The sequence below is a fragment of the Staphylococcus sp. IVB6214 genome (genome assembly GCF_025558585.1).
Classification (GTDB): domain Bacteria; phylum Bacillota; class Bacilli; order Staphylococcales; family Staphylococcaceae; genus Staphylococcus.
This window is the reverse complement of the sequence record NZ_CP094723.1, coordinates 1,153,432-1,211,102: the sequence shown is the minus strand read 5'-3', so window position 1 is coordinate 1,211,102 and position 57,671 is coordinate 1,153,432. Positions and strand designations below refer to the sequence as shown.

Below are 57,671 nucleotides of genomic sequence, written 5' to 3'. Positions count from 1 at the left end.
GGATTTAATGTACGTGTTGACTCATTGCTATATAGTGGCTATACTGTTTCATCATATTATGATTCTCTTGTTGCTAAAGTGATAGTAAAAGGTGAAAACCGTGACCATGCGATCAACAAATTAAAGGTTACTTTAGATGAAATGATTATTGATGGCTTTACGACGACGGCAGACTTTTTATACGCAGTGCTCTCTTATCCGCCATATTGTGAAGGGGATGCGAGCGAAGTGGATATTAAGTTTTTAGAGCGGCATGATATTATCAAGGGGGTTCAACATGGTTAACGTTGATTTAAATTGTGACTTAGGTGAAAGTTTCGGTAATTATAAGGTAGGTAACGACGAAGCTGTTTTACCACTCATTACTTCTGCAAATGTAGCGTGTGGATTTCACGCAGGTGACGAAAATGTCATGGCACAAACAGTTAAATATGCGAAACAACACAATGTCAGTGTCGGGGCTCATCCAGGATTCCCTGACTTACAGGGATTTGGACGTCGCAACTTAGATATGTCCCCTGAAGAAGTGTATCATATGATGGTCTATCAAATCGGAGCATTAAAAGCATTTTGTGACATTGAAGGCGTTACACTCAATCATGTCAAACCACATGGTGCTCTTTATCAGATGGGAGCAAAAGATCGAGATATTGCTCGTGCCATAGCAGAAGCAGTTTATGCGGTTGATCCTAAACTGTATCTCGTTGGACTTTCTAATTCAATACAGTTAGAAGAAGCGCAAAAGATTGGATTGCCAACAGCATCTGAAGTATTTGCTGATCGTCGTTATGAAAAAGACGGGCAATTGGTGAGTAGAAGAAAACAGGGCGCGCTCATCGAAGATACGTCAGAAGCGATTCAACAAGTCGTTCGTATGGTGACAGAAGGTAAAACAACAGCAATAACGGGAGAAGAGATAGACATCAAAGCGGATACCATTTGCGTGCATGGTGATGGCGCACATGCTTTAGAATTTGTAAAACAAATTAGAGAACAACTTGCAAAAGTTGGAGTCAAGATAGTTAAAATAGGGGGCTAATGAATGAAATCTAATTCGAATAAAATTGAAAATCCAGGTGAATTCCAATTCACAAAAGCACACAGGCGACTGTTACTAGGGTCGGTCTTTTTGATGGCTACATCAGCAATCGGACCAGCGTTTTTAACACAAACAGCAGTATTTACAGAACAATTTTTAGCGAGTTTTGCGTTTGCAATTTTATTATCTATTATTATTGATATTGGTGCACAAATTAATATTTGGCGTGTTCTCGTCGTTACGGGGTATCGAGGACAAGAAATTGCAAATGAAGTTGTGAAAGGACTTGGAACGTTTATCTCCATTCTAATAGCAATCGGTGGTTTAGCATTTAATATCGGTAACATTGCAGGAGCAGGCCTCGGTTTAAATGCTATTTTCGGTATTGACGTTCGTATAGGCGCAGCCATTACAGCTGTCATCTCAATTCTCGTCTTTATTTCGAAAAACGGACAAAAAATGATGGACTTTGTCACAATGTTGTTAGGTATTTTAATGATTGCGGTTGTTGCGTATGTGATGGTTCAATCCAATCCACCATATGCTGATGCAGCTAAACATATGATTTTACCTGAAAATCCAGCTGCACTTGTATTACCAATTATTACACTGGTAGGTGGAACGGTAGGCGGTTACATCACATTTGCCGGTGCACACAGAATCCTTGATGCTGATATTAAAGGGAAAGATTACTTGCCATTCGTCAATCGTTCTGCGATCACTGGTATTTTGACAACGGGTGTTATGCGTGGTCTTTTATTCTTAGCGGTATTAGGTGTTGTTGTCACGGGTGTTACATTAAATCCAGAAAACCCACCAGCATCTGTATTCGAACATGCAATTGGACCAATTGGTAAAAACATTTTCGGTGTCGTATTGTTCGCAGCTGCGATGTCATCAGTTATCGGTTCAGCATATACAAGTACGACATTTATCAAGACATTGCACAAGAAGTTAAATAAATTTGATAACTATGTAGTTATTGCGTTTATTTTAATTTCAACGTTGATATTTTTATCAATCGGTAAGCCTGTCAAATTATTAATTATTGCTGGTGCATTGAACGGATTAATTTTGCCGATTACACTTGGAACAGTTTTAATCGCATCGAAAAACAAGCGTATAGTTGGTGACTATCAACACCCAACATGGATGCTTATTTTCGGTATTGTAGCAGTTATCGTAACGCTTTTCACAGGGTTTTTCTCATTCCAAGGACTTGCACAACTTTGGACACAATAATAAATTTAAGAGATGTATGGGGTCGAGATAACTTATGTTGTCTCGGCTTTTTTGTATTGAACAATAAGTAAGGATAAATGCATTTGGACAAAATCAAGTGAGACGTCATGTGAAAATGTGGTAAAATAGCACCGACTCAATAAACAGAACTTAACAGTAGGAGGATATTACATGATAGGTATTATCGGTGCGATGGAAGAAGAAGTTGAAATATTAAAACAGCAATTAACAGAACTTGAAGAAACTCAAATTGCGCACACATATTTTTATAGAGGAGTATTGGAAGGCAAAGAAGTGGTATTGTTACAAAGTGGGATTGGTAAGGTAAATGTAGCCATTTCGACAGCACTATTGATTGATCGTTTTAACCCTGAATATATCATCAATACAGGTTCAGCTGGCGGACTACAACCCGGTCTTACTTTAGGTGATGTTGTGATCAGTACTAAGGTTGGTTATCATGATGCTGATGCCCGTACTTTCGGATACGTTATGGGACAAATTCCAGGTATGCCCGCCGTATATACTGCAGATGACTATTTGACAAGCAAAGTGAAACAAGTTTTACAAACAATGGATCAGCCAGCGATGGAAGGACTTATCGTATCAGGTGACAGCTTTATTGGAACAGAAACACAACGTGAAACAATCCTCAATCACTTTCCACAAGCAATTGCATCAGAAATGGAAGCTGCGGCGATCGCACAAACGTGTTATCAATTTGGTAAACCTTTCATCGTTACACGTGCGATTTCAGACTTGGCTGATGGTGAAGCAAGTATGACGTTTGATGAATTTTTAAAAGTTGCTTCAAAGTCTTCAAGTAAAATGGTACAGGCTCTCGTTAAAGAACTATAAGATGTTGTGTAAGAGAGTACATGAGATATGTTATAATAATAGGAATGAAGTTATTTAATTATGGAGGCACATCATGGGGATTTTAAAGAGATTATTTTTGCCCAATCAATATGTGAAAGACATTCATGAAATTGATTTCCAGCAGTTAGAAAAGCTTAATATTCGTGGGATTATCACGGATCTTGATAATACGCTTGTTGGATGGGATGAAGCAAATCCGACACCAAAAGTTGAAGAATGGTTTAAAACGATTGATGAACGCGGCTTTAAAGTGACGGTTGTTTCAAATAATAATGAAAAAAGAGTAAAAGCATTTTGTAAAGATTTGAATGTAGATTATATTTTCAAAGCACAGAAACCACGCGGCAAGTCATTGCGCAAAGCCACTCGTAAAATGGGATTAAAAAAGGAACAAGTTGTTGTCATCGGTGATCAAATGATGACAGATGTATTTGGTGGCAATCGTAGCGGCCTTTATACGATTATGGTTGTTCCAGTTAAAAATTCAGATGGCTTAGCAACGAAGATAAATCGCTTGATTGAACGCCGTATTCTCAGTCATTTCAAACGTAAAGGTTACATTACATGGGAGGAGTCATGATATGTCAGCAGCATTAAAATGTATCGGATGCGGGGCAATATTACAGTCTGAAAACCCAAATGAAGCGGGATACGTTCCAAAAGCAAGTTTGGACAAAGAAGATGTTATTTGTCGACGCTGTTTTCGTTTGAAAAATTACAATGAAGTGCAAGATGTAGGTATGGAAAGTGAAGACTTTTTAACGTTACTGAATAGTTTAGCGGATAAAAAAGGAATTGTTGTGAATCTTGTTGATGTCTTTGACTTTGAAGGGTCATTTATCCATGCGTTAAAACGCATCGTGGGTAATAAAAAAATCATTCTTGCTGCAAATAAGATTGACTTATTGCCAAAACAAATTAATAAACGACGTGTAACGGAGTGGTTACGTCGTAGTGCGAAAGCATACGGCTTGAATCCAGATGATGTCGTGCTATTGTCAGCAATGAAAGGTTATGGCGTAGAAGACTTAATGACAGCGATTGAAAAACATCGCAATCATCAAGATGTTTTTATCGTTGGGACAACAAACGTCGGTAAATCAACATTAGTCAACAAGTTGATTGAAGAAAGTGTCGGTGAGAAGAATGTCATCACGACTTCTAAAGTACCGGGTACGACACTCGATATGATCGACATTCCTTTAGATGATCATAGTTTTATGTATGATACACCTGGTGTCGTTCAAGCGCATCAAATGACACACTATGTAACGACGAAGGAACTCAACTTAATCATGCCGAAAAAGGAAATCAAACAACGTGTATTTCAGTTGAATGAAGCGCAATCTTTATTCTTCGGTGGTCTTGCTAGAATTGATTATATCAGCGGAGGCAAACGACCATTGATTTGCTATTTTTCAAATGAATTGCACATACATCGTACAAAACTTGAAAAAGCAGATAAATTATGGCATGAACAACTAGGCGACTTATTATCTCCGCCATCACAACGTGAAAACTTTAATTTTGACCATTTAAAGCAAGTACCGTTGCACACTGAAGATGGAAAAAAAGATGTTATGATTGCTGGTCTTGGATTTATTACAATTGATGAGGGTGCTGACGTTGTAGTCACTGTCCCTGAGAATGTTGAAGTATATTTACGTCCATCGATTATGTAGGAGGGAATCAGATGAAGTTTGCTGTAATTGGTCATCCTATTGAACATTCATTGTCACCCATTATGCATCATGCAAATTTTGAAGCACTGAATTTGGATCATGGATATCAAGCATTGAATATTCCGCCCGCACATTTCAAACATATACGTGATATTGTTGCAGAATACGAATTGGATGGTTTCAATGTAACAATTCCACACAAAGAACGTATCATTCCTTATTTAGACGAACTTACCGACGAAGCGAAAGCGATAGGGGCGGTCAATACCGTCCGCATTGATGGTGAGCATTGGGTCGGCCATAACACTGATGGAGTCGGTTATGTGAAAGGATTGGTCGACTATTACGGTGAGCTATCCGATGCAAAAATTCTTATTATCGGTGCTGGTGGTGCGAGTAAAGGGATTGCATATTCGTTATCTCAAAGAACAAAGCATCCGATTGCGGTTGCGAATCGTACATTGTCTCGATTTGAAGATTGGCAATTTGAAGTTACAGCTTATCCATTATCTGAAGTAGATCATATCGCTTACCAATACGATATTATTATTAATACAACACCTGTTGGCATGCATACATCAACAGAACAGGTAGTAACCTTACAACAATTAAAGGATGACGTCTTAGTTTGTGATATTATTTATACACCTGCAGAGACAGCCTTTCTAAAAACGGCTAAAATGCAAGGTTACAATATATATAACGGTCTTGATATGTTCATATATCAAGGTGCAGAAAGTTTTAAATTTTGGACAGGAATGCAAGCTGATGTGCATGTAATGCGCAATCGCGTAAAAGAAAAATTATATTCGGATTAAAAACACTTAGGAGGTCATTATGACATTAACTGGAAAACAAAAGCGCTTTTTAAGAAGTCAAGCGCATCATATCGATCCTATTTTCCAAATTGGTAAAGCAGGAATCAATGAAAATATGATTACACAAATTGATGAAACTTTAGAAAAAAGAGAACTTATTAAAGTGCATATTTTACAAAATAATTTAGATGATAAAAATGAATTGGCAGAAACATTAGCACATGCGACAAATAGCTACCTCGTTCAATTAATTGGGTCTATCATTGTGTTATATCGTGAATCTAAAGAAAACAAACAAATCGAGCTTCCATAATGAAACGCATCGTTATTTATGGAGGGCAATTCAATCCGATTCATAGTGCGCATGAAATGATCGCAAGCGAAGTCAATGCAGCACTGAAACCTGATGAATTTTATTTCATGCCAAGTTATATGTCACCGCTTAAAGTTCATGAGCAACCGATTCCCATTGAAGATCGGCTTGCTATGATTCAACTTGTGATAGATAATTTAGGTTTTGGTGTCATGCGCACCGATGAAATCGAACGCAAAGGTAAAAGTTATACGTATGAAACGATTAAAGCAATTTACGATGAAGATCCGAATGTTTCAATTTACTTTGTGATTGGCACCGATCAGTTTGATCAATTAGACAAATGGTATCGTATCGATGACCTAAAACAAATTGTGACGTTTATAGTTGTAAATCGTGGGCGCAAAATAAAAAGTGATGACGCATCGATTAAGCCCCTCGAAATACCAGAAATGGCCATTAGTTCTACAATCATACGAGAAAAGTGCAAAAATCATGAAACGATTCATATGTGGGTCCCATTAAATGTAGAATCGTATATCTTAAGGAGGGGTTTGTATGGATAAACAATTTGCAATTGAACTTGTAGAACAAAAATTACCGAAAAAACGTTTTAAACACTCATTAAGAGTTGCTGAAACAGCGGTGAAGTTAGCAGAGATTTATGAAGGGGACAAAAAAAAAGCAGAACTAGCAGGTATTTTGCATGACTTCTGCAAATATGATGAATTAAGCTATATGTATCAACAAGTGACAAAGTATAAATTGGATTCTAACTTATTAAGTTACGGTTCTGAAATTTTACATGGTCCAGTGTGTGCTGTTATTATGGAACATCAATACGGCGTGACTGACGATGAAGTATTGCAAGCTATATACAATCATACAACCGGGCGAAGCAAAATGACTAAAACAGAAAAGTTAGTCTTTATCGCTGATTATATCGAACCAAAACGTGAAATTCCGGGTGTAGAAGAAATTCGTGAACACGTATATAGTGGGGGCGGTTTAGACCGTGCCATTTATGAAATATCGAAAAGAACAGTCTTACATTTAGTCAAAAAAGATGTCAGTGTGTATCAACCGACTATCGATTGTCTAAATTATTATAATTTGAATGAAAAAAGTTAAAGGATGATTAAATGAACGCAAATGAATTATTAATGTTAAGTGTACAGGCAGTAGATGAAAAAAAAGCTGAAGATATTATTTCAATTAATATGCAAGGTATTTCAGATATTGCCGACTATTTTTTAGTATGTCATGGTAACAACGAACGCCAAGTACAGGCAATTGCGAAAACGGTAAAAGACAAAGCAGAAGAACAAGGCATTCATGTAAAACGCATGGAAGGTTATGATGAGGCACGTTGGATTTTAATTGATCTTGCAGATGTTGTTGTGCATGTTTTCCATAAAGATGAGCGTGATTACTACAATCTTGAAAAGTTATATCAAGATGCTGAAATTTTAGGCTATCAAGAGGTTATTAAGTCGTAATGGCATACCAAACACTTAGTGCTTTTTATGATCAACTGACAGATGATCAACCGTATGAGCGTTGGCAAGAGATTGTCCAACACTTTTTACCGAAATCTCACGTGTCATCCATATTAGATTTAGGATGTGGTACCGGGACTTTAACGACGACATTTTTGAATTTTTCTGATGAAGTTATCGGGATGGATTTAAGTGAAGAAATGGTTGCATTTGCTCAACAAAAGCATGACAAAATCATCTGGAAAGTTGGAGATATGTCTGAATTCCAACTGTCAGAACGCTTCGATGTTATAACGATATTATGTGACTCATTAAATTACTTGGCAGATGAAGAAGATGTTCTAGCTACGTTTAACCATGTACATCAACATTTAAAAAACGAGGGTGTGTTAATTTTTGACGTTCATACAACACATAAAATGGACACACAGTTTAACGGTGCAACTTATTTAGACGATCGAGAAGATTTAACACTCGTTTGGCAAACTGAGCCGGGGGAATTACCACATAGTGTATGGCATGATTTAGTATTCTTCGTCCGAGAAGACAATGGTCAGTATGTACGTCATGATGAAACACAATTTCAGAGAACGTTAGATAAAACAATCTATCAAAGTATGTTAGAATCAGTCGGATTTAAAAATATTAAAATGTTTTACGACTTTGATCCTACATGTAACGATCCAAAGAGTGACAGATTATTTTTTGTTGCTTATAAATAATAAAAGTAAAATCCCTCCTTTGCGCATGTATATCATCAAAGGAGGGTTTCTTATGTCGTTTTTATCACAATTACAAGCTTGGTGTCTTAAAAACCGATTGCTTGTAGTAATCAGTGGCATTGTTTTAGTAGGTTTATTAGTCGTTTTTGTTCAATTTGCACCAACTGAACCAGAACCAGTTGCCAATCCCTTACCTTTGCAACAGAATGCATCATTTGAAACGGGGAAATCAACGCATGATCATAATAAAATGCAGAATAATCAGCAACAACCTATTCCAATTGTCGTCGATATTAAAGGTGCCGTTAAGCGACCGAATACTTATCAGATGATGTCTGATGATCGCATAAAACAATTACTCGATAAAGCGGGTATCTTGCCAAACTCAGATCTATCTCAAATCAATCTTGCAGAAAAACTGACTGATCAAAAAATGTTGTACATTCCTAAGAAGGGAGAACAACCTAAAGCTGTTGTCGCATCTAATGATAGGCCTTCATCAACTGACAATCAGCCCGTGAATTTAAATACTGCACAACTAAGTGATTTAACGAATGTACCGGGAATTGGTCCGGCAAAAGCGCAAGCCATTTTGTCATATCGTGAAGAAAAAGGTCAATTTCAATCAGTAGAACAATTGAAAGAAGTGAAAGGGATTGGCGACAAAACCTATGAGAACTTGAGTACCTATTTTACAGTATGATTGGAGCATGTGTAACTTTGATGTTAAAATCAATTTAACTAAAAAAATGATTGAGAGGAGATATTAGATGGAAAGAATCAAATGGCATGATTATTTTATGGCACAAGCCCATTTACTTGCATTACGATCAACATGTAAACGTTTATCTGTTGGTGCGACTATTATTAAAGACAATCGAATTATAGCAGGTGGTTATAACGGCTCTGTCGCAGGTGAGGTACACTGTATCGATGAAGACTGCCTACTTGAAGATGGCCATTGCATTCGTACAATACATGCAGAGATGAATGCAATACTCCAATGTGCTAAGCAAGGTGTATCAACAGAAGGTGCAACAATTTACGTCACTCACTTCCCATGTTTAAATTGCACAAAGTCAATTATTCAAGCAGGTATTAAAACGATTTATTATGCAAAGGATTATCATAACCATGCGTATGCGTTACAATTACTTGATCAATCGGGTGTGAAATATGAACACATTCCATTTGAACCAGAACGCATTGCAAATTATATTTTAGATAGTCAATGATTTATATTTTATTGTCATATATTATCGGTCAGTTAGCTTATCATCATACTTTTTCAGCTTGTTTTATCGCGTTTACATTATACATAAGTATGTTGATAAAACAGCAATCATCCTTTAAGTTAATAATTGCCAGTTTTATAGGTGTGTTTGGTTACTATATCGAATCATGCACACCTTCACTGCCCTTACAACAAGCTGAATTATCTGATATACCTCAACAAGTGATAATTCATATTGAAACATTACCTGTTTTTAATGGAGATTTTTATCATGCAACAGCAACAATACATGATATTGCGTACCATTTAACTTTTAAAAATTATAAGGATAACCAAAAGCAACCCCACACTGAATTTATAGGGTATTATGATTGTATAGTTGATGCCAAAATAAGGACGCCCGATCCCGACCAAGCCAGTTCGCTTCCCTCTTTATTTGTATCTGAACTTGATCAATCAAAATGTAACTATCCACATCAAGTTACCTTCAAAGATCGTATTATAATCGTCCGAAATTATGCGATTGAACGCCTTGTTCAATCCAATCTACCGGGCTATCCATATATCATTGCACTAGTCACCGGTTCAACAGATTATATTCCATATTTGCAACAGCAACTGTTAAAAGATCTTGGCATTTCTCATTTATTTGCAGTGAGTGGGACGCATGTTGCCATAATGACAGGATTACTTTATATGATCGGTAAACGTTGTCCGATGCCTCTTTATTTCACTCAAGTATGTATTCTACTCATACTCCCTCTATTTTTAGTTTTTTCCGGAAATAGTCCTAGTGCACAAAGGGCTGTCACAATGGCCTTTCTTGCAATATTGCTGGCACGTTATATTCAGCAACATACTTTACTTATCTTATTGCTCTCATATATTATCTTATCTACTTACCAGCCAACTATCCATGCACATTTAGGGTTTCAGTTTTCTTATGTTATTTGTTTTTTACTGATTATGCTTCGTGACACATATATACAACAACCATTTCTACGCGCTACTTTCATAACAAGCTTTATAGCTGTTCTCGGTACAGCATCTATCAGTTATTCATACTTTAATGAATTTCAATGGATAGGACTAATATCGAATCTCTTTTTTATCCCACTTTATGGACTTACAATAATTCCATTATCTTTTCTAGTTACTGTATTCGCTTTACTTATTCCTTCACTTTTATCAATATTGAAATTCCCATTTTACTTATTGTTTAACATTCATCAGTTTTTGTCTTTTTGTTTAAAACCACTCATTCTTTGGAAATTAATCATTCCTTCATTTGGAGAATTAGGCTATGCATTATGCATTTTCTTTATTTTCATCGCTTCTTATTTGTTAGCAAAAAAGAAATTGAAAATTTTATGTTTCTGGATTGCAACTTTTATCTGTGTCACGCAACTTTGTCATCCTCATCTTGAAAATCGGATGACAGTTATAGATGTTGGTCAAGGGGATGCCATTTTATTTGAAGCCAAAACAGGGGAAACTTTACTCATTGATACCGGGGGTGCACTTGAAACTAAACGGCAGATGAATAAAGCATCCATTACTGACCGAAAACTTTTCCCTTATCTCAAAGAACGGGGCATTGGTACGATAGATTATTTGATTATTACACATGCGCATGCAGATCATATGGGTGAAATCAATCATCTTGCGCAACGTGTTGCAATTTCCAATATCGTTATCAATCCCAATCATTTTGATTCTTTGAATTTGAAATTAGTACGTCATGTTGTACAAGATGAACAGGCTACATTATGGGACTCTCATCAGCTTCAACATTTAAATCTGGGCGCATTTTCGTTCCAGTTTTTAAATAGTGATATTGGACAAAGTGAAGACCCGAATGAACATTCTATTGTGACATTCGTGAACATTAATCAGAACAAATTATTGTTAATGGGAGATGCGACAGTTAATAATGAAGAACAGTTAATGAATGCATTTGCATTACCGAAGATAGATATTTTAAAAGTAGGGCATCACGGTAGTAAAACAAGTAGTTCAACGGCATTTCTCAACGTAATAAAACCTACTCATGCAATTGTTTCTGTTGCAAAACACAACATGTATCATTTACCGAGTCCAGTGATTATCGACCGATATCATTCACTTCATATCCCTATTTATAGCACTGCAGAGTTGCATCATATTGTTGTGACATTTGATGAAAGTTTTGCACATGGTTACACAATTTCACACATGACAACTGGTATGAATTAGAAAGAACAACGAACCAAATCATGCTATAATACAAATACATTGATTTTGAAAGGGAGAAGTACATGTCGTATTTGCATGCTGTATATGGCGAAGTACCAGAACTTGTCGATAAAGAGAGTGATCGACTCATTGAAACATACCTAGAAAAGGAACCAAAAGATGACTTTAACTTTGTGAAATATAATTTATATGAAACAGAGTTGAATACAATTATGGAAGAAGCAATGACAATGCCTTTCTTTTCAGATAAAAAAGTTGTCTTGGTACAAAACAGTTATATCTTTACTGGGGAGAAAGTAGCTAAAGAAAAGCAACCGAACTTAGAAGGGTTTATCCGATTTCTTGAAAACTATGATGGACAAACACTTATCGTATTTCAAGTGAATGCTGTTAAGTTGGATGAACGAAAGAAGGTTGTAAAACAGCTTAAAAAGTATGCATCACTGAAAAAAGTTGAGCAGTTTACAGAACAAGAGATGAAAACATGGATTCAAAAAGAATTACATGAGCAATTTAAAGATATTAAACAAGATGCATTAGATACGTTAATTGGACTGACAGGTATACATTATCGTATCGTTCAACAAGAACTGGAAAAAATTGTTTTATTTATTGGTGACCAGCCGACAATTACTAAAAAAGATGTACAAACTATTGTGAATAGAAGTCTTGAGCAAAATGTCTTTTTGTTAACGGAATACATACAAAAAGGCCAAAAAGATCGTGCCATACAACTCATGAAAGATTTAATCCAGTTAAAAGAAGAACCGATAAAGTTACTAGCTTTGATAACGAGCAATTATCGCTTGTATTATCAATCTCTGATTTTGAGTCAAAAAGGGTATTCGCAGCAGCAGATTGCAAAAACTGTTGGCGTGCATCCATATCGAGTAAAGCTTGCATTACAACAATGCAGAAAATATCAGTTACATCAATTGTTAGAGATTATTGATGCTTGTGCTGAAACGGATTATAAACTAAAGTCGTCATATATGGATAAAGTTCTTATTTTAGAATTATTTATTTTAAGTTTATAGATGCAAAAGGGTGAGTGTGCGATGTTTTCGTATCTCATCCTTTTATTAAAATGAAAAAACCGTATTTCATATTGAAACATTCAACACGAAATACGGTGAGACATAGTGAAGACACTATGAAATTATTTTGCTGACATTAATTTAGATTTCATTCTATCAGCTTTGTTAGAATGAATTAAATTCTTTTGCGCAGCTTTATCAATACGTTTGATTGCTTTGCTTACTAATTCTTGTTTATTGTCAGCATTAGTTTCAATTGCTTTTTTTGCGTTTTTCACTGCAGAACGCATATCATTTTTTTGTGAAATGTTTTGGCTCTCAGCTACTTGCGTTGTTTTTACACGTTTAATAGCAGATTTAATGTTTGGCATGAAAGACACCTCCTAGAATCAACTTGGTATCAAAATAACTTTGATTACAACAGAATTTATTCTATCAAATGTGTACACAATGTGCAATCATTAATTATACAGTTAATCTTATTTTTTAATTTTATAATGACAAGGTTATTTCAAAATGCTACTTCATCTAGTTGCAATTGTAGCCTAAAAACGTTATCATAGCAAAGATGTAAGAGTTTATAAATCGGGAATATGATGAAAGCGAGCAGGATGTTATGAACAATAATGAGCGTTTAACAAGACGTAAAAATATTAGAAACTTTTCGATCATTGCCCACATTGACCATGGTAAGTCAACATTAGCAGATCGAATTTTAGAAAACACAAAATCTGTTGAATCACGTGAAATGCAGGCGCAACTGTTAGATTCTATGGATCTGGAACGTGAACGTGGTATTACAATCAAATTGAATGCGGTTCGTCTAAAATATGAAGCAAAAGACGGCGAAACTTATACATTTCATCTGATCGATACACCAGGACATGTCGACTTTACATACGAAGTGTCACGCTCACTCGCTGCATGTGAAGGGGCAATTCTTGTCGTTGACGCTGCACAAGGTATTGAAGCACAAACATTAGCAAACGTATATCTTGCGTTGGATAACGATCTTGAGTTGATCCCTGTTATTAACAAGATCGACTTACCAGCTGCTGAACCAGAGCGCGTAAAACAAGAAGTAGAAGATGTTATCGGTCTCGACAAAGATGATGCTGTGTTAGCCAGTGCCAAGTCTAATATAGGTATCGATGAAATTTTGGAGAAGATCGTTGAAATTGTTCCAGCACCAGACGGCGATCCATCTGCACCACTCAAAGCGTTAATTTTTGACTCTGAATATGATCCGTATCGTGGTGTCGTATCATCTATTCGTGTAGTAGATGGTGTTGTTAAGGCGGGAGACCGCATTAAAATGATGGCAACAGGCAAAAGCTTTGAAGTTACAGAAGTGGGGATTAATACACCTAAGCAATTACCTGTTGATGAACTAACGGTCGGAGATGTTGGATACATTATCGCAAGTATTAAAAATGTAGATGACTCTCGTGTTGGGGATACGATTACGCACGAAGACAATCCAGCAAGTGAGCCATTACAAGGTTATAAGAAGATGAATCCAATGGTATATTGTGGTCTTTTCCCAATTGACAATAAAGATTACAATGACTTGCGTGAAGCATTAGAAAAATTACAATTAAATGATGCCTCACTTGAATTTGAACCAGAATCTTCAAAAGCACTTGGATTTGGATACCGTACAGGATTTTTAGGGATGCTGCACATGGAAATTATTCAAGAACGAATTGAACGTGAGTTCGGTATTGAATTAATTGCTACTGCACCATCAGTTATTTACACAGTTGTGTTAAGAAATGGCGAGTCCATAAAAGTTGATAACCCAGCACAAATGCCTGATCGTGACCAAATTGAAAAAGTATTCGAACCATATGTTCGCGCGACAATGATGGTACCAAATGATTACGTAGGGGCTGTCATGGAGTTATGCCAACGTAAACGTGGTCAATTCATTACGATGGACTATTTAGATGATATTCGTGTAAGTATCGTTTACGAATTGCCATTATCAGAAGTCGTATTTGATTTCTTTGATCAATTGAAATCAAACACGAAAGGTTATGCGTCATTCGACTATGAATTTATCGAGAATAAAGAAAGTAATCTCGTTAAGATGGATATTTTATTAAATGGTGATAAAGTTGATGCATTAAGTTTTATTGTGCATCGTGACTTTGCATATGAGCGTGGTCGTGTGCTTGTCGAAAAGTTAAAAACACTTATTCCAAGACAACAGTTCGAAGTACCCGTTCAAGCTGCAATCGGACAAAAAATTGTTGCCCGTACGAATATCAAATCAATGGGTAAAAACGTCCTTTCAAAATGCTACGGTGGCGATATTAGCCGTAAACGTAAATTACTTGAAAAACAAAAAGCCGGTAAAGCAAAGATGAAGGCTGTTGGTAGTGTTGAAATTCCACAAGATGCCTTTTTAGCAGTTCTTAAAATGGATGACGAATAAATATTATATAGCTCTCAGTCACTTGAATGACATTGTGACTTGGGAGTTTATTTCGTAGGAGGAGAACATATGCAAGACGTTAAAAGTGCTTATATCCATATTCCTTTCTGTGTGAAAATATGTACCTATTGTGATTTTAATAAATATTTTATACAACATCAGCCGGTCGATGACTATTTGACGTGTTTAATAACAGAAATGTCATGGGTTGGTAAGCGACCTTTGTCAACAATGTTTGTTGGTGGGGGAACACCGACTGCTTTATCTGAAGAGCAATTGGAGCGCTTATTGATTGCTATTCAAGAACAATTTGATATCAGCGGTGAATATACATTCGAGGCCAACCCAGACGAACTGACTGAGGAAAAAGTAGCACTTTTGAAAAAATATGGTGTCAATCGATTATCATTAGGTGTTCAAACTTTTGATGAAGCATTATTAAAAATATTAGGTCGTAGTCATCGGCGTGAAGACATTTATACGGCCGTTCATAATGCTAGAAAACACGGTATTCCATCTATTAGTATTGACCTGATGTATCAGCTTCCAGGTCAAACGATGGCACAATTTGAAGAAAGTTTAGATGAGGCAATTGCTCTCAATGTTGACCATATATCAAGCTACGGACTGATTTTAGAGAAGCAGACACAGTTTTACAATCTATATCAACGTGGGGAATTAAATGAACCAGATGAAGATCTGGGTGCTGAAATGTATCATTATATGATTAAAAAGTTAGCAGAAAATGGATTACATCAATATGAAATTTCTAATTTTGCAAAAGTCAACCATGCCTCGACACACAATAAAGTGTATTGGAAAAATGAACCTTATTTTGGTTTCGGTGCGGGTGCAAGCGGTTATGTAGATGGTGTGAGATATTCAAATATCAATCCTGTACAACACTACATTGAACAAATTCGTCAAAATAAAAAGCCGATACGAACAAAAGATGTTTTGACGATGCAAGAGAAAATGGAAGAAGAGATGTTTTTAGGATTGCGTATGAATGAAGGCGTAAATAAGGAAGTATTCTTTGAAAAATATGGTATCCAACTCACTGATTATTATCATGATGAGTTACAGCAATTAGGTCGTAAACAGTTAATCCGTCAAACAGAGACGCATGTAGCTTTAACAGATGAAGGTAGAGTGATTGGAAATTACGTCTTTGAGACATTTATCAAGTGACAAATAGAAATTTGAGATTTAAGAGCTTTAACATTGACTTACTTTGACCTTTCTGATAAATTATAATTAGCACTTGAGATAAAGGAGTGCTAATGAGGTGGAAACATGATTACACAAAGGCAAATTAGTATTTTAAATGCAATTGTTGAAGATTATGTTGAATTAGGCCAACCTATTGGTTCTACCACATTAATTAAGCGACATAACGTCAAAGTTAGTCCAGCAACAATTAGAAATGAGATGAAAATGCTAGAAGAAAACCACCTGATTGAAAAGACACATTCATCATCCGGTCGAATACCTTCTGAAGCAGGCTTTCGTCTTTATGTAGATCAGCTGCTGGAACATGAAGATGTGGAAGAGCATCCAAACAAATTAAATCTTAATACTTTGTTTAGTGAGAATCATTATGATATTTCAACTACATTGAATCGTTTGGCACAGTTGTTTTCTGATCAAACGCATTACACGACGATAGTAGTTGGTCCAGATCATACTAAGGCTTCAATTCTTAATGTCCACTTGATGAAAATCAATGACAAACATTTAATTGTCGTACTGATCTATCAAACGGGTCATGTAAAGCATTTGCATTTATCATCAACGATAACAGTTGATGATACGACCGTTATTAAATTATCTAATTTTATTTCGAGTAATCTTAGTAGTTTTTTGAATAACGGAAAGTATCAAATAGATGCATACCGATTGATGGGTTTTAGTGATCATGAAGTGGCGATATTGTTACAGGTGTACTTTCTAATAAAGAAACACCTCGATTCTGAAACATCACGTATTTATTTGGGCGGTAAACATCAATTAATCGAACGATTGAATGAAAGTACAGTGACTTCAATTCAACCTATATTGAAGTATGTGGAGTCTGGAAAAATCACTCAATTGATTGACCAAATGTCAGATGCGCCGATTCATATTAGTATTGGTTCTGAGATAGATCAGAACTTAGAAGGAATTGCGATTGTGACCCGACCTTATGCTTTAGCGAATCAAATAGAAGGTCATATTGCGATAGTTGGCCCAACAGCAATGCGCTATCAAAATGTGATACAATTGCTTAGTCAAACAAGATAAAACAATTCAAGAGATAGAGACAAAAGTGCTTAGGATTCGAGCGCAATCAAATGATGCATACAAAGTCATTATGTCTCAGCTCTGATGGAGGTTTAGAAATGTCAGAAGATAAAGCGTCAAGAGAAGAAGAAACACAAAAAGAGACAACTGAAGAAACAGTTGACTTTAACGCAACTGAATCGGAAGAAAATGTCGAACAAGAAGCTGTTAATGAAGAGAACGTTGAAGATTCAACTGAACCAACATTAGAACAGCAACTTGAATCATTGCAAGCAGAAGTCGATGCTTCTCAAGAAAAATATTTAAGATTATACGCAGAATTTGAAAATTATAAACGTCGTATTCAAAACGAAGCAGATATTCAAAAAACGTACCGTGCGCAATCAGTATTAACAGATGTTTTACCAACGCTTGATAATATTGAAAGAGCACTACAAATAGAAGGTGATGATGAATCATTTGTTGCACTAAAAAAAGGTGTTCAAATGGTTTATGACAGCCTTATCAAAGCACTTGAAGACAATGGATTGGAACGCATTCAAGCGGAAGGCGAACAATTCGATCCAAATTATCATCAAGCTGTCATCCAAGATGATAACCCTGAATTTGAATCAGGTGCAGTTACTGAAGAATTACAATCAGGCTACAAGTTAAAAGATCGCGTATTACGCGCATCAATGGTTAAAGTAAATCAATAATTTTTGACGAAAATCAATCATTTATGTAAAATAACATTGTTTGTAAATTAGGAGGAATTTGATTATGAGTAAAGTAATTGGTATTGACTTAGGAACAACAAACTCTTGTGTATCAGTATTAGAAGGTGACGAACCTAAAGTAATTCAAAATCCTGAAGGTGCGAGAACAACGCCATCTGTTGTTTCGTTCAAAAATGGAGAAACACAAGTAGGTGAAGTGGCAAAACGTCAAGCTATCACAAACCCAAATACAATTCAATCTATTAAACGTCATATGGGAACTGACTACAAAGAAAACATTGAAGGTAAAGATTATACACCACAAGAGATTTCAGCGATGATTTTACAAAACCTAAAAAATACTGCTGAAAGCTATCTAGGTGAAAAAGTTGAAAAAGCAGTTATCACAGTTCCAGCTTACTTCAATGACAGTGAACGTCAAGCTACTAAAGATGCTGGTAAAATTGCTGGATTAGAAGTAGAGCGTATTATTAACGAACCAACAGCTGCTGCATTAGCATATGGTTTAGATAAAACCGACAAAGAAGAAAAAGTATTAGTATTCGACCTTGGTGGTGGTACTTTCGACGTCTCAATTCTTGAATTAGGTGACGGTGTATTCGAAGTATTAGCAACTGCAGGTGACAACAAATTAGGTGGAGATGACTTTGACCAAGTTATCATCGATTACCTAGTAAATGAATTCAAATCTGAAAACGGTGTAGATTTATCACAAGATAAAATGGCATTACAACGTTTAAAAGATGCAGCTGAAAAAGCGAAAAAAGATTTATCAGGTGTTTCTTCAACACAAATTTCATTACCATTCATCTCAGCGGGTGCTGCAGGACCTTTACACTTAGAAACAACACTAACACGCGCTAAATTTGAAGAATTAGCAGACAAACTTGTACAAAAAACAATGACTCCAACACGTCAAGCGATGAAAGATGCTGGTTTATCAAATTCTGATATCGACGAAGTAATCTTAGTTGGTGGATCAACACGTATTCCAGCCGTACAAGAAGCAATCAAAAAAGAAATTGGCAAAGAACCAAATAAAGGTGTAAACCCAGATGAAGTAGTCGCAATGGGTGCTGCAATTCAAGGTGGCGTTATCACTGGTGACGTTAAAGATGTTGTACTTCTAGACGTTACACCATTATCATTAGGTATCGAAATTATGGGTGGACGTATGAATACGTTAATCGAACGTAATACAACAATCCCAACATCTAAGTCACAAGTATATTCAACTGCAGCTGATAACCAACCAGCCGTTGATATCCATGTTCTTCAAGGTGAACGTCCAATGGCATCAGATAACAAAACATTAGGCCGTTTCCAATTAACTGATATTCCACCAGCACCACGTGGGGTACCACAAATCGAAGTAACATTCGATATCGATAAAAACGGTATTGTAAACGTAACTGCAAAAGATTTAGGTACAAACAAAGAACAAAACATTACAATCGAATCTTCATCTGCACTATCTGACGAAGAAATCGATCGCATGGTGAAAGATGCTGAGCAAAATGCTGAAGCTGATAAAAAACGTCGTGAAGAAGTAGACTTACGTAACGAAGCTGATCAACTTGTCTTCCAAGTTGACAAAACATTAACTGACTTAGGTGAAAATGTTACTGAAGACGATAAAAAAGAAGCAGAAGACAAAAAAGAAGCATTGAAGTCAGCACTTGAAGGTGACGATATTGATGCGATTAAAGAGAAAAAAGAAGCACTAGAACAAGTGATTCAACAATTATCTATGAAGATTTACGAACAAGCACAGCAAGCACAACAAGCTCAAGGCGGTGCTACACAACAAGACGATACAGTACAAGATGCTGAATTTAAAGAAGTAAATGACGACGATCAAAAATAATAGATCACAATAAATAGATTGACTGGTATCAGTCGCTCAAAGGGGCTAGGACAATCATCGTCCCAGCCCCTTTTACTTTCATGATATTTATTAACGAAAAGGAGAGATTGCATTGGCAAAAAGAGACTATTATGAAGTCCTTGGCATTTCGAAGAGTGCTTCGAAAGATGAAATAAAGCGTGCTTATCGTAAGCTGTCAAAAAAGTATCATCCAGATATTAATAAAGAAGAAGGCGCGGATGAAAAATTTAAAGAAATCAGCGAAGCTTATGAAGTACTGAGTGATGAAAATAAGCGTGCAAACTATGATCAGTTTGGACATGCCGGTCCACAAGGTGGCTTTGGTCAAGGTGGGTTTGGCGGCCAAGACTTCTCAGGATTTGGTGGCGGCGGTTTTGAAGATATTTTCAGTTCATTCTTCGGCGGTGCACAGCGTCAACGTGATCCGAACGCACCGAGAAAAGGTGACGATCTTCAATACACAATGACAGTAACTTTTGAAGAAGCGATCTTTGGTACAAAAAAAGAAATTTCAGTCAGAAAAGAAGTCGTATGTCATACATGTGACGGAGAAGGTGCAAAGCCAGGCACGAAAAAGCACACATGTAGTTACTGTAACGGGACTGGACATGTGTCAGTAGAACAAAATACTATTTTAGGTCGTGTGCGTACGCAACAAGTTTGTCCTGAATGTAACGGAACTGGACAAGAGTTTGAAGAACCTTGTCCAACATGTCACGGTAAAGGAACAGAAGTTAAAACAGTAAAACTTGAAGTTACTGTGCCTGAAGGTGTAGACAATGATCAACAAATTCGCCTTTCTGGACAAGGATCTCCTGGTGAAAATGGCGGCCCTGCCGGTGACTTATATGTTGTTTTCCGTGTGCAACCATCTGATAAATTTACACGTGATGGTGACGATGTGTATTATCAACATTCTATCAGTTTTGCACAGGCGGCACTTGGTGATGAGATTAAAATTCCTACTCTAAACGGACAAGGAATTTTAACGATTCCAGCGGGTACACAATCAGGCAAACAATTCCGTTTAAAAGGGAAAGGTGTTAAAAACGTTCATGGTTATGGTTACGGTGACTTATTCATCAATATCAAAGTTCACACACCAACCAAATTAACTGAGCGTCAAAAAGAATTATTGAAAGCATTCGCTGAAGAAAGTGGCGATGAAATAAACGAACAACCAAGTAATTTCAAAGATAAAGCACGTCGTTTCTTTAAGGGAGATTAATGTGATGAATTGGATAGAATTATCTGTAACTGTAAATGAAGACGCTGAATCCATCGTTTCTAATTTGTTGCAAGATATCGGTTCGAATGGTGTTGCCATTGAAGACTCGAATGAAATCGGAAAAGTTAGAGAAGACAAATATGGTGAAATATTTGTCTTAGATCCAGCCGATTATCCAGAAACGCACATGGTGATTAAAGGTTACTATACAGAAATGCAAGTCGATCAGGCTTTTGTTGAACGCTTAAAAGAAAAGCTATTGTCAATTGATGAAGTTGATTCGCATATTTTACAAATATCCACAAAGGTGATTGAAGAATCAGATTGGGAAAATGAATGGAAAAACTATTTCCATCCATTTCGAGCATCTGACAGGTTCTTTATTGTACCTAGCTGGGAGACTATCGATCAGGCTGACGACTTCTTATATATCGAATTAGATCCAGGAATGGCTTTTGGTACAGGTGATCACCCGACAACAAGTCTTTGCTTAAAGGCGATTGAACGTGTCGTTCAACCTCAACACAATGTTATCGATGTTGGGACTGGTTCAGGCATTCTAAGTATTGCATCACATCTGATGGGTGCACAATCAGTAAAAGCAATTGACTTAGATGAAATGGCGGTAAAAGTTGCGCGTGATAATTTTGAGAAAAATGGTTGTGCTGATGCGATTGAAACAGCAACTGGAAACCTGTTGACGAATGAAACGGCACAATATGATGTTGTGATTGCGAATATTTTGCCACACATTATCGAGTTGATGATTGAAGATAGTTACAAACGATTAAACCCATCTGGTTACTTTATTACATCTGGAATTATTGAAGAGAAAAGTGAGTCAATCCAATCTCAAATGAAGGCGGTTGGTTATAACATTGTTGATGTACAACATGATAATGGTTGGGTTTGTATCACAGGACAGAAGGTGGAATAATTATGCAACGTTATTTCCTAAATGAAAACGCTGAGTGCCATCAGCGTTTTTTTATCACAAATAAAGATGATATTCATCATATGTTAAAAGTAATGCGCTATACAGAAGGCGACACAATCATTATCAACTTTGACAATCAACAAACTTTTAAAGCAACAATTATTCATGCCGAGCAGAAAGCAATAGAAGTTGAAACAATAGAGCGACTTGAAATTCATAGTGAAATGCCTGTTTCATTGACGATTGCAAGTGGGTTGATCAAGTCAGATAAATATGAATGGCTGTTACAAAAGGCGACAGAACTTGGCGTAAATGATTTTATCGCTGTTCAAATGGATCGTTCAGTTGTAAAGTTGAATGATCAAAAAGCGAATAAAAAGCTGGAACGTTGGTCAAAAATTATCAAAGAAGCTGCTGAACAAAGTTATCGACAACGCATTCCAAACATAAAATATTGCTCGAATTTAAAATATGTATATGATATGATTAGTGAATATGATTATATTCTAATGGCATACGAAGAACAGGCAAAAAAAGGTGAGTCATCTCAGTTTAAAAAGACACTCACACAACTAAAACCAAACGATAAAGTACTTCTTTTGTTTGGGCCTGAAGGTGGCTTTAGCGAAGGAGAAGTTGCATTGTTTGAACCACACGCACACATCGTTGGGCTTGGACCAAGAATTCTTCGCGCTGAAACAGCAGCACTTTATGCGTTAAGTGCCATTAGTTACGAAATAGAATTAATGAGGTGAAGTCATGTCAACAGTTGCCTTTCATACTTTAGGGTGTAAAGTAAACCATTATGAGACAGAAGCAATTTGGCAATTATTTAAAGAAGCTGACTACGAACGTGTTGATTTTGAACAAAACGCAGATGTATTTGTGATCAACACGTGTACAGTTACAAATACAGGTGATAAAAAAAGTCGTCAGGTGATTCGTAGAGCCATACGACAAAATCCTGAAGCAGTGGTTTGTGTTACAGGTTGTTACGCACAGACATCTTCTGCTGAAATCATGGAAATTCCAGGCGTTGATATTGTTGTAGGTACACAAGACCGCCATAAATTGTTAGGTTATATCGATGAATATCAAAAAGAGAGACAACCAATTAACGGTGTAAGCAATATTATGAAAAACCGAACGTATGAAGAATTGGATGTCCCATATTTCACAGACAGAACACGTGCATCACTTAAAATACAAGAAGGATGCAATAACTTCTGTACGTTCTGTATCATTCCGTGGGCACGTGGTCTGATGCGTTCACGTGATCCTCAAAAAGTTGTTGAACAAGCGACACAACTTGTGCAATCTGGATATAAAGAGATTGTGTTAACAGGTATTCATACTGGTGGCTACGGACAAGACTTGAAAGACTATAACTTAGCGCAACTTTTACGTGATTTAGAAACAGTTGATGGTCTAGAGCGTATCCGTATTTCGTCTATTGAAGCCAGTCAATTAACAGACGAAGTCATTGATGTATTACAACATTCAACGAAGGTTGTTCGTCATTTGCATATCCCGTTACAATCAGGTTCTGATAGTGTGTTAAAACGTATGCGACGTAAATATTCAATGGCACATTTCTCTGAACGTATTAAAAAGCTACATGCAGCATTGCCAGGCCTTGCAGTAACAAGTGATGTGATTGTAGGTTTTCCTGGTGAGACAGAAGCAGAATTCCAAGAAACATATGATTTCATTGTGGAACATCAGTTTTCTGAGTTACACGTATTCCCGTATTCACCAAGAATTGGTACACCTGCTGCACGAATGGATGATCAAATTGATGAAGAAGTAAAAAATGAACGTGTTCATCAGCTGATTGAGTTAAGCAATCAACTTGCAAAAACATATGCTTCTCAATTTGAAAATGACGTTTTAGAAGTGATTCCAGAAGAAAAAAGTGCAAAAGATGGGGTACTTGTAGGATACGCCGATAATTATATGAAAGTAGAATTTGAAGGCGATGTGTCACTGATAGGTGAAATTTGTAAGGTGAAAATTGATAAAGTGGGATACCCAATCAACTACGGTACATTTTTAAGAACAGTTGAACATGCAAATAATCAATCTGAATTTGAAATGCTAGCATAAAATTATAAAGTAATTATTTAAAAAAATGGTTGTTATCCATAAAAATGTAAATTTGTTGATTGACCGTGAATAAGATTTATTTTATACTAATTTATACATGGTGAGTTACTATGTAAATATGAAAAAAGTTTTTTTGATATTTGGAGGGAGGGAAATACAGATGTCTAAAACAGTAGTCCGTAAAAACGAATCACTAGAAGATGCATTACGTCGTTTTAAGCGCTCAGTGTCAAAAAGCGGTACAATTCAAGAAGTTCGTAAGCGCGAATTCTATGAAAAACCAAGCGTAAAACGTAAGAAAAAATCTGAAGCTGCTCGTAAGCGTAAATTCAGATAATCATTAATGTGTTGAACTCCCTCAACATTCAAAATTAATGATATATTGAATCTCAAATTTTGGTTAAGTTCCAAAGTTTGAGATTCTTTTTTTCTATATGATTCAAGACGCCTTATTTTCCTCAATGTTTTGCCACAGCTTATAAAATATACCAATTTGATTTCATTATGGCTATGACTATAAGTACTCAGAAAATTCATGTATACTTAGTAGAGAGAGCGAGGTGAATTAAGAAAAAGATGGGGTTACATACAATAATCTTAAATGGAGCGATTTCATTTCAAGGAGGATTACAACAATTCGGTGCTTGGCTCACGTCACCTCTGATATCATTAATTCTCACATGCTTGATCTTTCTCGGCTTTGTTTACCAACTGTATTCTAAACGTATCAATTTTGCAGGTATCTTGTCGTTAATATCACTGTTACTCATTTTACTTGGGTTTATCGTACAAGGGGATGTATCTGCAGTTACGTTATTGTTATTGATTATCGGGATTATTCTCGTAATTATTGAGCTTTTTATAGTTGGTGCAATACTTGGTATCATCGGCATGGGTCTGATCATCTTTAGTTTGATCACGATAGGTGATAACTTATCAATGATGCTATTGAATGTTTTCGTTGCATTAATTTTAACTATTATTGAGTGGGTGATATTAGTGAATATTTTCAAAAAGACGATTTCTTTATTTGAGAATGTCGTTTTAAAAGACGCAACAAATAAAGAATCAGGCTACACGTCGCACAATGATCGCTCTCATCTCGTAGGTGAGGTTGCGATGACACTCACAGATTTACGCCCTTCCGGAATTATTTTATTAAATAATGAGCGGATTGACGCCGTATCAGAAGGTCCCTTTATTTTAAAAGACTCACAAGTAGACATAGTAGAAGTTGAAGGGACAAGAGTAGTCGTTAGATTAACAAATTCATAAAAGGAGATGGAACAATATGTTTTCAGCAGGTATGATTTCTCTAGTAATTATTGCAGTGCTCGTTGTCGTTGCACTCATGATTTTATTTTCTTTCGTACCAATTGGACTTTGGATTTCAGCATTAGCTGCAGGTGTCAAAGTCAGTATTGCAACACTCGTCGGTATGCGTTTACGTCGTGTATCACCGAGAAAAGTGATCGGGCCATTGATCAAGGCACATAAAGCCGGATTACAAATCACAACAAACCAATTAGAGTCACACTATTTGGCAGGGGGTAACGTTGACCGTGTTGTTGATGCGAATATTGCAGCGCAACGTGCGGACATCAACTTACCATTTGAACGTGGTGCAGCGATTGACCTTGCTGGTCGTGACGTGTTAGAAGCAGTTCAAATGTCTGTAAACCCGAAAGTTATTGAAACACCATTTATTGCCGGTGTTGCAATGAACGGGATTGAAGTGAAGGCAAAAGCACGTATTACGGTTCGAGCAAATATTTCTCGCTTAGTCGGTGGTGCCGGTGAAGATACGATTATTGCTCGTGTCGGTGAAGGGATTGTCTCTACAATCGGTTCAAGTGAGCACCACACAGAAGTACTTGAAAACCCGGACAATATTTCTAAAACAGTTTTAAGTAAAGGTTTAGACTCTGGTACTGCATTTGAAATTTTATCAATTGATATCGCTGATGTTGATATTAGCAAAAACATTGGTGCAGACTTGCAAACAGAACAAGCAATTGCGGATAAAAATATTGCACAAGCCAAAGCAGAAGAACGTCGTGCGATGGCTGTTGCACAAGAGCAAGAAATGAAAGCACGTGTCCAAGAAATGCATGCCAAGGTTGTGGAAGCTGAAGCTGAAGTACCACTTGCAATGGCAGAAGCATTACGTTCAGGCAATATCAGTGTGAAAGAGTATTATAATCTAAAAAATATTGAAGCAGATACTGGTATGAGAGAAGCAATTAACAAGCACTCTCAAGAACAAAACAATACACCATCTGATCAATAATTGAGGTGATCTTATGAGTATGGGTTTCATTATTTTCCTCATAACAATCGCTTTTTCATTATTTAGCGCCATGGGGGATAAGCAGCATGAAAAACGTCAAAAACAGCAACCACCTCGTCCAAAAAAACACGTAGAATCTCCAGATAAAGGCTTTTTTGATAAAGTTCAAGAAACACTGGCCGAGATTGAAGATACTTTTTCAGCGGAAGAAATATCAAAGCGGGAAGCATCTGAAGAGAAACATACATCTAACAAGCACACTACGAAACCTGTAAGTAGACCGGAAGTCGTGCGCACAGAATCTAAGACATCAACGACATCAAGTAGACGCAATGATATCGAACAAGAACGTCAACATTTGAATGATATGGTTGCCGATCGCATGAATCAACTTGATGATGAATTACATCGTGAACGTCAAAAGCAACTCGCTCGAATTGAACGCCGTGCGAAAATGATCATTGAAGATCAATATCTATCTAATCGAACGAAACAGATCAAGTTGAAGGCATTGATGGACACAACGAATGTTAAAAATACGTCTGCGCAAGGTATGACATTTTCCGATAATGAAGTAATAAATGGTATCATCTGGTCGGAGATTTTGAACAAACCGAAACAACTTTAATATGATTATGAGCTACAATGATTTCAATTGATTATTGTAGCTCATTTTTTATGAATACAGATCTTTCTACACATCGTATTTATATCCGAACGAAACTGTAAAATCATGATATAATATAGGAAAATATGAATGAGTATATTTGTACCTTATCTCATTTATTTGTTAGATTATAGTCAACAATTATGTAAAGGAGAGACTGTATGCCTGAAATTATTCAGATAGATGATATTCACCAAGCACAAGCATTACTCGGTACGAACGATGAACATATTACGCTTGTTGAAAATGCATTTGGTGTGATCATTCATGCACGAGGACAAGAAGTTGCAGTAAAAGGACAAAAAGTGGACGATGTGACCGCAGCAGAGTCAGTTTTACGCAACTTACTAAAAGTCATTGAGAAAGGTGAATCAATTGCTGTTAAAGATGTTCAAGCAGCAATAAAGATGGCTAAAAATGGAACAATTAACCATTTGATTGATTTATACGATGAGGCCATTACGAGAGATGCATACGGTAAAACAATACGCCCAAAAACAATGGGGCAACGTATGTATATTCATGCAATGAAACAACATGACCTTGTGTTCGGAATTGGACCAGCCGGGACTGGAAAAACATTCTTAGCTGTTGTTTACGCTGCAAAGGCACTCCGTGCAGGGGAAGTAAAACGCATTGTACTCACTAGACCAGCCGTTGAAGCTGGGGAATCTCTTGGTTTTTTACCGGGAGATTTAAAAGAAAAGGTTGATCCTTATTTAAGACCTTTATATGATGGACTGCATACAGTTTTAGGAGTTGAACAAACGACACGTTTCATCGAACGGGGTGTCATTGAAATCGCACCTCTTGCATATATGCGCGGACGAACACTAGATGATGCATTCGTGATACTAGATGAAGCACAAAATACAACGCAAGCACAGATGAAGATGTTTTTAACACGTCTTGGTTTTGGTTCTAAGATGGTTGTCACAGGAGATAGAACTCAAATTGACTTACCAAAAGGGGTCAAAAGCGGTCTTGTAGAGGCTGAGCAACGTCTAAAAGGGATTAAAGGATTAAGTATCCAACATCTTGACCAAGCAGATGTCGTACGTCATCCACTTGTTGGACGTATCATTACGAGATATGAGGAGGAAGCATAACATGTTTACGATTGACTTCAACGACCTTACAGGTTTAGTGGAACAAACTTGGATTGATCAAATTGATAGCTTATTAACCTTTGCGAAGCAGCAAGAAGGAATAGACGAATCTGCAGAATTATCAGTGAGCTTTGTCGATCAAGAAGAGATTCAAGCAATCAATCGAGATTATCGAGATAAAGATAAGGTGACGGATGTCATTTCATTTGCATTTGAAGAAGATGAAGATGTGTTCGAAGGTTTTGAAGGTGCTGAAATCCCTCGTGTCTTAGGTGATATTATCATTTGTACAGATGTTGCAAAAACGCAAGCAGCTCAGTATAACCATTCATTTGAACGTGAGTTAGGATTTCTTGCTCTCCACGGATTTTTACATTTACTTGGCTATGATCATATGACAGAAGCCGATGAAAAAGAAATGTTCGGACGTCAAGATGCCATACTCAACGCTTATGGATTAACGAGAGACGCATGATAGCACGTTTTAAACATGCATTTGAAGGTGGTTGGACACTTTTAACAAAAGATCGTAACTTCTTCTTACATGTGGTAGCAGGTGGAATGGCAATTGTGCTTGGTATCATGTGTCACATTAGCAAACTTGAATGGTTATTTGTCATCATAGCAATCGCACTTGTATGGCTAACAGAAGCTTTAAATACAGCAATAGAATACACTGTCGATCTCGTGACAAAAGACTATCATATTGATGCAAAAAGAGCGAAAGATATCGGCGCATTTAGCGTTTTACTTGCTTGTATACTTGCAGTGATTATCGGTCTGATAATATTTGTACCAAAATTACTATAAGGAGAGAATGCATATGACCTATACAGACAAACACTTTGAAGAAGTAAGAAAAGCACAACAGAACGCCTATGCACCATACAGTGAATTCAAGGTAGGTGCGTATCTTGTTACGAAGGATGGGCATCATTTTTATGGTGCAAATATTGAAAATGCTGCGTATCCAGCGACTATTTGTGCTGAACGTTCTGCACTTGTTGCTGCCATGTCACAAGGCTATCGACCAGGGGACTTCGAATCGATAACAGTTACCGTTGACAGTGATGAAGTCTCGTCACCATGTGGATCATGCCGACAAGTTTTAAAAGAATTGTGTGATGATGAAATGCCTGTTTACATGACAAACCATAAAGGTGAGATGAGATCATTAACGGTTGCAGAATTATTACCACTCGGATTTTCAGGAAAGGATTTAAATAAATAATGAATGAATATAAATCAGGATTTGTGACGATTATCGGCCGACCTAATGTAGGAAAGTCAACATTTGTAAATAGGGTAATCGGACACAAGATTGCAATCATGTCTGATAAAGCTCAGACAACACGTAACAAAATTCAAGGTGTCATGACACAAGATGATGCACAAATCATTTTCTTAGATACACCCGGTATCCATAAACCGAAACATAAACTTGGGGATTACATGATGAAAGTTGCCAAAAACACACTTTCAGAAATTGATGCAGTCATGTTCATGGTGAATGCAAATGAAGAGATTGGTCGTGGTGATCAATATATTATGGAAATGCTAAAATCTGTAAAAACACCTGTCTTTTTAGTGTTAAATAAGATTGATTTAGTACATCCAGATGAACTCATGCCTAAAATCGAAAAATATCAATCTTATATGTCATTTGCGGAAATTATTCCGATCTCTGCGTTAGAAGGTCATAATGTAGATCATTTCTTAAATGTATTGAAAAGTTACCTACCAGAAGGCCCACAATATTATCCAGATGGCCAAATTTCAGATCACCCTGAACAATTCGTTGTCAGTGAACTTATTCGTGAAAAAATACTTCAAACAACTTCTGAAGAAATACCGCATTCCATTGGCGTTAACGTAGAACGTATGATTCAAGAAACAGAAGATCGTGTACATGTTGAAGCGGTCATCTATGTAGAACGTGATTCACAAAAAGGAATTGTAATCGGTAAAGGCGGTAAAAAGTTAAAAGAAATCGGTAAGCGTGCACGACTTGATATTGAACATCTACTTGGTTCAAAAGTCTATCTTGATTTATGGGTAAAAGTCCAAAAAGATTGGCGTAACAAATCACAATTCATCAAACAAATGGGCTACGTGGAAGACGAATAGTTACAAGGTGGGGCGATAAATGCTCATCAAACAAAAAGGAATTATTATTAAAACAGTTGATTATGGAGAATCAGATAAGATTATTACTGTATTAAATGAATTTGGTGCAAAAGTGCCATTAATGGTGCGCCGTGCAAAAAAGGTAAAATCTGGTTTGCAAGCAACCACACAATTATTTGTAAAAGGGCTATTTATATACAATAAATGGCGTGGTATGGGAACTTTATCATCAGTCGATGTCATCAATAGTTATTATGGGTTACGTGTGGATATCTTTACAAATAGTTATGCGAGCTTATGTTTAGAAGCGATTGACGGTGCAATGGATACCGAGCATGTAGATGCACAAATGTACGCACTGTTAGAGTTTGCATTGACTCAAATCGATGAAGGACTATCCGCACAATTAATAGCGAATATTGTACTGCTAAAATGTATGACTTACTATGGATTTGATATTAATCTGACACACTGTGCTGTAAAAAATTCAGATCGTCCAGGTGAATTTGTAGGGTACAGCTTCAAATATGATGGGGTTTTATCAAAGTCAGCAGCACATTTCGATCCACATTATATGCCATTGACAAATAAAGCCATTTATTTGATGGCGATACTCAAACAGTTACCGTTATCAAAAATTAACTCTATCTCCATTCATGATGAGATCGTAGAAGAAATGTCACAATTCATCTTGATGATCTACAAAGAATATTCGGGTGTGTACTTTAAGAGTCAACGGTTAATTAATCAACTAAGACGATTTAATTCAACAATTGAATAACATAAAAACATTGTATAGAGCCATAAACAGGTCTTTATACAATGTTTTTTTGCTTAAAAATGGCCAGGCAATCTCATAAGACACCTGGCCAAACTTTATTATCAATTGATATTAGAATTTAACTTTTTCAGCTAAAAATGCGTTTAATTCACTAATTGGCATACGTTCTTGTTCCATTGTATCACGATGACGTACTGTCACTTGTTGATCTTCAAGTGAATCAAAATCGAATGTAATACAATAAGGTGTACCAATCTCGTCTTGACGACGGTAGCGTTTACCGATTGATTGTGATTCATCAAAATCAACCACAAAATCTTCACTTAATTGCTCATAAACTTTAATTGCGTCAGCAGATAATTTTTTGCTCAATGGTAAAATCGCTGCTTTGTATGGCGCAATGGCAGGGTGGAAGTGTAATACTGTACGAGCATCTTTACTTCCTTCAACACCTTCTTCGTCGTATGCATCACATAAGAATGCTAATGTTACACGATCTGCACCCAATGATGGTTCAATACAGTATGGAATGTATTTTTCATTCGTTTCTGGATCGTGATATTTGAAGTCATCACCAGAGTGTTCACTATGTTGTTTTAAGTCATAATCTGTACGACTTGCGATACCCCATAATTCACCCCAGCCAAATGGGAAGCGGAATTCGATATCAGTTGTCGCATTCGAATAGTGTGATAATTCATCTTCATCATGATCACGAAGACGAAGATTTTCATCTTGTAATCCTAAGTCTTTCAACCATTTTTCTGCAAATTCTTTCCAATAGCTTTGCCACTCGATTTCTGTACCTGGTTTACAGAAGAATTCTAATTCCATTTGTTCGAATTCTCTCGTACGGAAAATGAAGTTACCTGGTGTGATTTCATTACGGAATGATTTACCGATTTGACCGATACCAAATGGTAATTTCTTTCTCATTGAACGTTGTACATTTTTGTAGTTAACAAAAATACCTTGTGCTGTTTCCGGACGCATGAAGATTTCGTTTGTAGAGTCTTCAGTTACACCTTGGAATGTTTTGAACATCAAGTTGAATTGACGAATGTCCGTCCAATTTGCTGTACCACTTACAGGACAAGTGATTCCCTCTTCTTCAATGATACGTTTCATTTCATCAAAGCTAAGGCCATCAGCGATAAAGTTTTCATCACCTTTAACATTTGCCATGTAGTCTTCGATAAGTTTGTCAGCGCGGTAACGAATCTTACTATCTTTGTTATCAATCATAGGGTCATTAAAGTTACCGATATGACCAGAAGCTTCCCAAGTTTTTGGGTTCATTAAAATTGCCGCATCTAAACCAACATTATAAGGTGATTGTGTAATGAATTTTTTCCACCATGCTTTTTTAATGTTGTTTTTTAATTCGACACCTAATGGACCGTAATCCCATGTGTTTGCTAAACCACCGTAGATTTCACTACCTGGGAAAACGAAACCTCTGTGCTTCGCTAATTGAACAATTGTATCCATATTTTTTTTCATAAATGTTCACTCCTTCAAAATAAAAAGCCCCAAGGAAAAGAAAAACTTCTTAACCTTGGGACGAATTAACATAATAATCCGCGGTTCCACCCAAATTAGTGTTGCCACTCACTTTAATTAATTTTAATTGTTTGCCAAATTGTGTTGTTAAGCTTTCACCATCCTTAACTCGCTTTAATCATCATTTTATGTCATCATCGTAAGAAAGGCAAGTGAAAACATAATTGTGTCAGAATAAATAACAAGCTATAATAGTATTTATAATAAAATTTACTAATAAAAATTGTTTAAGGCGCTGTCTTTAAATCTTTAATTGATTATCGTACAAATAAATATGATGCTGATATTGAGAAAAGGAGGGAATTCTGCTATTTAACGAGCATGAGGTAGAAAAGATATAGTAAAGTCAAATTGAAATGAATACACTATCTACTTCTTAAATAGACAGAAATGATCATAGAACTCAATCAACGACAAGAAAAAATTGTAGAGATCGTTAAATCATCTGGACCAATTACTGGAGAAAAGATTGCTGAAAAATTGAATTTAACACGAGCGACATTGCGCCCTGATTTAGCGATTTTAACGATGTCAGGATTCCTAGAAGCACGACCACGTGTTGGTTATTTTTATACTGGGAAGTCACGCGCACAACTGTTGACAGAGCCGTTAAAGAATAAAATTGTAAAAGACTATCAATCACACCCAGTCATTTTAAAAAGTGATGTTACTGTTTATGATGCCATCTGCGCGATCTTTATTGAGGATGTGGGTACGTTATTTATAGTAAATGAAGAAAATGACCTTGTAGGTGTCGTATCACGTAAAGATTTGCTACGATCTTCTATGGCAGGACAGGACATACACAGTATGCCAGTCAATATTATTATGACTCGAATGCCAAATATTGTTCTACTCAATGAGAATGACTATGTGCTATATGCTGCAAAACAAATGATTACGAAAGAAATAGACTCCATTCCAATTGTAAGAGAGAAAGAAAATGGCAATTACGAAGTGACAGGACGTATTTCAAAAACAACGATAACAAAACTATTTGTATCATTATTTGATCAATAGGAGGCAACCAACGATGACTCAAACAAAAATTATTATCGCATCAGATTCAGTTGGTGAAACTGCTGAACTAGTTGCAAAAGCATGTATGTCACAGTTTTCTAATTGTGATCTAAAGACAGACATATTACGCTATCCTTATATCGAAACAAAACAAAACGTAGAAGATGTAATAGACATGGCGAAAGATTGCAATAGCATTCTTATCTATACACTTGTGAAACCTGATATACGTGAATATATGGAGACATTAATTGAGACACATAAAATTAGATCGATCGATATAATGGGGCCAATTATGCAAACGATGCAACACGTTTTTGAACAAACCCCACTTAATGAACCAGGCATTGTTCATAAACTGGATGAAGATTATTTCAAAAAAATTGAAGCGATGGAATTTGCTGTCAAATATGATGATGGTAAAGATCCTAAAGGTCTTCCGAAAGCAGATATCGTATTGATCGGTGTTTCCAGAACTTCAAAAACACCTATTTCACAATATTTAGCGCATAAGCGATATAAAGTGATGAACGTACCAATTGTACCTGAAGTAAATCCACCAGAGATGCTGTTTAAAATTGATCCGAAAAAATGTGTCGCATTAAAAATCAGTCCGGAAAAGTTAAACGCCATACGTAAAGAACGCTTGAAACAACTGGGTCTTTCAGATTCTGCACGTTATGCAGATGACAAGCGAATTGAAGAAGAGTTGGACTACTTTAATCGCATTGTCGAAAAAATTGGTTGCCCTGTGTTAGATGTTTCCGAAAAAGCAATTGAAGAAACAGCAAACAACATTATTCAAATTATTGAGCATAAAGATTCCTTTTTACATTAAAAAACAGTATAATAGAGACGTTACACTAAATTGCAACAATTGTTAGAGATAGTGATATGGAATACAAATTAATGGGTGATGTGTGTGAGAATACCACAAGCAACAATTGATGAGATTAAACAAAACACAGATATTTTAGATGTCGTAAGTGAATATGTAAAGCTAGAGAAAAGAGGACGCAATTATATCGGTTTGTGTCCTTTTCATGATGAAAAAACGCCTTCATTTACAGTTTCTGAAGACAAACAAATCTGTCATTGTTTTGGCTGTAAAAAAGGTGGTAACGTTTTTCAATTTATTCAGGAAATCGAAAAAGTATCATTTGCCGAAGCGGTGAAGCATCTCGGTGAGAGAGCGAACATTAAGGTTCAAACTGAAATGATGAACCCAACGAATGATATCGCTTCTGATGATTTAAAAATGATACAAATTCATGAAGAACTGCTTGACTATTATCATTATTTACTGAAAAAAACAGTAGAAGGTGAAGCAGCATTAAGTTACTTGTACAGCAGGGGTTTTACAGACGAATTGATTGCTAAGCGAAAGATTGGTTATGCACCAGATGCATCAAGCTTTGCAACTGATTATATGGAAAAAAAAGGCTACGATCTTTCACTTGGCTATGAAGCAGGTATTTTATCAAGAAATGAAACTAACTTCAGTTATTATGATCGTTTTAGAGACCGGATTATTTTCCCGTTGCCGAATGCACAAGGTCGAATTATTGGATTTTCAGGTCGAGCATATCAAGAAGACCAAACACCGAAATATTTAAATAGTCCAGAATCACCAATATTTCAAAAACGTAAGTTGCTCTACAACCTTGATAAAGCACGTAAAAGTATACGTCAGCAAGATGAGATCATCTTATTAGAAGGTTTTATGGATGTTATTAAGACGAGTGAAGCAGGATTGGAAAATGTCGTAGCAAGCATGGGTACACAAATCTCCAAAGAACATATGACAGTACTTAAAAAGTTATGCAAAAATGTAACAATGATGTTTGATGGGGACTTTGCAGGAACACAGGCAACGATTAAAACAGGACAAGCACTGTTGGAGAGACAGTTTGATGTGTTTGTTATTCAACTGCCCACAGATATGGATCCTGATGAGTATATTGAAAAATACGGCAAAGAGCGATTTCTTGAATTTGTGCGCAATGAGAAAAAATCATTTGTAACATTTAAGTTAAATCAACAAAAACAAGAAATTCAGAACAATGACCTCGCTTATGAGAAACACTATAAGACGTTTGTAGAAGATGCGGCATTGATACAATCTCAAATTTTACGACAAAAAGTGGTCCAAGAAGCGGCAGAATTGTTTAAAGTTGACGTGAATCGTCTATTAGTAGAAGTAGAAAGACGTCAACCACAAACGAATGTGCAACACACACAGCCAATTCAACAAGCTGGGCATCCAGTGAGACTTACTAAAAACGAAAAAGCAGAATGTGCATTATTAAAACACTTTTTCAATGATAAGTCGTTATTTTTACGCTTTTATCAAGATATTGAAGAAAGCGACTTTACAAATGAACATTTTAAACGTATATTTAATGTCTTAAAGGACTATTATGCAGAATTTGATACTTTTACAATCAGTGATATATTGAGTTATGTCACTCATGATGATGTAAAAGAAACATTGATTCAACTTGTTGACTATCCGTTGAACCATGATCCATATGAAAATGAAATAATGGATTATATTTCAGTTATGTCATCAAATCGTACTGAAGAATCAATGGATTCATTACAAACAAAACTTAATGAAGCAGTCCGTATTGGAGATAGCGAAGCACAAAGATATTATCTCTCACAGATTGTAAATAAGAAAAGAGAACAAATCAGAAGTAAAGATTAATTTCGGGAGGCCTTTTTATGTCTGACAACCAAGTTAAAGTTATTAAAAAAGAAACGATTGATCCGACACTGACTATTGAAGATGTGAAGAAACAACTAATCGAAAAAGGGAAAAAAGAGGGTCATTTGAGCCATGAAGAGGTAGCAGATAAACTTCAAAATTTTGAGATGGATTCTGACCAAATGGACGAATTTTTCGATATGATCAACGACAATGATATTCAGCTCATCAATGAAAAAGATAGTACAGATACAGATGAAAAGCTTAACCCGAATGACTTAAGTGCACCTCCAGGCGTTAAAATTAATGACCCTGTACGCATGTACTTAAAAGAAATAGGGCGCGTTAACTTACTAAGTGCGCAAGAAGAGATTGAACTTGCGAAGCGTATTGAACAAGGTGATGAAGTAGCAAAAGCACGTTTAGCAGAAGCTAACTTACGTCTTGTAGTTAGTATTGCGAAACGCTATGTTGGTCGTGGGATGCTGTTCCTAGACTTAATTCAAGAAGGTAATATGGGCTTGATCAAAGCAGTTGAGAAGTTTGACTTCAGTAAAGGTTTCAAATTCTCAACTTATGCCACATGGTGGATTCGACAAGCGATTACACGTGCCATTGCCGACCAAGCACGTACAATTCGTATTCCTGTACACATGGTTGAAACAATTAATAAACTGATTCGTGTTCAACGTCAATTACTACAAGATTTAGGCCGTGATCCATTACCAGAAGAAATCGGTGAAGAAATGGATTTACCACCAGAAAAAGTCCGTGAAATTCTAAAAATCGCTCAAGAACCAGTCTCTTTAGAAACACCAATCGGGGAAGAAGACGACAGCCACTTAGGTGATTTTATTGAAGATCAAGAGGCGCAAAGTCCTTCAGATCACGCAGCTTACGAACTGTTAAAAGAACAATTAGAAGACGTATTGGATACATTAACAGATCGAGAAGAAAATGTCTTGCGCTTACGATTCGGTTTAGATGATGGTCGTACACGCACGCTTGAAGAAGTCGGAAAAGTTTTCGGTGTAACAAGAGAACGTATTAGACAAATTGAAGCAAAAGCATTGCGTAAGTTAAGACATCCAAGTCGCAGCAAACGACTTAAAGACTTTATGGATTAATTTAAACGACATGATATAAAATATGATTTATGTTTTAGCGAGAATATCAACCATTTTGTAAAATATGGCGATGATTCTCGCTTTTTTAACATCTAAGTTTTCATGCATATAGTCACTAAAATTAAAAATCTGTATAATATATAGTATTACTTTAGATGCACATCAAAAGGAGTCTCAATCATGATACCAATCAATAGACGTTTAAAAAAAGTAAGTGAATATGTCACAGGAGAAAAGCTCGCGGACATTGGCTCAGATCATGCTTTTTTACCGATGTATTGTTTAGAACAAGGATTCATCTCATCAGCTATTGCTGGGGAAGTTATCCCTGGTCCGTACTCAGCAGCGGTTAAAAGTGTTGAGCGCCATGGCTATAAAAGTCAAATTGATATCCGTCTCGGCAATGGTTTGACGATTTTAAATCCTGAAGAAGATGCAATTGATACAGTTACAATTTGTGGTATGGGGGGACCGTTGATTGCAAAAATTTTGAATGAAGGTTTCAAGCATATTCCTCAACGCCCAAGACTTATTCTACAATCCAACATTCAATCTGAGCCGATACGTCAATTTTTACAAGCAAATGGCTACCATATTGTGACTGAAACATTAATCAAAGAACGTGCGCATATTTATGAAATTATCGTAGCGGATGCCGGTACGATGGACTTATCAGAGAAAGATTTTAAGTTCGGACCATTTTTACATCCGAATCCGTCAGATCTTTTTGTAGAAAAATGGATGCGTGAAATTGAAGCTTTAGAGGAGATTAAGAAACAATTAGATCCTGTGCGACATCAAAAGCGCTATGATGAAATTACAAGACAAGAAAACGAAATTAAAGAGGTGCTTAATCGATGAAGTTAGATGAACTATTAAAGGTTTTAAATGATCAAGTCCCATTTAACAGTGCGGAATCATGGGATAATGTTGGATTACTCATTGGTGATCGTTCTTCAGAAGTAACGGGTATTATGACCGCTCTTGATTGTACAGTAGATGTTGTGAACGAAGCAATCGAAAAGGGGTGTAATACGATTGTTGCGCACCATCCACTGATTTTTAAAGGAATGCGTACCATTTTAGCAGATGATGGATATGGACAAATCGTATATAAATTAATCCAAAATCATATAAATCTCATCGCGTTGCATACAAACCTTGATGTACTCCCAAATGGCGTCAATGCGATGCTTGCTGAACTTATTGCTTTAAATAATTGCAAAATACTATTACCACAAACAGAGACATACTATAAAGTTCAGGTGTATATTCCTGAAGAAAATGCAGATGTATTCAAGCAACGTTTATCAGAGCAGGGACTTGCGAAAGAAGGCAATTATGAACATGCCTTTTTTAACACTCTTGGGCAAGGACAATTCAAACCAGTAGGAGAAGCACAGCCGCATATTGGCGAAATTGATAAAATCGAAACGGTTAAAGAAGCAAAAATTGAATTCATGGTGCCAGCCGATCAACGCGTGTTAACACAACAATTAATTCACAAATATCATCCATACGAAACACCTGTCTATGACTTCATTCCTTTAGAGAAAGAAATTGAACGTGGATTAGGTATGATTGGAGAACTCGCACAACCAATGTCAGTAGAATCATTTGTTGCACATGTCAAAGAGCAATTAAAAATGCCGAGTGTCCGCTATATTGGAGATGTGAATAAACAGATACAAACAGTGGCCATTATAGGGGGCTCTGGAATCGGTTATGAAATGACAGCAGCGAAACAAGGTGCAGATATTTTCTTAACAGGTGATATTAAACATCATGATGCACTAGATGCGAAACTGGCAGGTATGTCATTGTTGGATATTAACCATTACAGCGAATATGTCATGAAAGAAGGTCTTATTACCTTATTAAACGAATGGCTGACAACAGACTTCAACGGTGTCATCCTCGCTTCCAAAATACACACAGACCCATATCAATATATGTAAAATACACCCCATTATCGAATTGTACTGCGATAATGGGGTGTAAAAGTTAATAAATGAACAGTTACTATTTCATAATTTCAACGGGTTTTGCTTTTTTAATCTTCGGCAATATTTTCTCAACGGGTACATGAGAAGTCGTATCGTGTGTTGTCGGATCTAGTGGATCATATTGGTTAAAGAAATTAATCACTTCTTTCACAATAGGCGTTGGCGTAGAAGCTCCGGCCGTCACAGCAACTGTCTCTACACCATCAAGCCACGATAAATCCAATTGTGAAATATCAGCAATACGGAATGATTTTGTATGTGCGATATCATTAGATACTTGTGCCAATCTATTCGAATTATTGCTTTTTGGATCTCCAACTACGATGAGTAAATCTGCTTGTCCGGCTTGATTTGCTACTGCTTCTTGACGCACTTGTGTTGCTTGGCAAATCTCTTTATGTTGCTCTATATGTGGATATTTTACTTTGAGCTCATCCATCAAATGAAGCACATCCCATTGAGACATTGTCGTTTGGTTCGTCACAATGAGTGGATAGTCGTGCAAACTATCTGGTAAAGCATTAACGTCATCTTTCGTTTCAACGAGATGAACAATTTCAGGTGCAACGCCAACTGCGCCTTCAGGTTCTGGGTGTCCTTTTTTACCAATATACACAACGTGATAGCCATCTGCTTTTTTCTGTCTAATCAGTTCGTGAGTGTTTTCAACATCTGGACATGTCGCATCGATACAAGTTAATCCTTTGTCTCTTGCACGTTGTTTTACTTCAGGTGACACACCATGTGCTGTAAAAATAACAGTACCTGTCTCAATTTGTTCTAAAATTTTCAATCTGTTAGGACCATCTAATGTGATAATCCCATCTGATTCAAACGCATCAGTGACGTGCTTGTTATGCACAATCATCCCTAAAATATATATCGGACGTGGTAAGTTAGGGTCTAAAGAAGCATTGCGCGCAATAACCATTGCATCAACAACACCATAACAATAACCACGGGGTGTAATTTTTATAATTTCCATAAATTTCACGAACCTCCTTCAATCATTTATTATATCAACATATGTTGTTCTTTTAAAGAAAAGGAGCTAGATTGTATTCAGTATGTCTTTAGATTTTTTCTATTGAATTTACAATCAATAACCTATAAATATAGAACAACATGAGATTGTTTATTTTCTTTATGCATTATTTCATTTATAATGGATAGATGAATCTTTAAGGAGGCCAAACAATGGCAAAACATCCATTCGAGCAATTTAACTTTGACTCAGATATTTTAACAGCAATAGATGCATTAAATTTTAAACAACCTACTGATATACAACAACGTGTTATTCCAAAAATGATGAAACAAACAAATATTATTGGACAATCACAAACAGGAACAGGAAAGTCACACGCATTTTTACTTCCATTATTCCAACAGATTGATCCGAAAGTAACAGAACCACAAGCAATTATTGTAGCACCAACTCGTGAATTAGCAACGCAGCTATATCATGCTGCTCTGCAATTAGCTGAACATAAACAGGGTGTAAAGGTAAGTTTGTTTATCGGTGGAACAGATTTTGAAAAAGACAAACAAAAAACAACTGTACAACCACAATTAATTATTGGTACACCGACACGCATAAATGACTTAGCAAAAATTGGTGAGCTTCATGTTCATCTTGCACATTATCTAGTTGTAGATGAAGCAGACTTAATGATTGACTTAGGTCTTATTCAAGAAGTCGATCAAATCGCTGCACGTCTTGACGACAATACGAAGATGGCGGTATTCAGTGCAACAATTCCAAAATCACTACATCCATTTCTCAATAAATATTTAGAAAACCCTACTTTTATTGAAGTAAAAACAACTTCTAAAAATAAAAGTAGTATTGAATTTTACCTTATACCGACACGTGGTTCTGCAAAAATTGAAAAAACTATTGAATTAATTCATACATTAAACCCATATTTAGGCATTATTTTCTGTAATAGCCGTGAAAATGCAGATCATTTAGCACAACAATTAACGTCAGAGGGTATTCAGATAGGTATGATTCACGGGGGACTCTCTCCACGTGAGCGCAAACAACAAATGAAACGTATCCGTAACTTGGAATTCCAATATGTCATCGCAAGTGATCTTGCTTCTCGTGGTATTGACATTGAAGGTGTCAGTCATGTTATCAACTTTGATGTTCCAAAAGATATCGATTTCTTTACGCATCGCGTGGGACGTACTGGTCGTGGTAACTATAAAGGGATTGCGATTACATTATATACACCTGACGAAGAAACATTGATTCATCAAATCGAAGCAAAAGGATATCATTTTAATAACGTAGATGTGAAAAATGGTGAATTGGTACCAATTAAAGCACACAACACACGTCGTTTACGTCAAAAACAGGATGATCATATTACGCAACAAGTAAAGCATAAAATTAAACGTAATAACAAAAAGAAAGTAAAGCCTGGCTACAAGAAAAAATTCAATCAAGAACTTGAAAATTTAAAAAAACAAGAAAAACGTCAATTTAGTCGTCGTAAAAATCGACAAAATCGTAAAAATAAAAAGTAAAGGTGGATAACAAGATGTTAATCGGATCACATGTCTCGATGAGTGGTAAGAAAATGTTACAAGGATCTGCAGAAGAAGCACATAAATACGGAGCATCAACTTTTATGATTTATACGGGCGCACCGCAAAATACACGCAGAAAGCCAATTGAAGAACTAAATATCGAAGCTGGCCAACAAACTATGGCGGAATATGGCTTATCAAATATTGTGGTACACGCACCGTATATTATTAATATTGCGAATACTAATAAACCCGAAGTCTTTCAGCTCGGTGTTGATTTTTTACAAAACGAAATTGAACGAACTGAAAAGATTGGTGCTCGAGACATCGTATTACATCCAGGTGCTCATGTCGGGGCAGGAGCTGAAGTAGGAATCAAACGTATCATCGAAGGGTTAAACGAAGTATTAACGAATGATAACAATGTTCGTATCGCACTAGAAACGATGGCGGGCAAAGGATCAGAAGTAGGCCGTACTTTTGAAGAAATCGCACAGATTATTGATGGTGTTCATAATAATGAAAGATTATCAGTTTGTTTAGATACATGTCATATCCATGATGCAGGTTATGATGTTGTAAATGACTTTGATGGCGTACTCAACCAGTTCGATAAAATAGTAGGGGTCGATCGCATCAAAGTGATTCATGTCAATGATAGTAAAAATCCAATGGGTGCACATAAAGACCGTCACGAAAATATCGGATTTGGACATATTGGTTTTGATGCATTGAACTACGTTGTTCACCATGAACAATTTAAAGATATACCTAAAATATTAGAAACACCTTATGTAGGAGAAGACAAGAAAAACAAGAAGGCACCTTATGCACTTGAAATTGAAGCATTCCGTAGCCAAACATTTGATCCGGAATTGAAAAATAAACTTTTAAGTTAATTTAACTAAATAACCAAAAGTTGCTATACATTGATGTTTTTGAATCAATCAATGTATAGTTTTTATTTGTCCGAAGTCGTAAACATTACTATTTACATTTAATGTCGCGACGTTTATAGTATTTAATGAGGTGAATGAATGATGCAACCTGTTTTCGAGCTGAAAGAGATAGACTTCTATTTTGAAAATAAAAAAGTACTTGAAAATATCAATATCCGCATAAATAAAGGAGAATTTTTAGCAATTGTTGGCCCAAATGGTGCAGGAAAATCTACATTGTTAAAGTTAATGTTAGGACTTTTACCGATTCAAAAGGGGGAAATTTTTGTAGATGGTGAAGCGTATCAAAAGAGTATAACGTCAGATAAGATTAGTTACGTTTCTCAAAAAGCTTCTGCGGTAGCAGCTGGTTTCCCTGCCACAGTCAATGAAGTCGTTATCAGCGGATTAACACGACAAAAACGACTATTTAAATGGTTTAATCGACAAGATCAACAAAAAGTAGATCAAGTGTTGGAGCGTTTAAACATTTCCCATTTGAAAGGGAAAAATATCTCTGAACTTTCAGGCGGACAACAACAACGTGTCTTGATTGCACGTGCATTAGTAAGCAACCCGACGGTACTAATACTCGATGAACCGACAAATGGGATTGATGCGAAACACGTAGGAGAGTTCTATGATACGTTGGAACACTTGAAAAACGAAGGTGTGACAATTATATTAGTGACCCATGATATTGGGGTTGTAGCAGATACAGCAACTGAAGTGGCGTGTATTAATAAGCATCTTCATTTCCATGGTACTGCACATGAATTTAAATCATTAGATGAAGTAGAAATATCAAAAATATATGGTCATCCTATAAAGTTTGTTGACCATAAACATGATAGGGATTGTTGTTTATGATAGACGCATTATTGAACTTTGAATTTATTAGATATTCATTTATCAGCGGTATTTTAATCGGCTTAATCGCACCACTCATCGGTACGTTTATCGTTGTACGAAGATTATCATTAATTGCCGATGCATTAAGCCATGTTACGTTAGGCGGCATCTCATTTGGGATGTTTCTTATTACCGCCGTACCACTTTTTGCAGATATTAATCCAATATGGACGGGTATTCTGTTTTCAATTGTAGGTGCATTATTAATTGAAAAACTGCGTAGTTCATATAAAAATTATCAAGAGATTGCCATCCCAATCATCATGAGCACCGGGATTGGACTGAGTGCGATCTTTATCTCACTTGCAGATGGATTTAATCAAGAGTTAGTCGGCCTTTTATTTGGATCAATCAGTGCCGTGTCCATTAGTGATTTGATCACTATTATTGTGATTGCAGTTATTGTTTTATTATTTATCTTATTATTCTATAAGGAATTGTTTATTCTGTCATTTGATGCTGAATATAGCCAAGTCATTGGCATTCCAAAATGGATTCAATTTCTATTTATTGTGATTGTTGCACTCGTTATTTCAGCATCTATGCGTGTGATTGGTGTATTATTAGTGAGTGCACTTATTACATTACCCGTTGCAATTGCTATGCGATGGACAAAGGGGTACAAACAATTCATATTTATGAGTATCGCCATTGGTGAATTTTCTGTAATTACAGGGTTAATCTCTGCATTCTATTTAGATATCTCTCCAGGTGGTATTATTGTTGTGATTCTTGTATTACTTTTATGTATCACGATGATGTATCAAGGTTTACTGAAGGGGAAGGTAAAAGGAGTGAAAGTAAATGCAAACGAATAAAGCCATTCAACTACTGAAAGAAAACGGACATAAATATACAGACAAACGAAGAGATATGATCGATATCTTTGTTAATGAAGATAAATATATCAATGCAAAACATGTACAAAAACTAATGAATGACACGTATCCAGGTATTTCATTCGATACGATATATCGGAACCTTCATTTATTCAAAACATTAGGTATCATTGAAAGTACAGAATTAGATGGTGAGATGAAATTTAGAATCTCATGTAGTCATCACCATCATCATCACTTTATCTGTAAATCATGTGGTGACACAAAAGTAATTGATTACTGTCCAATGACAGAAATTCAAAAGTCATTACCGGAAGTCGAAATTGAAATGCACAAACTTGAAGTTTATGGCGTTTGCGAAAAATGTCGCTAAACCAAAACCCTTGTAGGCAGTGATGCTGCTTACAAGGGTTTTTAAGTTTGACACGTTCAGAAATGAAACAATTTTATTATGTTCCACCCTCTAATGTACACAATATACAGTTATGATTGTGCTGCTTTATCTCGATTTGCTTCCATTTCCGCAGCAAGCTTATCGATTTCTTTTTTTAGTTCTTCAACCATTGTTTCTTCAGGTACCTTTCTTACTGTTTTACCTTTCATGAACAAAAGTCCTTCTCCTCTTGCACCAGCGATACCAATATCAGCTTCACGCGCCTCACCTGGTCCATTAACAGCACAGCCCAGTACTGCTACTTTCAAAGGTACTTGAAGTTTCTCGATATATTCTTCTACTTCGTTAGCAATAGAAATTAAATCAATTTCAATACGTCCACAAGTAGGGCAAGCGATTAATGTTGCAGCGTTACTTGCAAGACCAAATGCTTTCAATAATGATTTCGCAACTTTTACTTCTTCAACTGGATCTGCTGACAATGAGATACGCGCAGTGTTACCGATACCTAAGGCTAAGATGGCACCTAAACCAGCTGATGATTTGACTGTACCATTAAATAATGTACCACTTTCAGTAATTCCCAAATGTAGCGGATAGTCGAATGCTTGCGCAGCTTTCGTATATGCTTCAATTGCTAAGTTGACATCACTTGCCTTCATTGACACGATAATATCGTGGAAGTCCAAATCTTCAAGAATTTTAATATGATGCAAAGCACTTTCTACCATACCATCAGCAGTTGGATAACCGTATTTCTTTAAAATATGTTTTTCTAGTGAGCCGGCATTCACCCCGATACGAATTGGAATACCTTTTTCTTTACAGGCTTCCACAACAGCTTCTACTTTTTCACGTCTACCGATATTACCTGGATTGATACGAATTTTATCCGCACCGTTTTCAATGGCAATTAATGCTAATTTATAATTAAAATGAATATCTACGACTAATGGAATATTAATTTGTGCTTTTATATCTTTTATGGCATGTGCATCTTCTTCATTCGGACATGCTACACGAACAATCTGGCAACCTGCTTCTTCTAATCGCTTAATCTCTGCAACAGTCGCCTCTACATCATGTGTTTTTGTTGTTGTCATACTTTGGATCACAACTTCATCGGAACCACCAATGGTTAAATTACCAACTTTGACAGGTCGTGTATTTTTACGATGTGTAATTTCTGACATGTTAGGAAACTCCTTTATAACAGTTTTATATATTGAAAATGCACTTTGACAAGCTATTCTTTTCAATGTTAATACTTATTATACAATATAAAAAGGCTGATATTCAAAACAATGAACTAATTTCTGTCACATTTTATGTTTAAAACAAATTGAAATGTGAAATACATAAAATGAACACTTCTTAATATTCTCTTTTTAAGCAGATTGATTGTAAGAAGAATAAAAGTATTGTTAGAATATAGTTGGAATCAACAATTAGGAGGATGATTAATTATGGCTTTCGAATTACCAAAATTACCATATGCTTATGATGCATTAGAACCACATTTCGACAAAGAAACAATGGAGATTCATCATACAAAGCATCATAACACTTATGTTACAAAATTAAACGGTGCGGTTGAAGGAACAGAGTTTGAAAACAAATCAATTGAAGATCTTGTTGCAAACTTAAACGATGTACCTGAAGAAAAACGTACAGCTGTGCGTAATAATGGTGGCGGTCACTTAAACCATTCATTATTCTGGCAATTATTAACACCTAATTCAGAAGAAAAAGGTACAGTGGTTGAAAAAATCACTGAAAAATGGGGTAGCTTAGATAGCTTTAAACAAGAATTTGCTGATAAAGCAGCAGCTCGATTTGGTTCAGGTTGGGCATGGTTAGTTGTTGACAACGGTGAATTAGCAATCGTCACAACTCCTAACCAAGATAATCCACTGACTGATGGCAAAACACCATTATTAGGATTAGACGTGTGGGAACATGCTTACTACCTTAAATACCAAAACAAACGTCCGGATTATATCAATGCTTTCTGGAACGTTGTTAACTGGGAAAAAGTAGACGAATTATACGAAGCTGCAAAATAATAATATAATGACGAGAAAGGAGCTGAGAATCATGTCTCAGCTCCTGTTTTTAAATTATAGAATTAAGTGTAATAGCAGTGGGTGTCTGAAGTGAAAATGCGTTTTAATTCAGAGACTCTTGCCGGGGTGAGACGACGAAATCTTTTATAGTAACAAAGATTTCTGTCTCACTTTTTTTATTTGCATTGTTTTCGAATAATTACTTAAACTTGCCAGCTATAAAATTTCTTTGCACATTTCTTTAAAAAATATTAGCCAAATAGCCGAATTTCATATATCATTTTAAGAAGAAAACGTGCGAATTGAGGTAGATTGTGTTGTTAAAACGTTTAAAGGAAAGAACAAACGATGAAAAAATACGCAATCAAATGAATAAACGTATTAATTTCATCTTTGGCGTGATTATATTTGCCTTTGTTGCAATTGTATTAAGGCTAGGCTATCTCCAAATTGCACAGGGCTCTCATTATCATCAAATGATCAGAGAAAGTGAAAACGTCACCGTCAATGAATCCGTTCCAAGAGGGCGTATTCTAGACCGTAACGGCCGTGTTATTGTTGATAATGCATCGAAAAAAGCCATTACATATACGCGTGGAAAGAAAACGGATCAAGAAGAAATTCTTGATACCGCAAAAAAACTAGCCAAATTGATTGATATGAATACTGAAAAAATAACTGAGCGTGACAAAAAGGACTTTTGGATTACATTACATCCCGATACTGCGCAAAATCGTATGAAAAAGGAATTAGAACTGTATAAAAATGGTGATATTTCTCAAGAAGATTATGATCAACAATTACGTGATAAGATCGGTGAAAAAGATCTGGATTCATTGAGTGAAAAAGACTTAAAAGTATTAGCCATTTATCGTGAAATGATGCAAGGAAGTACATTAAGTCCAAGAACGATTAAGAATGATGATGTCACGGACAAAGAATTTGCGACCGTATCACAACAGTTGTCTGACCTACCTGGTGTCAATACGACAATGGATTGGGATCGTAAATATCCATACGGTAATTCTCTCAGAGGGATATTAGGAAGCGTATCTACGCCAGAAGAAGGGTTACCAAAAGAGTTAACGAACTATTATTTATCTAAAGGCTATTCCCGAAATGATAGAGTCGGCAAAGGTTATTTAGAGTTACAATATGAAAGTATTTTACGTGGTAAGAAAAAAGAAATGCGTTATACAACTGATAAATCAGGGGGTATCATCGATTCAGAAGTTGTCAATGAAGGGTCACGTGGTGATGATCTCATCCTTACAATTGATATGGAACTGCAAAAGAAAGCAGAAGAATATCTTGAAAAACATATCAATAGTTTGCGTAGTCAAGGGGCAGTCAACATGGACTCTGCATTACTCGTTATACAAGATCCAAACAATGGCGATATCCTTGCAATGGCAGGCAGACAAATTGAGACGGATGGTACATTAACTGACTTTGATATCGGTACATTCACAACGCAATATGCTGTTGGTTCTTCAGTCAAAGGAGCAACTTTACTAGCTGGATATCAAAATAACGTCATTAAACCCGGAGAGCAAATGGTCGATGAACCACTTACTTTCCAAGGTGGTTTGACCAAGCGCTCATACTTTAACAAGAGTGGTAGTCGCTTGATCGATGATACTGAAGCACTTATGCACTCATCTAACGTATTTATGTTTAAAACTGCTTTGAAAATTGCTGGCATAGAGTATTATCAAGGTATGCCATTACCTGATGATATTACGGAAGCAGGTAAAAAGTTGCGTAAAGGGTTAAATCAAGTTGGACTTGGAGTTAAAACTGGCATTGACTTGCCAAACGAAGTGACAGGTCAAATTGAACCTTTGAATGACAATCCTGGTAACTATTTGGACTTGGCAATTGGTCAATATGACACATATACACCATTGCAACTTTCACAATATGTCTCTACGATCGCAAATGATGGGGATCGCGTTCAAACCCATATTGCAAAAGAAATACGCAAAGCAACAAACGATGATTCCATTGGACCGGTGAAACATAAAATTACTGGTAAAGTGTTGAATCATGTCAATAATACACCAGATCAGGTTGCCCAAATTCAAAAAGGATTTGACAAGGCATTTAATAAGCCAGAAGGAACAGGTTATAAAAGTTTCAAAAATACTGTTGTACGTTCAGCAGGTAAAACGGGGACAGCTGAAGTCTTCCAAAACGGAGAACCTCGTGTTAATTCAACTTATGTTGGGTATGCACCAGCTGATGATCCAAAATTAGCATTCTCTATTGTTTATACAAACCAACCAGTTCCAGAACCATGGTTGCCTGGTGGTGATTTAGGTAGAGATATCATCAACTACTACTTTGGTAAAAAGGATTCATAATAAAAATAAGGCGTGGGCATCTGTATAAAAGGATGCATACACGCCTTTATTTATTTGATTGCAGTTTATATGTATGTAACAATCCTATTGTGACAGAAATTAAATTTATACTTTTCAATTTAACTAGAAAATGATATGATAATAAAGTCGTATTTTGAAGAAAGATTAGGAGGGGTAATATGCGCGTAAACGTAACGCTTGCATGTACAGAATGTGGAGACCGTAATTATATCTCTACTAAAAATAAACGAACTAACCCAGAACGTATTGAAATGAAAAAATTCTGTGCACGTGAAAACAAACAAACTTTACACCGTGAAACAAAATAATTTAATCTTGGGCTAGAACATGTCATTGTTCTAGTCTTTTTTTATATAATACGATATGTTCAAAAAAGATAAATATTATAGTGAGCAAGCGATATATTTCTTTACAATCTTATATAAACAGCCAATATAGTTCTTCCACGCTAAACTTATAGGCAAAGAACCTGCGCTATTATTATTTTTCAATACCTTTTAACTTTAATTTTTAGTCTAATTAATATATGCTTATATATAGATATGGCACATTAGTTACTGTATAAAATATCGCCATGAACGATATATACGATATAACGTGAAGTATTTTTAAAAATCAACATAGATTCCGACGAAAAAATAGATACAAAACGAACTGTATTTATATTAAAATATAGTTTGAAGTGATATACTTCGTGTTTTAAATTTGAAAGAAGGTGAAACATATGGCAGAGAAAAAAGGCACTATTTCAGGTCGTGTCGTAGAAACAAAAGAAGGTAAAGTCAAAGGCACAGTAGATCAAGCAACTGAAAAGAAATAATCACTCTCCAAAACCAACCATATAGCGTATAACGCTATAATGGTTGGTTTTATTTTTGTGAAGGTATGTCTTGATAACCCTTATTGAATATGACGATATTCATGACACCTAAGCATTCGCACGTTATAATAGGTAATGTTAGGAGGGAATTGTCGTGGATAAAAAAACAATACGCAAAGAAATATTGAAGAACATGAAACAGCTTCACCCTAAACAAAAGATAGATGCAGACCATTGGTTACATCAACAACTATTAAGCCATCCGTATTATCAAAAAGCCAAAAATATAGGTATTGTGTTATCTATGCCGCATGAAGTGAACACTGGTCCACTCATTGAAAAAATGCTTGAAGATGGCAAACAAGTTTTTGTCCCTTCGACGAACTACACAGAAAAAACAATGTGTTTTCAACAACTTCTTGACCTTAAAGATGTTAGCCATGATGAGAAAGGGATAGGCTATATTCCCCAAAATACAGATATTAACAACCATTTAGATTTGGTTATTGTACCTGGCGTTGCATTTAATAAAGAAGGTTATCGTATCGGTTATGGTGGTGGTTATTACGATCGTTATCTAAACACTTATGATGTTAAAACAATAAGCCTAATCTACGATATCCAACTCTGTGAAGCTTTACCAATTGAAGTACACGACTATCCAGTCGCACATCTTATCATTGCAAAAACATCAGAATTCGGAGGGTAATATGCTAGACGAAAAAGATTTATGGAAATCAGGCTACATATGGATACGTTATTATGGATATACATGTGTACACTACGATAAAGAACGACAAGAAGTTTGGTTAGCAAATAAACATAAACAACATGTTGCAATATTTAAAACAGGTAGTTATACATCACAGTCTTTAGAATTTGATAAAGATCGTATTCTTGAACACCAAACTCAAATCAATGAATTTCTAAAAAGTGTCGTCACAAGTTATGATATTTATTTCTTCACTGAAAAACCGTTTAACCAAGCTATGCTTAATGTGAAAACACCGATTCAAATAAAATTTCATTCTATTCAAAACATAAAAACCCTTGCGAGAAAACTGACTCATCCAATAGCTAAAAGACATCTTTTACTTAGTGATAATAAATCACATGACTTTTACAAGAAACGCGTATTAAATCAAAACCTAATCGAAAACGGTATGTATCAATTTACACCTATCACTTTTAGTTTAATATCCATTAATATATTGATATGGATTTGGGCAACATTTTTTATGCCACATCATACAGATATTGAAATAATTGATTTAGGCGCACTGGCGCATTTTAATGTTGTGCATGGCGACTGGTATCGATTGATTTCTTCTATGTTTCTTCATTTGGACATCGAACATCTCTTACTCAACATGATGTCGCTCTATATATTTGGTAAGCTTGTCGAAGCATATACGAGTTCATTAAAAATGCTTGGTATTTACTTCGTTTCAGGAATGATTGGTAATCTACTGACACTTGCTTTTAATACAAATAGTTTATCTGTCGGTGCAAGCGGCGCTATATTCGGTTTATTAGGTGCACTCGTCGCATTATTAACAATTAGTAAACGATACAGTCAAAAAACGATATTCCAACTATTGATTGCAGTAGTTATTATGGCAGTCATTTCAATCTTTATGCGAAATGTAAATATTATTGCCCATCTTGGTGGTCTTATGGGCGGTATATTAATTGTATACTTAGGCTATTATTATCAAACTTCAAAAAAAGTCTTTTATTGGTTGTTAGGTATGACGGTTGTAATGACAATCTTGTTATTAGTTAAAATTTTTATAACGCCAAGTGAAAATATTTATAATCAAATTATCCAAGAACAAATGCAAAAAAAGCACTATTCGCAAGCAGAAGAGATGATTGAACAGACCATTAATCGAGATTACGCAGATGATATGACTTACTATTTATCAGGAATGGTCATTGCATCACAAAAGTCTAAAGCAGAAGCCATTGCAGAATGGGAAAGAGGTTTACGAAACTTCCCGAACTCTGTACAACTCAATTATGTTATGGCGATTGCGAATCGATCATTAGGAGACAATAAAAGTGCAAAGAAGTTCATCAAGAAAGCCGCTGAAAATGCACCTGAAAATGAAAGTGTGAAAATCTTAAAACGAGAGTTGGATGATTGACATGGAAACAAAACTCAATACATTTTATGATGTACAACAACTTTTAAAGAAATTTGGTTTTATTATTTATTTCGATGACAAAGAAGATATGTTAGAGATGATTGAACAGGAACTCAAATCGCTTTTTAAGCATCAATTAATTACACGAGAACAATTTTTACAATCTCGCCATATCGTCAATGAGAGAAGGCTAAATCGTCTATGAAGCATAAGATTATACTTTCCGCTGATATCGGTGGAACAACTTGTAAATTAGGTATTTTTGATCAAAATTTGCATTGCATTGAAAAATGGGCGATTCACACTGATACTACCGATCAATCAGGGTTCATGTTACTCAAGCAAATACACGATGCTTTCGTCGAAAAAGTAACTATGTTAGATTATCAAATAGAGCATGTCATTGGCATTGGTATCGGTGTCCCCGGTCCGGTTGATTTTGAATCAGGAGTTGTACGTGGTGCTGTGAACTTAAATTGGCCTGAAAGTGTGCCGGTTGCCAAAATAATGACTGATTTATTAGGGCGACCCGTCATTGTAGACAATGATGCTAATGTTGCAGCACTCGGAGAAATGCACAAAGGTGCCGGCCAAAGTCATTCTGATATCGCAATGATCACATTGGGCACAGGTGTAGGGGGCGGTATTGTCAGCAATGGCAAAATTGTACATGGACATAATGGTTCAGGCGCAGAAATTGGTCATATTCGTGTCGATCACGATCAACGTTTCAAATGTAACTGTGGCAAATCAGGCTGTATTGAGACAGTCGCATCAGCCACGGGGGTCGTCAATCTCGCGCATTATTATCACCCACAACTTTCCGATCAGTCTCAATTATTACCATTGATAAACAATAAAAGTGTATCTGCAAAAGATGTATTTGATGCAGCGAAAAGTGGTGATCTGTTTAGTCTCCATATCGTTGAAAAAGTATCACAATACATCGCATATCTCGCAAGTATTTTAAGTGTAACTGCCAATCCAAAATATATCATTATTGGCGGGGGGATGTCAGAGGCAGGACATATATTGATTGAAAATATTAAAACAGCATACCAACAAATTGCTTTTACACCTGCACAAGAAGGAACTGAAATTTTACAGGCTCAACTTGGTAATGATGCAGGTATTGTGGGAGCTGCTGGATTAATTAAAACATATATATTAGAAAAGGAGTAGATATAAATGGCAATTGTAGATGTAGTCGTTATCCCAGTAGGAACAGAAGGTCCAAGTGTCAGTAAGTATATTGCAGAAATTCAAACAAAATTAGAATCGTTCAAACAAGAAGGTAAAATTAACTATCAATTAACACCAATGAACACTTTGATTGAGGGCGATTTGAAGGATTTGTTTGAAGTGATTCAAGCGATTCACGAATTACCATTCAACAAAGGATTAGACCGTGTATGTACAAACATTCGTATTGATGATCGACGAGATATTGAACGTGAAATGAATGATAAACTTGCATCAGTTCAAAAACATCTGAAATAAAAATATCTTGGATTGGAGTCAAATTATGAAAATATCATTTTTAACGCTTGGTATAGCTGAGACAAACGCATATTTTGTAGAGAATGATTCAGAGCTGCTATTGATAGACCCGTCTGGCGAACCAGAAAAAATCATCTCTAAACTATCGTCTATGGATAAACCATTAATTGGTATTCTTTTGACACATGCGCATTTTGATCACATTGCTGCGCTAGATGAAGTATTGGCATACAAAGATGTTCCTGTATATATGCATCTAGAAGAAGTAGACTTTTTAGTAGATCCAGAAAAAAACGGTTCGGCGAAATTCGCAATACATGGTTTCCCAATAATTACGAGTCAAGCAACACCTAAACTTCAAGAAGAAGGTGAGATGCAGATCGGTCAATTTAAAATAACTGCATTGCATACACCGGGTCATTCACCAGGAAGCTTGACTTATGTATTCGAAGACTTTGCTATTGTTGGAGACACATTATTTAATAATGGAATTGGGCGTACAGACCTATATCGAGGTAATTATGAAACCTTAATTGATTCAATCAAGGATAAACTTTTTGAACTAGATGAAACATTACCGTTATATCCAGGTCATGGGCCTTCAACTACAATTGAACAAGAATACATGAATCCATTTTTAAACGGATAAAAATATCATCTAGAAAAAGTAAAAACATCATCTCTTGCGTGTATATAGGCAAGAGGTGATTTTTTATGCAATTTTTGTTGGATACAGTCTTACAACATGCATTGTCTGAAGGTGCATCCGATATACATTTTATCCCATCATCGGACCATGTCGAAGTAAAACTACGTGTCAATGATCAGTTATCTTTGTACGACTCGTTAAATTTAGAGACATATCAGCGGTTATTAACACTATTAAAATTTCAAGCTGGTCTTGATGTATCTTCAAGACATCGTGCGCAAAGCGGGAGATACATTTATCAATTTAAAGAATTATATTATTTGCGTGTGTCTACTTTGCCTATTAATTTAGGCAATGAGAGTTGTGTTATTCGCATTACACCACAGTATTTTCAAAATATTGCACTGGAAAACACTGAAGATATATGTAGTTTAATGGAGAAGAAGCAAGGCCTGATACTCTTTAGTGGCCCCACTGGTGCAGGCAAAAGTACACTCATGTATCAAATGGTACTCTATGCAAAGCAAGCACTCAATCTTAATATCATTACAATAGAAGATCCAGTAGAAAGACTTATTAATGGCGTAACCCAAATATCTGTGAATGAGAAGGCAGATATTACATATAACGCATCATTAAAAGCAATATTACGATGTGACCCAGATGTCATACTGATAGGTGAGATTCGCGATGCATCTATTGCCCATGACGTGATACAAGCCAGCTTGAGTGGTCATCTTGTACTCACAACAATTCACGCCAGTGATTGTCAAGGTGTTTTATTACGCTTAATTGAAATGGGTGTATCAAAACAAGATTTACTCCAAGCAACAAATTTAATTGTAAATCAACGACTTGTCACTACAACCGATCAAAAACGAGAACTTGTATATGAAACGATGCTACACGATGATATACAGCACTTTTTTGATCATGACTTTCAACTACCAATGGCATTTTCTAGCTTAACAGATAAACTTAATTTGCTAAAAGAACAGGGGGTCATCGATGCGGCAACTTTTAGAAAATATCGAACATAAACGTACACAGGCATTTATCAAAACAAACCATTTACTCATCTTAGACCGAACATGTCAGTTATTACAACATGGCTTTACATTGATTGAATCCATTCAATTTGTGCATCAACAACTAAATATTAAAGATGAAAAGTTTAATCAATACTTTCTACAAACAGTTGTACAAGGGGGATCTTGCTATGAAATCTTTAAATATTTAAATTATCCCGATATTATTTTAATGCAAATATATTTTGCAGAGAAATATAGCGAACTAAGCGAGACATTGTCACAATGTTATCTATTTTATGCTAAACATTTAAAGCTTAAGGCACAATTTATGAAAGCAATCCAGTATCCCTTTCTACTTCTTTTTATTTTTCTAGTACTCATTCTAACACTTAACCACACAGTGTTACCTGAATTCGACCATATGTATGAAACAATGCAAATCAAACACACTTTTCTTCAATCTCTGCTAAAGGTTTTTATTTCTAATTTTCCATTGCTATTAAGCATCACACTTTTAACGACACTTTCTGCTTTGCATATATTTAAAAAATGGCTTACAAAACAATCTATGCAAACACAAATACATGTATTAACACACATACCCATCTTCAAAAAATATTATCGCCTATTTACAACTTATCAAATATCACAACAATTTGTACTCTTTTTCAAAAATGGCATCACACTTAATGACATCGTCAAAATTTATTTATCTCAAAATGAAAATCTCTTTCTAAAATATATAGGCGAATCTTTGCGATCCGAGCTACAAAAAGGCAACCCTTTTTCTAATATTTTACGCACATTAAATTGTTTTGAAGACAATTTCATTTCATATATTGAACAAGGTGAACAACGAGATAAATTAGATATTGAATTATTGATATATAATCGATTTCTTATGGATCATATTCAATCTTTTATCAAACGACATATCAAGCTTATTCAACCAATCATGTTTCTATTTATAGGTCTACTAATCACGGGCGTTTATTTAGAAATGATGTTACCTGTTTTCGAAATGATGCAATCCATACAACAATAGGAGTGATACTGATGAAAAAATTATTTTCAATGATAAAACAAAACAAAGCTTTTACTTTAATTGAAATGTTGCTAGTCCTTTTAATCATAAGTGTATTGCTTATATTGATTATCCCCAATATTGCAAAACAATCCGATCATATTCAAAAGACGGGTTGCAAAGCACAAACACGACTTGTCGATAGTCAGATTGAAGCTTATACATTAAAGTTTAATCACAAACCAGATTCAATTGATGATCTTGTAAGAGAAGGTTACATCAAAGAAAATCAAAAAACATGTAAATCCGGCGAAACAATCCGAATTCAAGATGGTGAGGCTGTTGCATCATAAAAGAGGGTTTACATTAATTGAAATGTTAATCGTTTTATCCGTAATTTCTTTATCAATATTTATTGTTCTACAACATGCCACAGAGATATATTCACCGAACAATTTAGATGATCAAATCAAGTTGTTAACGAGTAAAATTGACTATTATCAATCTCGCGCCATAAAAGAAAAACAAACCATTCTTATGGTTTTTCGACCCAGTCAAAATAATATTCGTATTGTATTTCAAAAACACCATAAAGACATAATTGAACCACTGTCTCCATTACACCTTGATATGAACAGCAACCTTTACACACTCAGTTTCAACTCGAATGGTGAGATTATGAAGTTTGGTCGTATAAATTTTAAATATCGATCAGAACA

Annotated in this window: 62 protein-coding genes and 1 pseudogene (2 of these 63 only partly in view); 59 read left to right on the top strand and 4 right to left on the bottom strand. The window is 35.9% G+C overall.

Translation table 11 applies throughout. The features are described from left to right. The 16 genes and pseudogenes from MUA51_RS05895 to holA all read left to right on the top strand — a co-directional run. Positions 1-285 carry the final stretch of an acetyl-CoA carboxylase biotin carboxylase subunit gene (locus MUA51_RS05895; protein WP_262558756.1) on the top strand. 1,080 nt of this gene lie to the left of the window's left edge, so only the last 285 of its 1,365 coding nucleotides appear in the window; its start codon lies beyond the left edge, outside the window; it ends in the stop codon at positions 283-285. After that, positions 278-1,039: a 5-oxoprolinase subunit PxpA gene (pxpA, locus tag MUA51_RS05890; protein ID WP_262558754.1), complete on the top strand. Its 762-nt coding sequence runs from the start codon at positions 278-280 to the stop codon at positions 1,037-1,039. The genes MUA51_RS05895 and pxpA overlap by 8 nt, the downstream gene beginning before the upstream one ends. A 3-nt stretch (positions 1,040-1,042) precedes the next feature. Continuing rightward, complete coding sequence (locus MUA51_RS05885; RefSeq protein ID WP_262558753.1) at positions 1,043-2,281, top strand: NRAMP family divalent metal transporter; 1,239 nt, start codon at positions 1,043-1,045, stop codon at positions 2,279-2,281. A 171-nt stretch (positions 2,282-2,452) separates the two neighbouring features. After that, positions 2,453-3,139, top strand: coding sequence for a 5'-methylthioadenosine/adenosylhomocysteine nucleosidase (locus MUA51_RS05880; RefSeq protein ID WP_262558752.1), 687 nt, complete (start codon positions 2,453-2,455; stop codon positions 3,137-3,139). Between the two features lie 73 nt (positions 3,140-3,212). Continuing rightward, entirely contained in the window at positions 3,213-3,740 is a 528-nt protein-coding gene (locus MUA51_RS05875) for a YqeG family HAD IIIA-type phosphatase (protein WP_262558749.1), read from the top strand. 1 nt (position 3,741) lies between these two features. Beyond that, positions 3,742-4,842, top strand: coding sequence for a ribosome biogenesis GTPase YqeH (gene yqeH / locus MUA51_RS05870; protein WP_262558747.1), 1,101 nt, complete (start codon positions 3,742-3,744; stop codon positions 4,840-4,842). 11 nt (positions 4,843-4,853) lie between these two features. Further along, positions 4,854-5,660 (top strand): shikimate dehydrogenase, encoded by an 807-nt coding sequence (gene aroE, locus MUA51_RS05865; protein WP_262558745.1) that lies wholly within the window; start codon positions 4,854-4,856, stop codon positions 5,658-5,660. A gap of 19 nt (positions 5,661-5,679) precedes the next feature. Then, positions 5,680-5,973, top strand: coding sequence for a ribosome assembly RNA-binding protein YhbY (yhbY, locus tag MUA51_RS05860; protein WP_262558743.1), 294 nt, complete (start codon positions 5,680-5,682; stop codon positions 5,971-5,973). Beyond that, a complete protein-coding gene (nadD, locus tag MUA51_RS05855) occupies positions 5,973-6,539 on the top strand; it encodes a nicotinate (nicotinamide) nucleotide adenylyltransferase (protein ID WP_262558742.1) in 567 nt (188 codons plus the stop codon). Before yhbY ends, nadD begins: the two co-directional genes overlap by 1 nt. Beyond that, positions 6,532-7,115 (top strand): annotated as a pseudogene (gene yqeK, locus MUA51_RS05850) (bis(5'-nucleosyl)-tetraphosphatase (symmetrical) YqeK). Before nadD ends, yqeK begins: the two are co-directional and overlap by 8 nt. Next, the gene (rsfS, locus tag MUA51_RS05845; RefSeq protein WP_262558738.1) at positions 7,116-7,472 is read left to right on the top strand and encodes a ribosome silencing factor; all 357 of its coding nucleotides are present in this window, start codon (positions 7,116-7,118) and stop codon (positions 7,470-7,472) included. Beyond that, positions 7,472-8,194 (top strand): class I SAM-dependent DNA methyltransferase, encoded by a 723-nt coding sequence (locus MUA51_RS05840; RefSeq protein ID WP_262558736.1) that lies wholly within the window; start codon positions 7,472-7,474, stop codon positions 8,192-8,194. The genes rsfS and MUA51_RS05840 overlap by 1 nt, the downstream gene beginning before the upstream one ends. Positions 8,195-8,246: 52 nt before the next feature. Next, entirely contained in the window at positions 8,247-8,897 is a 651-nt protein-coding gene (locus MUA51_RS05835; RefSeq protein ID WP_262558734.1) for a helix-hairpin-helix domain-containing protein, read from the top strand. Between the two features lie 67 nt (positions 8,898-8,964). Beyond that, positions 8,965-9,429 (top strand): ComE operon protein 2, encoded by a 465-nt coding sequence (locus tag MUA51_RS05830; protein ID WP_262558733.1) that lies wholly within the window; start codon positions 8,965-8,967, stop codon positions 9,427-9,429. Positions 9,430-9,518: 89 nt separating this feature from the next. Further along, positions 9,519-11,663 carry a DNA internalization-related competence protein ComEC/Rec2 gene (locus MUA51_RS05825; protein ID WP_262558731.1) on the top strand — a complete coding sequence of 715 codons (2,145 nt, stop codon included), beginning with the start codon at positions 9,519-9,521 and terminating at the stop codon, positions 11,661-11,663. Positions 11,664-11,725: 62 nt separating this feature from the next. Beyond that, a complete protein-coding gene (holA, locus tag MUA51_RS05820; RefSeq protein WP_262558729.1) occupies positions 11,726-12,700 on the top strand; it encodes a DNA polymerase III subunit delta in 975 nt (324 codons plus the stop codon). A gap of 122 nt (positions 12,701-12,822) precedes the next feature. Here the strand turns inward: holA and rpsT are convergent, their stop codons facing one another. Continuing rightward, the gene (gene rpsT, locus MUA51_RS05815) at positions 12,823-13,071 is read right to left on the bottom strand and encodes a 30S ribosomal protein S20 (protein ID WP_095116721.1); all 249 of its coding nucleotides are present in this window, start codon (positions 13,069-13,071) and stop codon (positions 12,823-12,825) included. 245 nt (positions 13,072-13,316) lie between these two features. Here rpsT and lepA point away from each other — a divergent pair, with 245 nt between their 5' ends. The 19 genes from lepA (at position 13,317) to recO (ending at position 31,275) form a co-directional block, all read left to right on the top strand. Next, positions 13,317-15,140, top strand: a complete 1,824-nt coding sequence (lepA, locus tag MUA51_RS05810) for a translation elongation factor 4 (protein WP_262558727.1) — start codon at positions 13,317-13,319, stop codon at positions 15,138-15,140. Between the two features lie 69 nt (positions 15,141-15,209). After that, positions 15,210-16,331 (top strand): radical SAM family heme chaperone HemW, encoded by a 1,122-nt coding sequence (hemW, locus tag MUA51_RS05805; protein WP_262558725.1) that lies wholly within the window; start codon positions 15,210-15,212, stop codon positions 16,329-16,331. Between the two features lie 105 nt (positions 16,332-16,436). After that, the gene (gene hrcA / locus MUA51_RS05800; protein ID WP_262558724.1) at positions 16,437-17,423 is read left to right on the top strand and encodes a heat-inducible transcriptional repressor HrcA; all 987 of its coding nucleotides are present in this window, start codon (positions 16,437-16,439) and stop codon (positions 17,421-17,423) included. A gap of 98 nt (positions 17,424-17,521) precedes the next feature. Further along, a complete protein-coding gene (grpE, locus tag MUA51_RS05795; RefSeq protein WP_262558723.1) occupies positions 17,522-18,121 on the top strand; it encodes a nucleotide exchange factor GrpE in 600 nt (199 codons plus the stop codon). Between the two features lie 64 nt (positions 18,122-18,185). After that, positions 18,186-20,009 carry a molecular chaperone DnaK gene (gene dnaK, locus MUA51_RS05790; RefSeq protein ID WP_262558722.1) on the top strand — a complete coding sequence of 608 codons (1,824 nt, stop codon included), beginning with the start codon at positions 18,186-18,188 and terminating at the stop codon, positions 20,007-20,009. 112 nt (positions 20,010-20,121) lie between these two features. Further along, a complete protein-coding gene (gene dnaJ, locus MUA51_RS05785) occupies positions 20,122-21,258 on the top strand; it encodes a molecular chaperone DnaJ (protein ID WP_262558720.1) in 1,137 nt (378 codons plus the stop codon). Between the two features lie 4 nt (positions 21,259-21,262). Continuing rightward, a complete protein-coding gene (gene prmA / locus MUA51_RS05780; RefSeq protein ID WP_262558718.1) occupies positions 21,263-22,195 on the top strand; it encodes a 50S ribosomal protein L11 methyltransferase in 933 nt (310 codons plus the stop codon). Between the two features lie 2 nt (positions 22,196-22,197). Beyond that, entirely contained in the window at positions 22,198-22,950 is a 753-nt protein-coding gene (locus tag MUA51_RS05775) for a 16S rRNA (uracil(1498)-N(3))-methyltransferase (protein WP_262558717.1), read from the top strand. A 4-nt stretch (positions 22,951-22,954) separates the two neighbouring features. Continuing rightward, positions 22,955-24,301 (top strand): tRNA (N(6)-L-threonylcarbamoyladenosine(37)-C(2))-methylthiotransferase MtaB, encoded by a 1,347-nt coding sequence (mtaB, locus tag MUA51_RS05770; protein WP_262558716.1) that lies wholly within the window; start codon positions 22,955-22,957, stop codon positions 24,299-24,301. A gap of 160 nt (positions 24,302-24,461) precedes the next feature. Next, positions 24,462-24,638 (top strand): 30S ribosomal protein S21, encoded by a 177-nt coding sequence (gene rpsU, locus MUA51_RS05765; RefSeq protein ID WP_002471046.1) that lies wholly within the window; start codon positions 24,462-24,464, stop codon positions 24,636-24,638. A gap of 239 nt (positions 24,639-24,877) precedes the next feature. Further along, on the top strand, positions 24,878-25,576 hold the full coding sequence (locus MUA51_RS05760) for an NfeD family protein (protein WP_262558308.1): 699 nt from the start codon (positions 24,878-24,880) through the stop codon (positions 25,574-25,576). A gap of 16 nt (positions 25,577-25,592) precedes the next feature. Beyond that, positions 25,593-26,591 carry a flotillin-like protein FloA gene (gene floA / locus MUA51_RS05755; RefSeq protein ID WP_262558307.1) on the top strand — a complete coding sequence of 333 codons (999 nt, stop codon included), beginning with the start codon at positions 25,593-25,595 and terminating at the stop codon, positions 26,589-26,591. Between the two features lie 13 nt (positions 26,592-26,604). Further along, positions 26,605-27,219, top strand: coding sequence for a hypothetical protein (locus MUA51_RS05750; protein WP_262558306.1), 615 nt, complete (start codon positions 26,605-26,607; stop codon positions 27,217-27,219). A 200-nt stretch (positions 27,220-27,419) separates the two neighbouring features. Further along, positions 27,420-28,367, top strand: a complete 948-nt coding sequence (locus tag MUA51_RS05745) for a PhoH family protein (RefSeq protein WP_262558304.1) — start codon at positions 27,420-27,422, stop codon at positions 28,365-28,367. A gap of 1 nt (position 28,368) precedes the next feature. Further along, complete coding sequence (gene ybeY / locus MUA51_RS05740; protein WP_262558303.1) at positions 28,369-28,842, top strand: rRNA maturation RNase YbeY; 474 nt, start codon at positions 28,369-28,371, stop codon at positions 28,840-28,842. Continuing rightward, a complete protein-coding gene (locus MUA51_RS05735; protein ID WP_262560875.1) occupies positions 28,842-29,177 on the top strand; it encodes a diacylglycerol kinase family protein in 336 nt (111 codons plus the stop codon). The genes ybeY and MUA51_RS05735 overlap by 1 nt, the downstream gene beginning before the upstream one ends. A 13-nt stretch (positions 29,178-29,190) precedes the next feature. After that, complete coding sequence (gene cdd, locus MUA51_RS05730) at positions 29,191-29,598, top strand: cytidine deaminase (protein ID WP_262558302.1); 408 nt, start codon at positions 29,191-29,193, stop codon at positions 29,596-29,598. Next, positions 29,598-30,494 (top strand): GTPase Era, encoded by an 897-nt coding sequence (gene era, locus MUA51_RS05725; protein WP_262558301.1) that lies wholly within the window; start codon positions 29,598-29,600, stop codon positions 30,492-30,494. Before cdd ends, era begins: the two co-directional genes overlap by 1 nt. Positions 30,495-30,513: 19 nt before the next feature. Further along, a complete protein-coding gene (gene recO / locus MUA51_RS05720; protein WP_262558300.1) occupies positions 30,514-31,275 on the top strand; it encodes a DNA repair protein RecO in 762 nt (253 codons plus the stop codon). A gap of 111 nt (positions 31,276-31,386) precedes the next feature. Here recO and MUA51_RS05715 read toward each other — a convergent pair whose 3' ends face one another. Then, the gene (locus tag MUA51_RS05715; RefSeq protein ID WP_262558298.1) at positions 31,387-32,778 is read right to left on the bottom strand and encodes a glycine--tRNA ligase; all 1,392 of its coding nucleotides are present in this window, start codon (positions 32,776-32,778) and stop codon (positions 31,387-31,389) included. Between the two features lie 450 nt (positions 32,779-33,228). On the opposite strand from MUA51_RS05715, the gene ccpN reads away from it, so the two are divergent. The 6 genes from ccpN (at position 33,229) to MUA51_RS05685 (ending at position 39,653) form a co-directional block, all read left to right on the top strand. Further along, complete coding sequence (gene ccpN, locus MUA51_RS05710) at positions 33,229-33,858, top strand: transcriptional regulator CcpN (RefSeq protein ID WP_262558297.1); 630 nt, start codon at positions 33,229-33,231, stop codon at positions 33,856-33,858. Between the two features lie 13 nt (positions 33,859-33,871). Continuing rightward, positions 33,872-34,696, top strand: coding sequence for a pyruvate, water dikinase regulatory protein (locus tag MUA51_RS05705; protein ID WP_262558295.1), 825 nt, complete (start codon positions 33,872-33,874; stop codon positions 34,694-34,696). Positions 34,697-34,780: 84 nt separating this feature from the next. Next, entirely contained in the window at positions 34,781-36,568 is a 1,788-nt protein-coding gene (gene dnaG / locus MUA51_RS05700; RefSeq protein ID WP_262558293.1) for a DNA primase, read from the top strand. 17 nt (positions 36,569-36,585) lie between these two features. Next, a complete protein-coding gene (rpoD, locus tag MUA51_RS05695; RefSeq protein WP_095116765.1) occupies positions 36,586-37,695 on the top strand; it encodes an RNA polymerase sigma factor RpoD in 1,110 nt (369 codons plus the stop codon). A 180-nt stretch (positions 37,696-37,875) separates the two neighbouring features. Further along, positions 37,876-38,556, top strand: a complete 681-nt coding sequence (locus tag MUA51_RS05690) for a tRNA (adenine(22)-N(1))-methyltransferase (RefSeq protein WP_262558290.1) — start codon at positions 37,876-37,878, stop codon at positions 38,554-38,556. Continuing rightward, the gene (locus MUA51_RS05685; RefSeq protein ID WP_262558289.1) at positions 38,553-39,653 is read left to right on the top strand and encodes a Nif3-like dinuclear metal center hexameric protein; all 1,101 of its coding nucleotides are present in this window, start codon (positions 38,553-38,555) and stop codon (positions 39,651-39,653) included. Before MUA51_RS05690 ends, MUA51_RS05685 begins: the two co-directional genes overlap by 4 nt. 64 nt (positions 39,654-39,717) lie before the next feature. Here MUA51_RS05685 and MUA51_RS05680 read toward each other — a convergent pair whose 3' ends face one another. After that, complete coding sequence (locus tag MUA51_RS05680; RefSeq protein ID WP_262558288.1) at positions 39,718-40,686, bottom strand: 4-hydroxy-3-methylbut-2-enyl diphosphate reductase; 969 nt, start codon at positions 40,684-40,686, stop codon at positions 39,718-39,720. 212 nt (positions 40,687-40,898) lie between these two features. Here MUA51_RS05680 and MUA51_RS05675 point away from each other — a divergent pair, with 212 nt between their 5' ends. The 5 genes from MUA51_RS05675 (at position 40,899) to MUA51_RS05655 (ending at position 45,304) form a co-directional block, all read left to right on the top strand. Beyond that, on the top strand, positions 40,899-42,239 hold the full coding sequence (locus tag MUA51_RS05675) for a DEAD/DEAH box helicase (RefSeq protein ID WP_262558286.1): 1,341 nt from the start codon (positions 40,899-40,901) through the stop codon (positions 42,237-42,239). A gap of 14 nt (positions 42,240-42,253) precedes the next feature. Beyond that, positions 42,254-43,141, top strand: coding sequence for a deoxyribonuclease IV (locus MUA51_RS05670; protein ID WP_262558284.1), 888 nt, complete (start codon positions 42,254-42,256; stop codon positions 43,139-43,141). A 138-nt stretch (positions 43,142-43,279) separates the two neighbouring features. Then, on the top strand, positions 43,280-44,050 hold the full coding sequence (locus MUA51_RS05665) for a metal ABC transporter ATP-binding protein (RefSeq protein ID WP_262558283.1): 771 nt from the start codon (positions 43,280-43,282) through the stop codon (positions 44,048-44,050). Next, positions 44,047-44,910, top strand: coding sequence for a metal ABC transporter permease (locus MUA51_RS05660; protein ID WP_262558281.1), 864 nt, complete (start codon positions 44,047-44,049; stop codon positions 44,908-44,910). Before MUA51_RS05665 ends, MUA51_RS05660 begins: the two co-directional genes overlap by 4 nt. Then, positions 44,897-45,304 (top strand): Fur family transcriptional regulator, encoded by a 408-nt coding sequence (locus MUA51_RS05655; RefSeq protein WP_262558280.1) that lies wholly within the window; start codon positions 44,897-44,899, stop codon positions 45,302-45,304. The genes MUA51_RS05660 and MUA51_RS05655 overlap by 14 nt, the downstream gene beginning before the upstream one ends. 110 nt (positions 45,305-45,414) lie before the next feature. On the opposite strand, the gene ispG is transcribed toward MUA51_RS05655, so the two are convergent. Further along, a complete protein-coding gene (gene ispG, locus MUA51_RS05650; RefSeq protein WP_262560874.1) occupies positions 45,415-46,509 on the bottom strand; it encodes a flavodoxin-dependent (E)-4-hydroxy-3-methylbut-2-enyl-diphosphate synthase in 1,095 nt (364 codons plus the stop codon). Positions 46,510-46,791: 282 nt separating this feature from the next. Between ispG and MUA51_RS05645 the strand changes: the two genes are divergently transcribed. From MUA51_RS05645 to comGD, 13 genes are all read left to right on the top strand, one after another. After that, on the top strand, positions 46,792-47,391 hold the full coding sequence (locus tag MUA51_RS05645; protein ID WP_262558279.1) for a superoxide dismutase: 600 nt from the start codon (positions 46,792-46,794) through the stop codon (positions 47,389-47,391). A 317-nt stretch (positions 47,392-47,708) separates the two neighbouring features. Beyond that, positions 47,709-49,757, top strand: coding sequence for a peptidoglycan D,D-transpeptidase FtsI family protein (locus MUA51_RS05640; protein WP_262558277.1), 2,049 nt, complete (start codon positions 47,709-47,711; stop codon positions 49,755-49,757). A gap of 179 nt (positions 49,758-49,936) precedes the next feature. Next, positions 49,937-50,086, top strand: coding sequence for a 50S ribosomal protein L33 (gene rpmG / locus MUA51_RS05635; protein ID WP_095116787.1), 150 nt, complete (start codon positions 49,937-49,939; stop codon positions 50,084-50,086). Positions 50,087-50,752: 666 nt separating this feature from the next. Continuing rightward, complete coding sequence (locus tag MUA51_RS05630) at positions 50,753-51,307, top strand: 5-formyltetrahydrofolate cyclo-ligase (protein ID WP_262558275.1); 555 nt, start codon at positions 50,753-50,755, stop codon at positions 51,305-51,307. 1 nt (position 51,308) lies between these two features. Next, entirely contained in the window at positions 51,309-52,748 is a 1,440-nt protein-coding gene (locus tag MUA51_RS05625; RefSeq protein ID WP_262558274.1) for a rhomboid family intramembrane serine protease, read from the top strand. A gap of 1 nt (position 52,749) precedes the next feature. After that, on the top strand, positions 52,750-52,953 hold the full coding sequence (locus MUA51_RS05620; protein ID WP_262558273.1) for a YqgQ family protein: 204 nt from the start codon (positions 52,750-52,752) through the stop codon (positions 52,951-52,953). Further along, positions 52,950-53,930: an ROK family glucokinase gene (locus tag MUA51_RS05615; RefSeq protein WP_262558272.1), complete on the top strand. Its 981-nt coding sequence runs from the start codon at positions 52,950-52,952 to the stop codon at positions 53,928-53,930. Before MUA51_RS05620 ends, MUA51_RS05615 begins: the two co-directional genes overlap by 4 nt. Before the next feature lie 6 nt (positions 53,931-53,936). Continuing rightward, complete coding sequence (locus MUA51_RS05610) at positions 53,937-54,248, top strand: MTH1187 family thiamine-binding protein (RefSeq protein ID WP_262558270.1); 312 nt, start codon at positions 53,937-53,939, stop codon at positions 54,246-54,248. A 25-nt stretch (positions 54,249-54,273) separates the two neighbouring features. Continuing rightward, positions 54,274-54,897: an MBL fold metallo-hydrolase gene (locus MUA51_RS05605; protein ID WP_262558269.1), complete on the top strand. Its 624-nt coding sequence runs from the start codon at positions 54,274-54,276 to the stop codon at positions 54,895-54,897. A 65-nt stretch (positions 54,898-54,962) separates the two neighbouring features. Beyond that, positions 54,963-55,937: a competence type IV pilus ATPase ComGA gene (comGA, locus tag MUA51_RS05600; protein ID WP_262558268.1), complete on the top strand. Its 975-nt coding sequence runs from the start codon at positions 54,963-54,965 to the stop codon at positions 55,935-55,937. Next, the gene (gene comGB, locus MUA51_RS05595; RefSeq protein WP_262558266.1) at positions 55,906-56,973 is read left to right on the top strand and encodes a competence type IV pilus assembly protein ComGB; all 1,068 of its coding nucleotides are present in this window, start codon (positions 55,906-55,908) and stop codon (positions 56,971-56,973) included. The genes comGA and comGB overlap by 32 nt, the downstream gene beginning before the upstream one ends. An 11-nt stretch (positions 56,974-56,984) precedes the next feature. Then, a complete protein-coding gene (comGC, locus tag MUA51_RS05590) occupies positions 56,985-57,305 on the top strand; it encodes a competence type IV pilus major pilin ComGC (protein WP_262558265.1) in 321 nt (106 codons plus the stop codon). Then, positions 57,295-57,671, top strand: partial view of a competence type IV pilus minor pilin ComGD gene (comGD, locus tag MUA51_RS05585; protein ID WP_262558264.1) — the 5' portion only. Its footprint extends 55 nt past the window's final position; only the first 377 of its 432 coding nucleotides appear in the window; the start codon lies at positions 57,295-57,297; the stop codon falls past the right edge of the window. The genes comGC and comGD overlap by 11 nt, the downstream gene beginning before the upstream one ends.

What these genes read in the sequence shown, in the direction of transcription:
- pxpA (WP_262558754.1), top strand. Translation starts at nt 278, where the DNA reads ATGGTTAACGTTGATTTAAATTGTGACTTAGGTGAAAGTTTCGGTAAT.
- MUA51_RS05885 (WP_262558753.1), top strand. Translation starts at nt 1,043, where the DNA reads ATGAAATCTAATTCGAATAAAATTGAAAATCCAGGTGAATTCCAATTC.
- MUA51_RS05880 (WP_262558752.1), top strand. Translation starts at nt 2,453, where the DNA reads ATGATAGGTATTATCGGTGCGATGGAAGAAGAAGTTGAAATATTAAAA.
- MUA51_RS05875 (WP_262558749.1), top strand. Translation starts at nt 3,213, where the DNA reads ATGGGGATTTTAAAGAGATTATTTTTGCCCAATCAATATGTGAAAGAC.
- yqeH (WP_262558747.1), top strand. Translation starts at nt 3,742, where the DNA reads ATGTCAGCAGCATTAAAATGTATCGGATGCGGGGCAATATTACAGTCT.
- aroE (WP_262558745.1), top strand. Translation starts at nt 4,854, where the DNA reads ATGAAGTTTGCTGTAATTGGTCATCCTATTGAACATTCATTGTCACCC.
- yhbY (WP_262558743.1), top strand. Translation starts at nt 5,680, where the DNA reads ATGACATTAACTGGAAAACAAAAGCGCTTTTTAAGAAGTCAAGCGCAT.
- nadD (WP_262558742.1), top strand. Translation starts at nt 5,973, where the DNA reads ATGAAACGCATCGTTATTTATGGAGGGCAATTCAATCCGATTCATAGT.
- rsfS (WP_262558738.1), top strand. Translation starts at nt 7,116, where the DNA reads ATGAACGCAAATGAATTATTAATGTTAAGTGTACAGGCAGTAGATGAA.
- MUA51_RS05840 (WP_262558736.1), top strand. Translation starts at nt 7,472, where the DNA reads ATGGCATACCAAACACTTAGTGCTTTTTATGATCAACTGACAGATGAT.
- MUA51_RS05835 (WP_262558734.1), top strand. Translation starts at nt 8,247, where the DNA reads ATGTCGTTTTTATCACAATTACAAGCTTGGTGTCTTAAAAACCGATTG.
- MUA51_RS05830 (WP_262558733.1), top strand. Translation starts at nt 8,965, where the DNA reads ATGGAAAGAATCAAATGGCATGATTATTTTATGGCACAAGCCCATTTA.
- MUA51_RS05825 (WP_262558731.1), top strand. Translation starts at nt 9,519, where the DNA reads ATGTTGATAAAACAGCAATCATCCTTTAAGTTAATAATTGCCAGTTTT.
- holA (WP_262558729.1), top strand. Translation starts at nt 11,726, where the DNA reads ATGTCGTATTTGCATGCTGTATATGGCGAAGTACCAGAACTTGTCGAT.
- rpsT (WP_095116721.1), bottom strand. Translation starts at nt 13,071, where the DNA reads ATGCCAAACATTAAATCTGCTATTAAACGTGTAAAAACAACGCAAGTA.
- lepA (WP_262558727.1), top strand. Translation starts at nt 13,317, where the DNA reads ATGAACAATAATGAGCGTTTAACAAGACGTAAAAATATTAGAAACTTT.
- hemW (WP_262558725.1), top strand. Translation starts at nt 15,210, where the DNA reads ATGCAAGACGTTAAAAGTGCTTATATCCATATTCCTTTCTGTGTGAAA.
- hrcA (WP_262558724.1), top strand. Translation starts at nt 16,437, where the DNA reads ATGATTACACAAAGGCAAATTAGTATTTTAAATGCAATTGTTGAAGAT.
- grpE (WP_262558723.1), top strand. Translation starts at nt 17,522, where the DNA reads ATGTCAGAAGATAAAGCGTCAAGAGAAGAAGAAACACAAAAAGAGACA.
- dnaK (WP_262558722.1), top strand. Translation starts at nt 18,186, where the DNA reads ATGAGTAAAGTAATTGGTATTGACTTAGGAACAACAAACTCTTGTGTA.
- prmA (WP_262558718.1), top strand. Translation starts at nt 21,263, where the DNA reads ATGAATTGGATAGAATTATCTGTAACTGTAAATGAAGACGCTGAATCC.
- MUA51_RS05775 (WP_262558717.1), top strand. Translation starts at nt 22,198, where the DNA reads ATGCAACGTTATTTCCTAAATGAAAACGCTGAGTGCCATCAGCGTTTT.
- mtaB (WP_262558716.1), top strand. Translation starts at nt 22,955, where the DNA reads ATGTCAACAGTTGCCTTTCATACTTTAGGGTGTAAAGTAAACCATTAT.
- rpsU (WP_002471046.1), top strand. Translation starts at nt 24,462, where the DNA reads ATGTCTAAAACAGTAGTCCGTAAAAACGAATCACTAGAAGATGCATTA.
- MUA51_RS05760 (WP_262558308.1), top strand. Translation starts at nt 24,878, where the DNA reads ATGGGGTTACATACAATAATCTTAAATGGAGCGATTTCATTTCAAGGA.
- floA (WP_262558307.1), top strand. Translation starts at nt 25,593, where the DNA reads ATGTTTTCAGCAGGTATGATTTCTCTAGTAATTATTGCAGTGCTCGTT.
- MUA51_RS05750 (WP_262558306.1), top strand. Translation starts at nt 26,605, where the DNA reads ATGAGTATGGGTTTCATTATTTTCCTCATAACAATCGCTTTTTCATTA.
- MUA51_RS05745 (WP_262558304.1), top strand. Translation starts at nt 27,420, where the DNA reads ATGCCTGAAATTATTCAGATAGATGATATTCACCAAGCACAAGCATTA.
- ybeY (WP_262558303.1), top strand. Translation starts at nt 28,369, where the DNA reads ATGTTTACGATTGACTTCAACGACCTTACAGGTTTAGTGGAACAAACT.
- cdd (WP_262558302.1), top strand. Translation starts at nt 29,191, where the DNA reads ATGACCTATACAGACAAACACTTTGAAGAAGTAAGAAAAGCACAACAG.
- era (WP_262558301.1), top strand. Translation starts at nt 29,598, where the DNA reads ATGAATGAATATAAATCAGGATTTGTGACGATTATCGGCCGACCTAAT.
- recO (WP_262558300.1), top strand. Translation starts at nt 30,514, where the DNA reads ATGCTCATCAAACAAAAAGGAATTATTATTAAAACAGTTGATTATGGA.
- MUA51_RS05715 (WP_262558298.1), bottom strand. Translation starts at nt 32,778, where the DNA reads ATGAAAAAAAATATGGATACAATTGTTCAATTAGCGAAGCACAGAGGT.
- ccpN (WP_262558297.1), top strand. Translation starts at nt 33,229, where the DNA reads ATGATCATAGAACTCAATCAACGACAAGAAAAAATTGTAGAGATCGTT.
- MUA51_RS05705 (WP_262558295.1), top strand. Translation starts at nt 33,872, where the DNA reads ATGACTCAAACAAAAATTATTATCGCATCAGATTCAGTTGGTGAAACT.
- rpoD (WP_095116765.1), top strand. Translation starts at nt 36,586, where the DNA reads ATGTCTGACAACCAAGTTAAAGTTATTAAAAAAGAAACGATTGATCCG.
- MUA51_RS05690 (WP_262558290.1), top strand. Translation starts at nt 37,876, where the DNA reads ATGATACCAATCAATAGACGTTTAAAAAAAGTAAGTGAATATGTCACA.
- MUA51_RS05685 (WP_262558289.1), top strand. Translation starts at nt 38,553, where the DNA reads ATGAAGTTAGATGAACTATTAAAGGTTTTAAATGATCAAGTCCCATTT.
- MUA51_RS05680 (WP_262558288.1), bottom strand. Translation starts at nt 40,686, where the DNA reads ATGGAAATTATAAAAATTACACCCCGTGGTTATTGTTATGGTGTTGTT.
- MUA51_RS05675 (WP_262558286.1), top strand. Translation starts at nt 40,899, where the DNA reads ATGGCAAAACATCCATTCGAGCAATTTAACTTTGACTCAGATATTTTA.
- MUA51_RS05670 (WP_262558284.1), top strand. Translation starts at nt 42,254, where the DNA reads ATGTTAATCGGATCACATGTCTCGATGAGTGGTAAGAAAATGTTACAA.
- MUA51_RS05665 (WP_262558283.1), top strand. Translation starts at nt 43,280, where the DNA reads ATGATGCAACCTGTTTTCGAGCTGAAAGAGATAGACTTCTATTTTGAA.
- MUA51_RS05660 (WP_262558281.1), top strand. Translation starts at nt 44,047, where the DNA reads ATGATAGACGCATTATTGAACTTTGAATTTATTAGATATTCATTTATC.
- MUA51_RS05655 (WP_262558280.1), top strand. Translation starts at nt 44,897, where the DNA reads ATGCAAACGAATAAAGCCATTCAACTACTGAAAGAAAACGGACATAAA.
- MUA51_RS05645 (WP_262558279.1), top strand. Translation starts at nt 46,792, where the DNA reads ATGGCTTTCGAATTACCAAAATTACCATATGCTTATGATGCATTAGAA.
- rpmG (WP_095116787.1), top strand. Translation starts at nt 49,937, where the DNA reads ATGCGCGTAAACGTAACGCTTGCATGTACAGAATGTGGAGACCGTAAT.
- MUA51_RS05625 (WP_262558274.1), top strand. Translation starts at nt 51,309, where the DNA reads ATGCTAGACGAAAAAGATTTATGGAAATCAGGCTACATATGGATACGT.
- MUA51_RS05620 (WP_262558273.1), top strand. Translation starts at nt 52,750, where the DNA reads ATGGAAACAAAACTCAATACATTTTATGATGTACAACAACTTTTAAAG.
- MUA51_RS05615 (WP_262558272.1), top strand. Translation starts at nt 52,950, where the DNA reads ATGAAGCATAAGATTATACTTTCCGCTGATATCGGTGGAACAACTTGT.
- MUA51_RS05610 (WP_262558270.1), top strand. Translation starts at nt 53,937, where the DNA reads ATGGCAATTGTAGATGTAGTCGTTATCCCAGTAGGAACAGAAGGTCCA.
- MUA51_RS05605 (WP_262558269.1), top strand. Translation starts at nt 54,274, where the DNA reads ATGAAAATATCATTTTTAACGCTTGGTATAGCTGAGACAAACGCATAT.
- comGA (WP_262558268.1), top strand. Translation starts at nt 54,963, where the DNA reads ATGCAATTTTTGTTGGATACAGTCTTACAACATGCATTGTCTGAAGGT.
- comGB (WP_262558266.1), top strand. Translation starts at nt 55,906, where the DNA reads ATGCGGCAACTTTTAGAAAATATCGAACATAAACGTACACAGGCATTT.
- comGC (WP_262558265.1), top strand. Translation starts at nt 56,985, where the DNA reads ATGAAAAAATTATTTTCAATGATAAAACAAAACAAAGCTTTTACTTTA.